Origin of the sequence: Ruoffia tabacinasalis (genome assembly GCF_005864045.1) — a bacterium.
GTDB lineage: Bacteria > Bacillota > Bacilli > Lactobacillales > Aerococcaceae > Ruoffia > Ruoffia tabacinasalis.
In genome coordinates this window covers 1-57,671 of the sequence record NZ_VBSP01000005.1, presented here as the reverse complement: position 1 = coordinate 57,671, position 57,671 = coordinate 1, and the positions used below count along the sequence as shown (strand labels likewise).

The 57,671-nt window shown below is 38.1% G+C and carries 51 protein-coding genes, 5 pseudogenes and 1 other annotated feature (1 of these 57 running past the window's edge); of the genes and pseudogenes, 40 read left to right on the top strand and 16 right to left on the bottom strand.

The window, feature by feature from the left end; translation table 11 throughout:
• Both FEZ33_RS02835 and FEZ33_RS02830 read right to left on the bottom strand, forming a co-directional pair.
• Positions 1–65, bottom strand: partial view of an OadG family protein gene (locus FEZ33_RS02835; RefSeq protein WP_138403881.1) — the 5' end (the start) only. It extends 232 nt beyond the left edge of the window; only the first 65 of its 297 coding nucleotides appear in the window; its start codon is at positions 63–65; the stop codon falls past the left edge of the window.
• 32 nt (positions 66–97) lie between these two features.
• Entirely contained in the window at positions 98–1,489 is a 1,392-nt protein-coding gene (locus FEZ33_RS02830; protein WP_138403880.1) for an oxaloacetate decarboxylase subunit alpha, read from the bottom strand.
• A 444-nt stretch (positions 1,490–1,933) separates the two neighbouring features.
• Between FEZ33_RS02830 and citC the strand changes: the two genes are divergently transcribed.
• The 6 genes from citC (at position 1,934) to FEZ33_RS02800 (ending at position 7,658) form a co-directional block, all read left to right on the top strand.
• On the top strand, positions 1,934–2,932 hold the full coding sequence (gene citC / locus FEZ33_RS02825; protein ID WP_138403879.1) for a [citrate (pro-3S)-lyase] ligase: 999 nt from the start codon (positions 1,934–1,936) through the stop codon (positions 2,930–2,932).
• Between the two features lie 16 nt (positions 2,933–2,948).
• Positions 2,949–3,254: a citrate lyase acyl carrier protein gene (gene citD, locus FEZ33_RS02820; protein WP_138403878.1), complete on the top strand. Its 306-nt coding sequence runs from the start codon at positions 2,949–2,951 to the stop codon at positions 3,252–3,254.
• The gene (gene citE / locus FEZ33_RS02815; protein ID WP_138403877.1) at positions 3,242–4,129 is read left to right on the top strand and encodes a citrate (pro-3S)-lyase subunit beta; all 888 of its coding nucleotides are present in this window, start codon (positions 3,242–3,244) and stop codon (positions 4,127–4,129) included. The genes citD and citE overlap by 13 nt, the downstream gene beginning before the upstream one ends.
• A 2-nt stretch (positions 4,130–4,131) precedes the next feature.
• Positions 4,132–5,664, top strand: a complete 1,533-nt coding sequence (gene citF / locus FEZ33_RS02810; RefSeq protein WP_138403876.1) for a citrate lyase subunit alpha — start codon at positions 4,132–4,134, stop codon at positions 5,662–5,664.
• Positions 5,657–6,190 (top strand): citrate lyase holo-[acyl-carrier protein] synthase, encoded by a 534-nt coding sequence (citX, locus tag FEZ33_RS02805; RefSeq protein WP_171031258.1) that lies wholly within the window; start codon positions 5,657–5,659, stop codon positions 6,188–6,190. Before citF ends, citX begins: the two co-directional genes overlap by 8 nt.
• 172 nt (positions 6,191–6,362) lie before the next feature.
• The gene (locus FEZ33_RS02800) at positions 6,363–7,658 is read left to right on the top strand and encodes an SLC13 family permease (protein ID WP_138403874.1); all 1,296 of its coding nucleotides are present in this window, start codon (positions 6,363–6,365) and stop codon (positions 7,656–7,658) included.
• A gap of 276 nt (positions 7,659–7,934) precedes the next feature.
• Here FEZ33_RS02800 and FEZ33_RS02795 read toward each other — a convergent pair whose 3' ends face one another.
• The gene (locus tag FEZ33_RS02795; RefSeq protein ID WP_138403873.1) at positions 7,935–9,107 is read right to left on the bottom strand and encodes an aminotransferase class I/II-fold pyridoxal phosphate-dependent enzyme; all 1,173 of its coding nucleotides are present in this window, start codon (positions 9,105–9,107) and stop codon (positions 7,935–7,937) included.
• Between the two features lie 220 nt (positions 9,108–9,327).
• Positions 9,328–9,587: a binding site (T-box leader), on the top strand.
• A gap of 46 nt (positions 9,588–9,633) precedes the next feature.
• Between FEZ33_RS02795 and FEZ33_RS02790 the strand changes: the two genes are divergently transcribed.
• On the top strand, positions 9,634–10,695 hold the full coding sequence (locus FEZ33_RS02790; RefSeq protein WP_138403872.1) for a methionine ABC transporter ATP-binding protein: 1,062 nt from the start codon (positions 9,634–9,636) through the stop codon (positions 10,693–10,695).
• Between the two features lie 55 nt (positions 10,696–10,750).
• The gene (locus FEZ33_RS02785; protein ID WP_425328878.1) at positions 10,751–11,431 is read left to right on the top strand and encodes a methionine ABC transporter permease; all 681 of its coding nucleotides are present in this window, start codon (positions 10,751–10,753) and stop codon (positions 11,429–11,431) included.
• A gap of 54 nt (positions 11,432–11,485) precedes the next feature.
• On the opposite strand, the gene FEZ33_RS02780 is transcribed toward FEZ33_RS02785, so the two are convergent.
• The gene (locus FEZ33_RS02780) at positions 11,486–12,205 is read right to left on the bottom strand and encodes a GntR family transcriptional regulator (RefSeq protein ID WP_138403870.1); all 720 of its coding nucleotides are present in this window, start codon (positions 12,203–12,205) and stop codon (positions 11,486–11,488) included.
• A gap of 151 nt (positions 12,206–12,356) precedes the next feature.
• Between FEZ33_RS02780 and FEZ33_RS02775 the strand changes: the two genes are divergently transcribed.
• The 5 genes from FEZ33_RS02775 to FEZ33_RS02755 all read left to right on the top strand — a co-directional run bounded on the left by FEZ33_RS02775 (position 12,357) and on the right by FEZ33_RS02755 (position 18,274).
• Entirely contained in the window at positions 12,357–13,805 is a 1,449-nt protein-coding gene (locus tag FEZ33_RS02775; protein ID WP_138403869.1) for a 6-phospho-beta-glucosidase, read from the top strand.
• A gap of 128 nt (positions 13,806–13,933) precedes the next feature.
• On the top strand, positions 13,934–14,692 hold the full coding sequence (locus FEZ33_RS02770; protein WP_138403868.1) for a sulfite exporter TauE/SafE family protein: 759 nt from the start codon (positions 13,934–13,936) through the stop codon (positions 14,690–14,692).
• Positions 14,693–14,815: 123 nt separating this feature from the next.
• A complete protein-coding gene (locus tag FEZ33_RS02765; protein ID WP_138403867.1) occupies positions 14,816–15,199 on the top strand; it encodes a GntR family transcriptional regulator in 384 nt (127 codons plus the stop codon).
• Entirely contained in the window at positions 15,196–16,557 is a 1,362-nt protein-coding gene (locus FEZ33_RS02760) for a DUF5808 domain-containing protein (protein WP_138403866.1), read from the top strand. Before FEZ33_RS02765 ends, FEZ33_RS02760 begins: the two co-directional genes overlap by 4 nt.
• Positions 16,558–16,798: 241 nt before the next feature.
• Entirely contained in the window at positions 16,799–18,274 is a 1,476-nt protein-coding gene (locus FEZ33_RS02755) for a flavocytochrome c (RefSeq protein ID WP_138403911.1), read from the top strand.
• Positions 18,275–18,358: 84 nt separating this feature from the next.
• Here FEZ33_RS02755 and FEZ33_RS02750 read toward each other — a convergent pair whose 3' ends face one another.
• Positions 18,359–19,012 carry a hypothetical protein gene (locus FEZ33_RS02750; protein ID WP_138403865.1) on the bottom strand — a complete coding sequence of 218 codons (654 nt, stop codon included), beginning with the start codon at positions 19,010–19,012 and terminating at the stop codon, positions 18,359–18,361.
• Between the two features lie 205 nt (positions 19,013–19,217).
• Here FEZ33_RS02750 and FEZ33_RS02745 point away from each other — a divergent pair, with 205 nt between their 5' ends.
• Both FEZ33_RS02745 and FEZ33_RS02740 read left to right on the top strand, forming a co-directional pair.
• A complete protein-coding gene (locus FEZ33_RS02745; RefSeq protein WP_138403864.1) occupies positions 19,218–19,667 on the top strand; it encodes a universal stress protein in 450 nt (149 codons plus the stop codon).
• A 190-nt stretch (positions 19,668–19,857) separates the two neighbouring features.
• The gene (locus tag FEZ33_RS02740) at positions 19,858–20,499 is read left to right on the top strand and encodes a YczE/YyaS/YitT family protein (RefSeq protein WP_138403863.1); all 642 of its coding nucleotides are present in this window, start codon (positions 19,858–19,860) and stop codon (positions 20,497–20,499) included.
• Between the two features lie 32 nt (positions 20,500–20,531).
• On the opposite strand, the gene FEZ33_RS02735 is transcribed toward FEZ33_RS02740, so the two are convergent.
• Positions 20,532–21,428: a mechanosensitive ion channel family protein gene (locus FEZ33_RS02735; protein ID WP_138403862.1), complete on the bottom strand. Its 897-nt coding sequence runs from the start codon at positions 21,426–21,428 to the stop codon at positions 20,532–20,534.
• Positions 21,429–21,728: 300 nt separating this feature from the next.
• Between FEZ33_RS02735 and FEZ33_RS02730 the strand changes: the two genes are divergently transcribed.
• Positions 21,729–21,986: a hypothetical protein gene (locus FEZ33_RS02730; protein WP_138403861.1), complete on the top strand. Its 258-nt coding sequence runs from the start codon at positions 21,729–21,731 to the stop codon at positions 21,984–21,986.
• A gap of 216 nt (positions 21,987–22,202) precedes the next feature.
• Here FEZ33_RS02730 and FEZ33_RS02725 read toward each other — a convergent pair whose 3' ends face one another.
• The 9 genes from FEZ33_RS02725 to FEZ33_RS02685 all read right to left on the bottom strand — a co-directional run bounded on the left by FEZ33_RS02725 (position 22,203) and on the right by FEZ33_RS02685 (position 31,161).
• Positions 22,203–22,769 (bottom strand): class I SAM-dependent DNA methyltransferase, encoded by a 567-nt coding sequence (locus tag FEZ33_RS02725; RefSeq protein WP_138403860.1) that lies wholly within the window; start codon positions 22,767–22,769, stop codon positions 22,203–22,205.
• Between the two features lie 12 nt (positions 22,770–22,781).
• The gene (locus FEZ33_RS02720) at positions 22,782–23,684 is read right to left on the bottom strand and encodes an NAD(P)/FAD-dependent oxidoreductase (protein ID WP_138403859.1); all 903 of its coding nucleotides are present in this window, start codon (positions 23,682–23,684) and stop codon (positions 22,782–22,784) included.
• A gap of 68 nt (positions 23,685–23,752) precedes the next feature.
• Positions 23,753–24,166, bottom strand: coding sequence for an Rrf2 family transcriptional regulator (locus tag FEZ33_RS02715; protein ID WP_138403858.1), 414 nt, complete (start codon positions 24,164–24,166; stop codon positions 23,753–23,755).
• A 111-nt stretch (positions 24,167–24,277) separates the two neighbouring features.
• Positions 24,278–25,600 carry an amidohydrolase gene (locus FEZ33_RS02710; RefSeq protein WP_138403857.1) on the bottom strand — a complete coding sequence of 441 codons (1,323 nt, stop codon included), beginning with the start codon at positions 25,598–25,600 and terminating at the stop codon, positions 24,278–24,280.
• A gap of 2 nt (positions 25,601–25,602) precedes the next feature.
• Positions 25,603–27,306: an adenine deaminase C-terminal domain-containing protein gene (locus FEZ33_RS02705; RefSeq protein ID WP_138403856.1), complete on the bottom strand. Its 1,704-nt coding sequence runs from the start codon at positions 27,304–27,306 to the stop codon at positions 25,603–25,605.
• A gap of 90 nt (positions 27,307–27,396) precedes the next feature.
• On the bottom strand, positions 27,397–28,464 hold the full coding sequence (locus tag FEZ33_RS02700) for an ABC transporter substrate-binding protein (protein ID WP_138403855.1): 1,068 nt from the start codon (positions 28,462–28,464) through the stop codon (positions 27,397–27,399).
• A gap of 25 nt (positions 28,465–28,489) precedes the next feature.
• A complete protein-coding gene (locus tag FEZ33_RS02695) occupies positions 28,490–29,530 on the bottom strand; it encodes an ABC transporter ATP-binding protein (RefSeq protein WP_138403854.1) in 1,041 nt (346 codons plus the stop codon).
• 19 nt (positions 29,531–29,549) lie between these two features.
• Positions 29,550–30,329, bottom strand: a complete 780-nt coding sequence (locus FEZ33_RS02690; RefSeq protein ID WP_138403853.1) for an ABC transporter permease — start codon at positions 30,327–30,329, stop codon at positions 29,550–29,552.
• Positions 30,322–31,161 (bottom strand): ABC transporter permease, encoded by an 840-nt coding sequence (locus tag FEZ33_RS02685; RefSeq protein WP_138403852.1) that lies wholly within the window; start codon positions 31,159–31,161, stop codon positions 30,322–30,324. The genes FEZ33_RS02690 and FEZ33_RS02685 overlap by 8 nt, the downstream gene beginning before the upstream one ends.
• A gap of 337 nt (positions 31,162–31,498) precedes the next feature.
• Here FEZ33_RS02685 and FEZ33_RS02680 point away from each other — a divergent pair, with 337 nt between their 5' ends.
• The 21 genes and pseudogenes from FEZ33_RS02680 to FEZ33_RS02580 all read left to right on the top strand — a co-directional run bounded on the left by FEZ33_RS02680 (position 31,499) and on the right by FEZ33_RS02580 (position 54,977).
• Positions 31,499–33,415: a heavy metal translocating P-type ATPase gene (locus FEZ33_RS02680; protein WP_138403851.1), complete on the top strand. Its 1,917-nt coding sequence runs from the start codon at positions 31,499–31,501 to the stop codon at positions 33,413–33,415.
• A 311-nt stretch (positions 33,416–33,726) separates the two neighbouring features.
• A pseudogene (locus FEZ33_RS12695) lies at positions 33,727–34,240 on the top strand (PTS sugar transporter subunit IIC); the annotation flags it as partial.
• Positions 34,241–34,580: 340 nt separating this feature from the next.
• A pseudogene (locus FEZ33_RS02670) lies at positions 34,581–34,897 on the top strand ((deoxy)nucleoside triphosphate pyrophosphohydrolase); the annotation flags it as partial.
• On the top strand, positions 34,878–35,144 hold the full coding sequence (locus FEZ33_RS02665) for a hypothetical protein (RefSeq protein WP_138403850.1): 267 nt from the start codon (positions 34,878–34,880) through the stop codon (positions 35,142–35,144). The pseudogene FEZ33_RS02670 and the gene FEZ33_RS02665, both read left to right, overlap by 20 nt.
• Before the next feature lie 233 nt (positions 35,145–35,377).
• Positions 35,378–35,737, top strand: coding sequence for a MurR/RpiR family transcriptional regulator (locus FEZ33_RS02660; protein WP_171031256.1), 360 nt, complete (start codon positions 35,378–35,380; stop codon positions 35,735–35,737).
• 12 nt (positions 35,738–35,749) lie between these two features.
• Positions 35,750–36,109 (top strand): annotated as a pseudogene (locus tag FEZ33_RS02655) (SIS domain-containing protein); the annotation flags it as partial.
• Between the two features lie 113 nt (positions 36,110–36,222).
• On the top strand, positions 36,223–37,839 hold the full coding sequence (locus FEZ33_RS02650) for a PTS transporter subunit EIIC (RefSeq protein ID WP_235888751.1): 1,617 nt from the start codon (positions 36,223–36,225) through the stop codon (positions 37,837–37,839).
• 26 nt (positions 37,840–37,865) lie between these two features.
• Positions 37,866–39,191, top strand: coding sequence for a 6-phospho-alpha-glucosidase (locus FEZ33_RS02645; protein WP_138403847.1), 1,326 nt, complete (start codon positions 37,866–37,868; stop codon positions 39,189–39,191).
• Between the two features lie 10 nt (positions 39,192–39,201).
• Entirely contained in the window at positions 39,202–40,095 is an 894-nt protein-coding gene (locus FEZ33_RS02640; protein ID WP_138403846.1) for an NADP-dependent phosphogluconate dehydrogenase, read from the top strand.
• Positions 40,095–41,387 carry an FGGY family carbohydrate kinase gene (locus FEZ33_RS02635; protein ID WP_235888755.1) on the top strand — a complete coding sequence of 431 codons (1,293 nt, stop codon included), beginning with the start codon at positions 40,095–40,097 and terminating at the stop codon, positions 41,385–41,387. The genes FEZ33_RS02640 and FEZ33_RS02635 overlap by 1 nt, the downstream gene beginning before the upstream one ends.
• A 467-nt stretch (positions 41,388–41,854) precedes the next feature.
• Positions 41,855–43,294, top strand: a complete 1,440-nt coding sequence (locus FEZ33_RS02630) for a 6-phospho-beta-glucosidase (protein ID WP_138403844.1) — start codon at positions 41,855–41,857, stop codon at positions 43,292–43,294.
• Entirely contained in the window at positions 43,278–45,440 is a 2,163-nt protein-coding gene (locus tag FEZ33_RS02625; RefSeq protein ID WP_235888750.1) for a glycoside hydrolase family 3 N-terminal domain-containing protein, read from the top strand. The genes FEZ33_RS02630 and FEZ33_RS02625 overlap by 17 nt, the downstream gene beginning before the upstream one ends.
• Positions 45,441–45,618: 178 nt before the next feature.
• Complete coding sequence (locus tag FEZ33_RS02620; RefSeq protein WP_138403842.1) at positions 45,619–46,629, top strand: LacI family DNA-binding transcriptional regulator; 1,011 nt, start codon at positions 45,619–45,621, stop codon at positions 46,627–46,629.
• A 3-nt stretch (positions 46,630–46,632) separates the two neighbouring features.
• On the top strand, positions 46,633–47,571 hold the full coding sequence (locus FEZ33_RS02615; protein WP_138403841.1) for an ROK family protein: 939 nt from the start codon (positions 46,633–46,635) through the stop codon (positions 47,569–47,571).
• Positions 47,572–47,674: 103 nt separating this feature from the next.
• Positions 47,675–48,538 carry an ABC transporter permease gene (locus FEZ33_RS02610; RefSeq protein ID WP_138403909.1) on the top strand — a complete coding sequence of 288 codons (864 nt, stop codon included), beginning with the start codon at positions 47,675–47,677 and terminating at the stop codon, positions 48,536–48,538.
• A 29-nt stretch (positions 48,539–48,567) separates the two neighbouring features.
• The gene (locus FEZ33_RS02605) at positions 48,568–49,437 is read left to right on the top strand and encodes a carbohydrate ABC transporter permease (RefSeq protein ID WP_138403908.1); all 870 of its coding nucleotides are present in this window, start codon (positions 48,568–48,570) and stop codon (positions 49,435–49,437) included.
• A gap of 18 nt (positions 49,438–49,455) precedes the next feature.
• On the top strand, positions 49,456–51,078 hold the full coding sequence (locus FEZ33_RS02600; protein WP_138403840.1) for a type 2 periplasmic-binding domain-containing protein: 1,623 nt from the start codon (positions 49,456–49,458) through the stop codon (positions 51,076–51,078).
• A gap of 37 nt (positions 51,079–51,115) precedes the next feature.
• Positions 51,116–51,727, top strand: coding sequence for a DUF624 domain-containing protein (locus FEZ33_RS02595; RefSeq protein WP_138403839.1), 612 nt, complete (start codon positions 51,116–51,118; stop codon positions 51,725–51,727).
• Entirely contained in the window at positions 51,724–53,049 is a 1,326-nt protein-coding gene (locus FEZ33_RS02590) for a glycoside hydrolase family 30 protein (RefSeq protein ID WP_235888748.1), read from the top strand. The genes FEZ33_RS02595 and FEZ33_RS02590 overlap by 4 nt, the downstream gene beginning before the upstream one ends.
• 15 nt (positions 53,050–53,064) lie before the next feature.
• A complete protein-coding gene (locus FEZ33_RS02585; protein WP_138403838.1) occupies positions 53,065–53,829 on the top strand; it encodes a MurR/RpiR family transcriptional regulator in 765 nt (254 codons plus the stop codon).
• Between the two features lie 14 nt (positions 53,830–53,843).
• Positions 53,844–54,977, top strand: coding sequence for an ABC transporter ATP-binding protein (locus FEZ33_RS02580; protein ID WP_138403837.1), 1,134 nt, complete (start codon positions 53,844–53,846; stop codon positions 54,975–54,977).
• 185 nt (positions 54,978–55,162) lie between these two features.
• On the opposite strand, the gene FEZ33_RS02575 is transcribed toward FEZ33_RS02580, so the two are convergent.
• Positions 55,163–55,732, bottom strand: a complete 570-nt coding sequence (locus FEZ33_RS02575) for a hypothetical protein (RefSeq protein ID WP_138403836.1) — start codon at positions 55,730–55,732, stop codon at positions 55,163–55,165.
• A 396-nt stretch (positions 55,733–56,128) separates the two neighbouring features.
• Between FEZ33_RS02575 and FEZ33_RS02570 the strand changes: the two genes are divergently transcribed.
• The 3 genes and pseudogenes from FEZ33_RS02570 (at position 56,129) to FEZ33_RS02550 (ending at position 57,355) form a co-directional block, all read left to right on the top strand.
• On the top strand, positions 56,129–56,626 hold the full coding sequence (locus FEZ33_RS02570) for a threonine/serine exporter family protein (protein ID WP_138403835.1): 498 nt from the start codon (positions 56,129–56,131) through the stop codon (positions 56,624–56,626).
• Positions 56,613–56,882 (top strand): annotated as a pseudogene (locus tag FEZ33_RS12690) (threonine/serine exporter family protein). The gene FEZ33_RS02570 and the pseudogene FEZ33_RS12690 overlap by 14 nt, the downstream one beginning before the upstream one ends.
• Before the next feature lie 11 nt (positions 56,883–56,893).
• Positions 56,894–57,355, top strand: a pseudogene (locus FEZ33_RS02550) (threonine/serine exporter family protein).
• Positions 57,356–57,671: the final 316 nt, after the last annotated feature.

Sequence of the window (57,671 nt, the reverse complement as noted above, 5' to 3'; positions counted from 1 at the left end):
GAAAATACTGTAAGCATGGAAACGATAGTTAACATCAAACCGTCCATAATACTGATTGATTCCATCTAATTAAATTCCTCCTTCGTTCATCGACTCTTTATTGACCGTAGCGTGCTTGAATCTTAATTGTTTCTCCAGCTACTGGTTTAGGTTGATATTTTCTTTCTAGGTATTGCTGACCCACTTGTGGGAATAAAGTATAAGTTAATACGTCTTCATCATTTTTACCTAGGTCGCCTAATTCAGCTTTAAGTTTTTCGAACTCTGGATCTAAACGATCTGCTGGACGCGTTTCGATGACTTCTGCGTCACCGATAATTGAGCGACGGAATTCCTCATCCACTGGTGCAGGAGATTTACCATATAAGCCTTTTAAGTAGTCCTTAATTTCGTTAGGCACCATCTTGTAGCGTTCTCCAGCTAAGACGTTGAATACCGCTTGTGTTCCAACCATTTGACTCAAGGGTGTTACAAGTGGTGGGAAGCCCATGTCCTCACGAACAGAAGGAACTTCGTTAAGTACAGCATCGTATTTATCTAAAGCACCTGCTTGGCGGAGTTGTGAGTTTAAGTTCGATAACATACCACCAGGAACTTGGTAAATTAAAGCTTTAGGATCAGCGAACATCATTTTACTGTCTAATGTTCCGTCTGCTAAATATTTATCACGAATGCCTTTAAAGTAGTCCGCAATTTCTTCTAAAGTATCAATGTTTAAGTGTGTATTAATATTTAATTCTTCTAATGTTAATGCCATTGATTCAGTAGGTGGTTGACTTGTTCCTTCAGCTAATGGAGAAATCGCTGTATCAATAATATCAACGCCATTCTCAACAGCAGCTAAGTAAGTCATTTGTGACACACCACTTGTTGCGTGCGTGTGTAAGTTTAATGGCACATCAATCACAGCTTTAATCGCTGGAATTAATTCACGAGTAACAGCCGGAGTTAAGATACCAGCCATGTCTTTAATACAGATTGAGTCAGCACCCATATCGTTGTATTCTTTTGCTAGTTTTGTGTAATACTCAACGGTATGAACATCACTTGTTGTATATGCAATTGCTAATTGTGCATGTGCACCGTATTTCTTAACTGCTTCAAGTGAAGCGCGAACATTACGTGAATCGTTTAACGCATCGAAGATTCGGAAGATATCAATGCCGTTCTCAACAGCCTTTTGAATAAACTTATCAACAACATCATCAGCATAGTGACGGTAACCGATTAAGTTTTGACCTCTAAGTAACATCATCAATTTCGTATTCGGCGTACGTTTACGAATTTCGCGTAGTCGTTCCCATGGATTCTCATCTAAGAAACGAATCGCTGAGTCATAAGTTGCACCCCCCCAACATTCAAGTGCGTAATATCCCGCCGAGTCCATTTTCTCAATAATTGGAAGCATATCTTCTGTCGACATGCGCGTTGCCATCAAACTTTGATGCGCATCTCTCAAGACGGTTTCATTAATACGTACTTCAATCATATATATATCAACCTTTCTCATAAGTTATATTTATCTTTATTGTAAGCGAAAACACCTTGGAATGAAATTCTTTTTTGGGAAAATACTGTTCTAATGGTGTTTTTTTGCGTATAAATTTTTGCATAAAATAAAAACAGGATTAAATATAACTCTAAAAGACCTTAAATAGATTGCTGATTAAAACGGCTTTATATAGAAGAAGTAAATTTAATCCAACAATACTATAGGTGATTCTGTCATAATATTTACATCATAATAACATTCTAATCGACTGATAACGTTAACATGTTAGGCAGCATAAGGATTAGAATTATAAAATACAGGGGAAAAACAACACGATTAATATAATTAATATATAATGAATAGTGGAATGAAGAAATAAATGATTTTCTTCATACAATATTGGTTTGGGGCAGGCAATAGAACTTTTAGTCAATAAAAAGGATGATGATAGTGTATACAACGAAACGTTTATGGATTCATCGAAGCCAAAGTGCACGCAAAGATTGGGAAAACTTATTAGAAGCTTCCAACTTAAGCACTCAGGAACAGACCGATTATACAGTCGGGATTTATAAAGGTGATGATCTCGTTGCTACTGGTTCATATGCTGGCAACGTTATTAAATGTGTAGCCGTTCATTCAGACTATCGATCAGAAAACTTTCTGACGGATATTGTTGTCCATCTAATGGATCAACTAAGAAGTAATGGCTCAAATCATTATTTCGTCTATACATGTCCAAAGAATAGTGTTTACTTTAAATCACTAGGCTTTAATAAAATTGTAGAGACGTCGAATGTTACCTTCATGGAATTTGGTCATCCTAGTTTTGAAGATTACTTATCTATGTTAAGTAATCATAAAAAAGAAGGAAACAATGGCGCGGTCGTTATGAACGCCAACCCGATTACCAAAGGACACCTTCACTTAATTGAAGAAATAGCCAAACGAAGTGATTACGTGTATGTATTCGTTCTGTCTGAAGATCGTTCTGAATTCAATGATGAGGAGCGAATGATGTTGGTAAAACGTGCAACCGCTGACATGTCAAATGTCATTGTCTTACCAACGAATGATTACATGGTCTCTTCGGCAACATTCCCATCATACTTCTTGCGAGATCGTGCTCAAGAAAGTGTCGCACGAATTCAAGCAACGGTTGATGCTACGTTATTTAAAGAAAGAGTGGCTCCGATTCTTAATATCAAACACCGCCTCGTCGGTAAAGAGCCCTATTCACGCGTAACAGAGATTTATAACGAAAGTATGAGTGAAGTTTTTCAAGATGATTTGGAATTAGAAATTATTCCAAGATTAGAAGTAGAAGGTGAAGTGATTAGTGCAACGAAAGTACGTCAAGCACTTTCGGAAGGTCATCCAGAAAGCATTAAAAATTTAGTTCCAAGTACAACGTACGACTATATTCAAAACAAAAAATAAATTTGAGGTGAAAAAGATGGAAATTAAACAAAATGGTGTCGCAGGGACAGTTGAGTCTTCTGACATTATGGTCACTGTGGCTCAATCAGATAATGGTATCGAGATTGAACTAGAAAGTAGTGTAGAGAAACAATTCGGAGCACAAATCCGTAAAGTTATCAAAGAAACTTTAGAAAAACTTGGAGTGGAAAACGCAAAAGTAACTGCTGTTGACCAAGGTGCATTAGATTGTACCGTTCAAGCAAGAACAATTGCAGCTGTTTACCGTGCTGCAGATGAAACTACATTTAACTGGAAGGAGATTGCAACATGGAGCGTTTAAGAAGAACGATGATGTTTGTGCCTGGTGCTAACGCAGCAATGCTTAGAGATGCGCCTTTATACGGCTCAGATGCAGTAATGTTTGATTTAGAAGATGCTGTATCATTGAACGAGAAAGATACTGCACGTATGTTAGTACATAATGCATTAAAAAATATTGACTATAGTAACGTTGAAACGGTTGTTCGTATTAACGATTTAAAAGCTGGTGGAGATCAGGATATCGAAGCATCAGTATTAGGTGGCGTGAACGTGATTCGTTTACCAAAAACTGAAAATGCACAAGAAATCAAAGACGTCGAAGCTGTTATCGAACGAGTTGAGAGAGAAAACGGCATCGAAGTGGGTACAACAAATATTATGGCTGCGATCGAATCAGCTACAGGTATTTTAAATGTACGTGAGATTGCCCACGCGTCAGACCGCTTAATCGGTATCGCTCTAGGAGCAGAAGACTACGTGACAAACATGAAGACTGAAAGAAGTGCCACTGGAGAAGAATTATTCTTCGCACGTAGCTTCATTCTACATGCAGCGAGAGATGCAGGTATTGCAGCTTTAGATACTGTTTATTCAGACGTAGATAACGAAGAAGGCTTCAGAAATGAAGTACAACGTATTAAACAATTAGGTTTCGATGGAAAATCAATTATCAACCCTCGTCAAATTCCAATTGTTCATGATGAATACGCACCAACTCAAAAAGAAATTGACAATGCAAAAGAAATTATTTGGGCAATTCAAGAAGCTGAAGAAAAAGGTTCAGGGGTTATCTCTGTTAACGGAAAAATGGTTGATAAGCCAATCGTTGAACGTGCTGAGCGTGTGATTGCTTTAGCTAAAGCAGCGAATATCATTACAGAGGAGGAACTATAATTATGGTTAAGAATACAGTCGGTCGCGATATTCCACAACATATTGTTGATCAATACGGTGCTTATGGAGAAGAATCTAAATACAGCACACAATATGAAGAGTCTATCCGTAAAATCAATCCTATTAAACTAGGTGATGACAAATTAGTAGGTAGCTTACGTGAAGCGATTGAAAAAACAGGACTTAAAGACGGTATGACAATTTCTTTCCACCACCACTTCCGTGAAGGTGACTATGTACTAAACATGGTCATGGATGAGATTGCAGCAATGGGAATTAAAGATTTAACGATTGCACCAAGTTCAATTGCTAACGTTCATGAGCCATTAATCGAACACATTAAAAATGGTGTAGTCACAAACATTACATCAAGTGGTTTACGTGATAAAGTCGGAGCAGCAGTTTCAGACGGAATTATGAAAAACCCAGTTGTACTACGTTCTCACGGTGGACGTGCACAAGCAATTGCATCAGGCGAAATCAAAATTGACGTTGCCTTCATAGGTGCGCCAAGTTCAGATGCCTATGGAAATATAAATGGTACTAAAGGTAAAGCAATTTGTGGCTCGTTAGGTTACGCGAAAGTGGATGCAAGATATGCAGACAACGTTGTAGCCATTACAGACTCATTAATGCCTTATCCAAATACACCAATCAGCATTCCTCAAACAGATGTTGACTATGTTGTTGAAGTTGATGCTATCGGAGATTCTTCAGGGATTGCTAAAGGGGCAACTCGATTCACGCAAAACCCTAAAGAACTAGTTATCGCAAAATACGCTAACCAAGTGATTACGAACTCACCATACTTTAAAGATAAATTCTCATTCCAAACAGGTACAGGTGGTGCATCATTAGCTGTATCGCGTTACTTGCGTGAAGATATGATTAAAGAGAATATCACAGCTAGTTTTGCATTAGGGGGTATTACAAATGCAATGGTGGAGCTACATGAAGAAGGTTTAGTAGATAAATTAATTGATGTTCAAGACTTCGATGCACCATCAGGAGAATCATTAGGACGTAATCCTGAGCATACGGAAATTGACGCGATTTTCTACGCTTCCCCATTATTTAAAGGGGCAGCGATCAACCAGCTGGATGTATGTATTTTATCGGCACTTGAAATCGATACAGAATTCAATGTTAACGTTGTTACTGGATCAGACGGAGTAATTCGTGGAGCCATTGGTGGTCACCCAGATACAGCATCAGCAAGTAAGATGTCATTAGTTATCTCACCGTTAGTTCGAGGAAGAATACCGACTGTTGTTGAGCAAGTTAACACAGTCATTACACCAGGATCAAGTGTTGACGTAGTTGTTACTGAAATTGGTATTGCCATTAATCCACAACGTCAAGATTTAGTAGAACACTTCAAGAACGTTGATATTCCACAATTTACAGTTGAAGAATTAAAAGAGAAAGCTTACGCAATTGTAGGAACACCTCAACCAATTGAATATGGAGAGAAAGACGTTGCTTTAATTCAATACCGTGATGGTACGATGATCGACGTTGTTCGCAATGTATAAGGATGAAGTATTTAATGGCCCGGAAGTGAGTTTAATGGAGATGCTGGATGCGCGTGAAAAACGTGCATTCAGACAGACCCAGATTATTAATCAACATTCTCCGGGTTCATTATTATCTGTCACTTTGAATATACCAGGTGATATTAAAACATCACTTTATCTAGTAGGTGTCTTTGAAGAAATGCTGACAGAAATAAAAGCAATGTTAGACGATGTGACGGTTCAGTTTTCAGAAGTTTTGAACTTACCAACTGGACCAGAAGCATATTTCTTTGTGGATATTGATAGCATTGAATTGAAAAAAAGAATGGTAGCACTTGAAGAAATGCATTCAAAAGGCCGTGTCTTTGATTTAGATGTCGTTAAATTAGAAGACGGAAAATTAAGCAGTTTGAAGCGCGAAGAGGTTGGAGTAGGGAAACGTCAATGTTATATTTGCGACCGCCCAGCTAAAGAATGTGCTCGTTCTCGTAAACATTCAATTGAAGAATCACAAGAAGCAATCGCAAAAATCCTTTTAGGATAAGCGATTGTCTATTGTGTTTTTATGTGAAGTAATATACATGTAAAGAACAGTTAAAAGACAGTGCGCATATTGTTTTAATAGGATTACTATATTAGAATGTAACTGTAAACGGTTTCTAAATGAGTGTTTGGGGGAAGTTTCACAAAATAATATATGTATGTAGGAGGAAAATATGTATTTAGCAATTATAGGTTTTATACTCATAATCATATTGATGTATATCTTAATCGGAGAGAAAATGTCTCCACCGATGGCTTTCATCATTTTACCATTAATCGCAGCGGTAGTTTCTGGAGCAAGTATTGCGGATATAAGTTTATATGTTAACGATGGGTTAGCATCTATCTTAAATACAGCAGTGCTGTTCTTATTCTCGATCTCGTTCTTTACATTAATGTCAGAACAGGGGTTATTCGACCCGTTAGTAGATTTTGTAATTAGTAAAGTTGGTAACAAAATTACTGCAATCTTTATCGCGGTTTTACTAGTTTCAACTGTAGCTCACTTGGATGGTAGTGGGGCTTCAACATACTTAATCGCCATTCCAGCTTTCAAACCAATCATGGATAAATTAGGGGTTAAACCGGTCGTGTTCTTAGGGACAGTGACTGGATTAATGGCAGCAATGAACATTATCCCATGGGGTGGACCAACAATTCGTGCAGCTTCTGTTGCAGGGATAGAGGTTTCAGATCTTTATTCATTCATCTTACCAGCTGTTGTTGTAATGTTCTTATTAGCTATCATTAACGCTGTGATTAACTCGCGTCGTAAACGTGAAGGCTCAGTCGATGGTAATGTAAATATTGTTGATTTAGCTGGAGATGTTACTTCAGAACCAAAAACGAGCAAAGGTCTTTATATCTATAACTTAGTTGTAACATTAAATATGTTAGCTTTATTATTCATTGATACTGGTTTACCAATGCACTTTATCTTCATGGTTGCCTACGCATTCGCAATCTTAGGTAACTTTAGATCAGTGAAAGAACAAGGTAAGAAAATTCAAGAATATGGTAATAACGCTATCGTTATGACGATGACATTATTCGCCGTAGGTATATTTATTGGTGTTATTGAAGGTTCTGGAATGGTTGAAGCAATGGCTACAACGATTATTAACGCATTACCAGAATTTATCGCACCACATACTCACTGGTTCTTAGCATTATTCTCAGTACCATTAATGATGGTTCTTGGTACAGATGCTTTCTACTTCGCATTACTTCCAATTGTAATCGGAATTGTAGAGCCGTTTGGAATTTCAGCATCGACGGTTGCTGCAACGTTCTTAATTACAGGTACTTATGGTACTTACATCAGTCCAACAGTTGCTGCCAACTACGTTGGGGTATCATTGGCTGGTACAACCATTGGTGAGCATATTAAAGCAAACTTACCAATTATGTGGGCAGCAAGTATCATTACATTAATAGCTGCAACACTCTTAGGTGTCGTTCAATTCTAGAACCACATAGCAACAGACCGTTTTCATTAACAATAAAAACACACAGTCCGCTGTGTGTTTTTTCTTTGCAGATTTTTAAAGATTCGGGTGGTAACTGGAAGAATAGGCGAGAATTGTTCCATTTAATCACTTTAACCAGAACAATAATAAAATATTCTTCCATTTAATCGGTTTAACCGGAAGAATAAATAATAATTCTTCTACTTAACCACTAATTAACCAATACAAAGAACACCTCCAAGCGTCACTTGGAGGTGTTGATAATTATCACTATACTTATTTAGGTTTATTTTCTTCAACAAAAGCTTCAATACGGTCAACGGCTGTTTCTAGGTTTTCTAGATTTGCAGCATAACTTAGACGGAAGTAGTTTTTACCAGCTTCACCGAATGCTTGACCAGGCACTAGACCAACTTTTGCTTCGTGAGCAACTTTAAGACAGAAGTCCATGTCGTCGCCTTCAAACCAATCTGGAATTTTGATGAATAGATAGAAGGCACCGTTCGGTGTTGAGACATCGAAGCCCATATCGCGGAATCGGCCCAATAAGTAATCACGACGGATCTTGTATTCTAAACGCATTTCTTCAATGGCTGCGTCTCCTTCTTCTGAGTAAGCAGCAAGTCCAGCAAATTGTGCTTGCGTTGTTGGCGCATTGATTGCACCTTGATGAATAACAAAAATTTGTTTTAAGACATCTGCAGGCCCAGCCACAATCCCCATACGCCATCCAGTCATAGAATGCGATTTAGATGCACCATTGATTAAAATCGTGTGTTCTGGAAGATATTTAGCTACTGAGACGTGTTTGCCTTTGTAAGTTAACTCTGAATAGATTTCATCTGAAATCACCCAAATATCATGCTTTTTAACGACTTCAGTAAGGCCTTCGATTTGCTCAGCTGTATAAGTATGTCCTGTTGGGTTTGACGGGTGGTTCATTAGTAAGACTTTAATGTCTTTATCTTCAGTCAACACTTTGTCTAAGCGTTCTGGCGTTAAGATGAAGTCATCTTCTGTTACGTCTACCGGTACAAATTCCCCACCAGCTAAGTTTACTTGAGTTTTGTAAACTGCATAGTTCGGCGCAGCGGTAACAACTTTATCACCAGGGTTTAGTAATGCATATAGTGAAACGAAGATTGCTTCAGTCGCACCCACGGTTACAATAATTTGATCTTCAGCACGGTAATCTAGGTCGTACTTACGTTTTAAATAACCGCTAATCGTTTCACGTAATTCAGCTAACCCTTTTGAATGGCTGTATCCGTTAAAACTTTTATCGATAGATTGAATTGCTGCATCTTTAATGAAACGAGGTGTTGGAAAATCTGGTTCACCTAAGGTTAATTTAATTAAGCCTTCGATACCTGAAATTTTATCATTAAAGGCACGAATCGGACTCGGTTTAATAGATTTTAACGTTTCTTTTGTATTTCTTTTTGTCATATATATTCCTCCTACGTATTGCATTGTATAGAATAAACTCATCTGATTTTAATCTTAATAACAACCTCATAATACCATAATTATTAAAATTTAGGAAGATTGAAGTGATAGTGTGCGTTTTAAGTGTTGTAGTTTTTGCTGTTTTTGATTATGAGAATTACATAAAGTGCATTGACATTATTCTCATTTTTAGATATGCTTACACACAGATAAAAAAATACTAAACGCTATGAAATGGTAAGTAAGAAGTGACATCTTTCAAAGAGAGCTCGCAGATGGTGAAAGTGAGTAAAGAGATAGCTTGTGAACATGGCCATGGAGCGGTCATTCTGAAGATAAGTAAGAATGAACGGAAACAACCGTTAACATCGTCGCAGTATAAATATTTTCTTAGAGATTTGTACTGTATGAGGCTAGGCTAGTAATGGTTTGGCGAATTAAGGTGGTACCACGAACTTTTTATGCACATTCGTCCTTTTTTAAAGAGATGAATGTGCTTTTTTTGTATAGATAGGAGGATAAAAAATTGATTGAACTAAAAGATATCGATGTTATTTTTAGTAATGATGACAAAGTTGTCACGGCGGTTAAAGACGTGAATATTACAGTTGATCGCGGTGAAATATTCGGAATTGTTGGCTACAGTGGGGCAGGTAAAAGTACCTTAGTACGTACGATTAACTTACTACAGCCCCCCACACAAGGAACGGTTACGGTAAATGGACAAGAAATGCAAAAATTAAGTAAGAAAGAATTACGTGGAGCGCGTAAAAAGATTGGAATGATTTTCCAACATTTTAACTTAATGGATTCGCGTACAATTTTTGATAATGTCGCTTTTCCGTTAAAAGGCAGTGGCTTAAGTAAAGATGAGGTCGCTCATAAAGTGGCTGAGTTATTAGATCTCGTTGGTTTAGAAGAGAAGACAGATAATTATCCAAGTCAATTATCTGGAGGTCAAAAACAACGTGTCGCGATTGCGCGTGCCTTAGCGAATGATCCAGACGTTCTTTTATGTGATGAGGCAACAAGTGCTTTGGATCCGAAGACAACATCGTCAATCCTAGATTTATTACGCAAATTAAACGAACAATTAGGTTTAACCATCGTGATTATTACACATGAGATGTCTGTAGTCAAAGACCTATGTCACCGCGTAGCTGTTATGGAAGACGGGCATGTATTAGAACAAGGTTCAATCGTTGATATGTTCACAAATCCTCAAAAATCATTAACAAAAGAATTTATTAATACAGCCACGCACTTTGACCAAGAAATCGGTTTAGTCCTCACGCATCCAATGATTCAAAACATTGATGAGAATGGTGAGATTATTCGCTTGAGTTACGTTGGAGATGAAACAACGAAACCCATCTTAAGTAACTTAGTACGCGAATTTGATGTAAACGTCAATATCCTTTACGGACATGTGGAAATTTTACAAAATACACCGATTGGGAATATGTTAATCGCAGTCGAAGGGACATCAGAGAATGTGGATAAAGTGATTGAGCATCTTGAAAATAGTGATGTCAGCACACAAAGATTTAATGATTTAGTAAAAGAATACGTGAAGAGGGAGGGATAACATGAGCGAATTAGTCTTAACAATTGGAAGTAGTTGGAATGAAGTGTCGTCAGGTATTGTTACATTTTTAGAAACAAACATTCCATATGCCTGGGATTTAAGAGAAGAATTTGTGGAAGCCATTTGGGAAACAGTTTATATGATGCTCGTATCTATTGGAATCGGTGGTTTAATCGGTTTGATACTGGGTATTATTATGACAGTGACTGGTTTCAATGGGATTTTAGAGAATAAAGTCGTTTATAAGGTCTTAGATTCACTGGTGAATATCTTCCGATCAATTCCATTTATTATTTTACTGGCCTTATTAATAAATGTAACAAGAGCGATTGTTGGAACAACGATTGGACCAACAGCTGCAACAATTCCAATTATTGTAAGTACGATTCCATTCTTTGCTCGTCAAGTTGAGATTGCCTTATTAGAGGTTAATCCAGGGGTAGTTGAAGCTGCTGAAGCCATGGGATCATCAAGTTTTGATATTATTACGCGTGTTTATTTACGCGAAGGGTTAACAGCTTTATTACGTGTAAGTGCCTCAACCGTTATTAACGTCATTGGTTTAACAGCGATGGCCGGAACTGTTGGTGGGGGTGGATTAGGTACGATGGCTATTGCGAGAGGTTACCAACGTAGTCGTATGGACGTTATCCTAGTCGCAACTGTGTTGATCTTAATTATCGTTTTTATTACACAATTAATCTTTAACTTGTTAATCCGAAAGACTGAACATTAAATATAGCGAGAGCAGGCATCTTAGAATCATTAATTCTAAGATGCCTGCTCTTTTTTAGTTCATTAAGTTGTAGTAGCTATTTCCTTGAATAAAGAACTGTGACTCTTCATAATGGTAGATGATTTTTGAATAATCAAATGGCACACCATTAGCCAAGTAAAAGATCGATTCGACTTGAATACCTGGGTCGCCTTCTTGTAATTCTAAGTAAACGGCATTTTGTTGGTTTAACTTACCAACTCTGAGGTAATGGTCTAAGAAACTGATTTGCAGTTTTAGATTGTTCGTTAAGTAATTAAAGACGGAATCTTTTGCGATTTGTTCATTCAAATACATGACGATATTTTTATCAAAGTAAGATTCTTCAATACAAAAGATGCGTCCCTCGATATAACGGAGTCGCTTCAAGTAATAAACTGGTTGATCAGCGTCGATTTGTAGATGTGCCTGAACGGTTTCAGACGGGATGACTTCTTTTAACTCTAAGACAGTGGATGTTATATCGAATTCGCGCAACATGCTGTCAAAACCTTGAATCTCCATAAGGTTAATATAGCCTTTATGTCTACGTCCTCGAACAAAAATACCACTCCCTCTTACTTGATAAATTAATCCGTGGCTTTCTAACTCATCCAAGGCTTTAATGACAGTATTCTTGCTGACTTCGAATTGAGTCACAAGTTCATCTAAGCTTGGTAACTTGTCACCTTGACGAAGATCTTTATCTTCAATCAAGTTCATTATTTTTTTGGCTATATATTCGTATTTAAGCATGTTATTAGTCCTTTACTTAGTTTGTTTGTTCTCATTAATATATCATAGAAGCTTTAACTTGACAAAGTGTACAGGTATAATTAAAATTATACCTGTACTGATCAATATTTTAAAAATATGAAGATTGACAAAGAATGAGGAGGATATATTTATGAGTAAATTACCAAATGATTTCTTATGGGGCGGGGCAGTAGCTGCCCATCAATTAGAGGGTGGCTGGAATGCAGGTGGTAAAGGGCCGAGCGTTGCGGATATAATGACCGCAGGTGCGAACGGACAACCGCGTGAAATTACAGAAACCGTTGAAGCCGGTAAATACTATCCAAACCACGAAGCGATTGATTTCTATCATCGTTATAAAGAGGATGTGGCGTTATTCGCTGAGATGGGCTTAAAAGCGTTCCGTACGTCAATTAACTGGACGCGTATTTTTCCAAAAGGTGACGAAGCAGAACCGAATGAAGAAGGTCTACAATTTTATGATGATCTTTTCGATGAGTTATTAAAGCATGATATCGAACCGGTGATTACCTTAACTCACTTTGAAATGCCACTGCATTTGGCTCATGAATATGGTGGATTTAGAAACCGTAAAGTCATTGATTTCTTTGTAAGATTCGCTGAAGTTGTATTTAACCGTTATAAAGATAAAGTAAAATATTGGATGACTTTCAATGAAATTAATAACATGATGGATTATTCGAATCCAATCTTCTTATGGACGAACGTCGGGGTTCAAGTTAAAGAAGGCGAGAATCCTAAAGAAGTCATGTATACAACTGCGCATAATGTTCTTTTAGCAAGTGCAAAAGCTGTTGCGATTGGTAAAGAAATTAATCCGGATTTTGAAATTGGCGCAATGGTTTCTCATATTCCAATCTATCCAATCAATTCAGACCCTAAAAACGTGATGCTTGCTGAAGAATCAATGCGTCTACGTTACTTCTTCCCAGATGTTCAAGTAAATGGTTACTATCCAAATTATGCTCTAAAAGAATTCGAACGTGAAGGCCTGAATATTCCAATGAAAGACGGTGACGCAGATATTTTAGCTAATGGAACCGTTGATTATCTAGGGTTCAGTTACTACATGTCGAATGCGGTTGATATTAATAGCGGGCAAGGTGAAGATGAGGAAGCAAACGTTCATGGTAAGATTCCTTATCAAGTTGACAATCCTTACTTATCAGCTAGTGATTGGGGCTGGACAATTGACCCTGTTGGTTTACGTTATGTATTAAATCGCTTGTGGGATCGTTATCAAGTTCCTTTATTCATCGTTGAAAATGGTTTTGGAGCTATAGACACGGTTGAAGAAGACGGCAGCATCCATGACCCAGAGCGTATTAACTACTTAAAAGGCCATATCGAAGAGTTAATTAAAGCAGTCGATTATGATGGCGTTGAATTAATGGGTTACACTCCTTGGGGAATTATTGACTTAGTTTCATTTACTACCGGTGAAATGAAAAAACGTTACGGAATGATTTATGTTGACCGTGATAACGAAGGGAACGGAACTCTCGACCGTTCGAAAAAAGATTCATTTGAGTGGTACAAAAAAGTTATCGCAACAAATGGTGAAGATTTAGAAGCTTAATTTAAGAAGGCTCGAACATGGGGGGTGTTCGGGCTTTTTGTTGTCTAAATGCCCCTTTCCTTAATAGACGCCCCCTTTAGTCTATGCTACACTCAAAGAGTTGAAATATAAGTGAAAGAGGTTATTTGATGGATTATACTCTAATTTTAATGGTTGTTGGAGCGGTCTTTTTAGGCTCACTCATGCGTGCAACCTTTGGTTTTGGGGACTCAGTTGTAAGTATGCCATTATTAGCGCTACTACCGATTCCATTTTCAGTATCGGTGTCATTAATTGGTCTGACTGGGATGACAACTGCATTGATGTCAATTCAAAGAGGTTGGAAAGATAAAGATCCAGTCGTGATTAAGAAATTAACACTCGCAACAATCATCGGGATTCCGGTTGGACTGATCCTAGTTCGCTTTGCAGAACAGTCAGTGATTAACTTGATTCTAGGGAGTGTCTTAGTGATTTATTCAATGTATTCACTCACGGCCTCACCCGCGCGTCGAGATTACTTACAAGCAAAATTTGAAAATCCAAATTACTCTTATCCATTCGGATTTCTAGGCGGTATGTTAGGGAGTGCCTATAATATGAACGGTATTCCAGTGGTACTTTATGCTGCGGCCCGTGATTGGACGCCACGTCAGTTTCTAGGAACAGTTCAATCTCATTTCTTGATCTCGAGCGTATTTGTTATTTCTGGTCATGCTTTAAGTGGCTTTTGGAATTGGGATGTGGCTATTTACTTCGCCTTTTCAGTTCCAGTCGTTGCTTTAGCCATGTATATCGGAAGAAAAATTTACAACAAAATAGACACTGATAAATTTAGAACTTATATTTTTATTATGATTCTAATTCTAGGTGCAGTTAATATTGGTAACTTTATCCAAGCGATTTAATCATTTAGATGGGGCGTTTTTAATTAAACGTTCTATTTTTTTGATTGACAAGTGTATATTGTGTATTATATGATATAATACAACTAAGGAAGATAGACAGAAGTGAATCGAAGGGGTGAGAACATGTTAATGGAGATAGATTTATCAGCGGAAACACCGATATACCAACAAATTCGCGATCAAGTTGTGTTAGGAGTCGGCCGCGGTGATTTAAAATACGGAGAAAATTTACCAAGCGCAAGGCAACTGGCTCAAGATTTGGGCGTCAATCCAATGACGGTGAACAAGGCTTATCAAACCTTGAAGCGGGAAGGTATTATTGTAGTGGACCGTCGGGTTGGAACAAAAGTGCGAGAGAATCCAGACGATATGATTGAAAGTGAGTATTTAAACCGACTGGAAGTGACTTTGGCAGAAGGCTTAGCCAAGACGGAAGATAATCAAGCTCTTAAAGAAAAAGTCGTGTCGATGTTAGAAAATTTAATTGAAGGGAGAGAGAATCAATGATTTTAATGACTATTATTCTAATCCTAGTCTTTGTAATGATGATGAATTACGCCGTCAGTTACCAAAATTTCAAAATATTTGGCCTGTCTTTTGCACCAGAACATGCTGAAAAAGATGAAGTTAAAAAGTTACAACGCCAGTTTAGAGTGACACAACTCATTATAGGAGCTATTTTTATTGGTTTGTCGTTCTTGGTGAGTTTGGATCTGTTCCAAGGTTTGCGCGATTTTATGTGGATACTCATATTATTTAGCTATTTTATCTTATCTTATGTGCCGGTGTCGATTTGGCAGAGAAAATTCATGGTCTTAAAGCAGGAAAAGGGTTGGATATATGAAACACAAAAACGCGTGGTCGATATCAGTGTGACCCGGGAAAAAGGAAAAGCAGCACCAAGCAAGAAATGGGCATGGCTCATTTGGTTACTGAGTTGGGTGCCAGTAATCATGGCATGGGTCGCTCAAAGTTCAGGAAGTTTCCTTCTGCCTTTAATCCTTGTACCGCTAACGCTCATCGTGATACCCTTGTCTTATGATATGGTGATTAGCAGTAAGACGCCGTTTGTGTCCAAAGATAGTGAAGTGACCCAAGCTTACATGCGTCATTTTGAAAGAAATAATGCGGTGAGTTACTTGGAGATGAGTTTAATGGTCAATATCTTTTTTATTGCTTTCACAGCACTCGTTCTCTTTAATCCATCGGATCTGTGGCTAATCCTATTATTGGGTGTGTTCTTACTAGCCATTGTTGCTTTAATGGCCCGAACAACTCAGAAAAATAAAGACCTCCAAGCAACATTTTTTGATCAAGCGGAATGGCAAATGCCTGAAGAAGAAGGTCAGTATAAATGGGGTGCCTACTATAATCCAAGCGATTCGAGATTATTCGTACCGAAACGCATATCTGGAATGGGTACGACAATTAATGTCGCTCTTCCAGCTGGAAAGGTCATCATGGCGATCCTCGGAATCTTAGTCGTCGGTATTATTGGGCTCGTTCTGATGATGAGTCTGTCAGAATATGATGTTTCAATCCAAGCAGATACGGTTGCCGTCGAAGCACCGATGTACGGACTTGAAGTGGCCTATGACCAAATCGAATCGATTGAATTAAATGAAGATCCGTTAGAAGGCTCACGCACAAATGGTTTTGGTGGAATGGAGAAACGCTTTGGTCATTTTAACTTAGAGGGTTACGGACCAGTAGAACTCTTCATCTATGACAGTCATCCTTACCACATCGATATTCAGTTTAGTGACGGGGAGTCACCAGGGTGGTTGATCTTTAACCAAACGACGCAAGCAGAGACTGAAGCCGTGTATCAAGCATTAGTAGAACAATGGGAAATGAATCAGTAGTAAAACGAACCAAGCACTTAAAGGTGTTTGGTTTATTTTTTTAGATGTGTTTAATGCGCATTCGAATTGAAAAGGACTGCAGATTTAATCAAAAAAATACACATTAGTACGTAAAACCGAAATATTCCGGCATAAGTTATAAAATTTATTTATTCAACAGATTGAAATGACTTTCATTAATATGTATAATATGTGTATTAAATCACAAAGGGGTTAAAGTATGAAGTTCGTTTGTAAGATAATGAAGTCAGTATTGATTATGTGTTTAGTATTAAGCAGTATAGTAGGTAGTTTGACCGTTAGTGCACAAGATAGCGAAACAGATGCAGAAACTGGAGCATCGGAAGTCACAGCAGACTTTACACACCCAGATGATTTAGCAGAATCATATGATGTCATAGTTATTGGTGCTGGTGGAGGAGGAATGGCTGCAGCAATTGCTGCCAAAGATGCTGGATCAAATGTGGCCATATTCGAAAAAATGCCAATATTAGGTGGAAATACTCTCAAATCATCAGCTGGAATGAATGCATCTGAATCTAAGTTCCAAGAAGCTGAAGGTATAGAAGATTCAAATGAATTGTTTTTTGAAGAGACAATGGCAGGCGGACACGATACAAACGATGAAGAGTTAGTTCATTATTTAGTAGATAATTCTGCTTCAGCAATAGAGTGGTTAGACTCTATGGGTATCACTTTAAGTAGTATTACCACTACAGGTGGTATGAGTGTACCAAGAGCTCATCGTCCTGAAGATGGATCAGCAATTGGAGGCTATCTAGTGGACGGCTTACAACGAAATGTATTTGAACGTGAAATTCCAACTTTCGTAAATGCCAATGTCACTGAAATACTAGAAGAAGATGGAGCAGTTACTGGTGTCCAAGTTAATATTGAAGGTAATGAACATCAAGTGAATGCAAAAGCTGTAATTATTGCAACGGGTGGTTTTGGCGGTAACTTAGAAATGGTTACAGATAATAATCCGGATTTAGAAGGATTTGTTACGACGAATCACGAAGGAGCGACCGGAGATGGCTTAGTAATGGCCCAAGAAGTTGGAGCTCAGTTAGTAGATATGGATCAAATACAAATTCACCCAACAGTTGAGCAAGAGACTTCATATTTAATTACTGAAGCTGTACGAGGTGAAGGTGCTATTTTGGTTAATAAAGAGGGCGAGAGATTTTTTAATGAATTAGATACACGTGATGCAGTGTCACAAGCAATCTTATCTCAAACAGATTCATCTGCTTACGTAATTTTCGACCAAGCACTAAGAGGGCGAGTGAAAGCCATAGATCAGTATGAATCAATGGGCTTGGTTAAAGTTGGTGATACTATTGAGGAATTAGCTACTACTATAGAATTGGATCCAGAAGTATTGAGTCAAACTCTATCGATTTGGAATGATAGTGTAGCAAACGGAACTGATGATAACTTTGGAAGAACAACTGGTATGGAGATTGCATTAGAAGAAGCGCCTTTTTACGCAATAAACATTGCGCCAGGAATTCACCATACAATGGGCGGGGTAAAAATTAACACAAACGCTCAAGTATTAAATGAAGCTGATGAAGCAATTACTGGTTTATATGCAGCTGGTGAAGCAAGTGGTGGTGTTCACGGATCAAATCGGATTGGCGGAAATGCTATAGCTGATATAATTATCTTTGGTCGCCAAGCAGGAGAGCAGAGTGCGTTATTCGTAAACTAAAATCCGATCTATAAAACTTTAACAAGGGGGCCGACAATGATTAACTGTCAGCCCCCTTGTTTATTTGCAATTGACTCATCCAAATTATTCAACTGGAACTTCTCCATATTCACTCAATGCAGTGGTAATAGCATTTCCTTCGTCATCAAAGATATATTCAGAAGCGATTTCACCAATTTCAGGGGCGTAGTAGTATCGTTGTACCTCACCTTCTGGCATAACCGATTCAATCACTAAGACATCATGATATGTTTCACCCTCAACTTCATGTTCAGCGAGAATATCCGTGACTGTAAACTCTAGTTCATCGCGGTAACCTCTTGTGAATGTGTCTCCAACTGCTAACTCGGCTGGGAAGAATGTCGCGACTTGCTCATCTAGGGAGTCTTCGTGATAACGGAAGTCTTCACCTTCATACGAGTTTGGATAGTAAGCTAATTCGATAACTCCATCCTCAGTCAACTGATAGACATAAGAGACTGTATTACCAGCATTAGCGCGACTTACTTGGTAAATCCCGTCTTCATCGGGTTCATAATCTAATGTTAATGTAAAAGGCGCAAATTCCATGCCTACTCCTATGTGATCATAATAGGAATAGAATAAACCAGGTGCGTAGTTGCTAGTATCAACACTTTCAGTTGCTTCTTCAGCGGTTACTGCAGAGCGAAAGCCGGCAAATAGTACCGCAGCGAATAGAATGGACGCTAGAATACGTTTGAGTGCGTTGTTTTTCATATTTGAATCCCTCTTTCTAAAATGCGCTCGAGTTTGAAATTGCCACAATTCTTTGACACATCTCTCCTCCTTTTAACTGAAGTTTACTATAAACACGTCACTATCTAAAATAATATCCATTTTATAAAAATATTAAGCTTCTCTAAAGTAAGCGCATTCATTATGTGTTATAATAAATATATAAGACATACAGGAGGTGTGTAAAATGTTACAAGAGTATCAACGCATATTAGTTGCGACAGATGGTTCTGAAGGTGCTGAGTTGGCTTTGAATAAAGCCGTAGCAATTGCTGAACGGAATAATGCCAAACTATTTATTTTACATGTATTAGATACACGAGCAATCCAAGCGACATCAAGTTCGGATATTCATTTTAGGGATGCATTAAGAGACCTAGGTGACCGTGTGATGAGTGATGCGAAGGATTTAGCGATGGGGCGTGGCTTAACAGATGTTGAGACAATCCTTGAGATGGGATCTCCAAAATATGTCATTGCTGAAGATATTCCAAAACGCGAGAATATTGATTTAATTGTTATGGGTGCGAAAGGTATGGGTGCCGTTGAAAGATTCTTTATGGGTTCTGTATCGGAAAATGTTATTCGTCATGCCTCGTGTGACGTATTAGTAGTAAGACCAAAAGAAAGTGAATAAATTGACACATGATGTTGAGAAAGGATCTGAACAGTGTATTTAAATAGTCAATAATGCCTACTAGATTTAAAGATTTAGTAGGCATTTTTTTGAATTGTAACAGCACTTATAATCGAATCAGTTGCATATTTACCTCCAATTGTATTAACCTTAAGGAATAGAGATAAAACTAAATTTTAAGGAGTTATATATGTTTTCAATAAATGGGAAAGAATTTATATGGAAGGCGTTAATGTCTTTAATTGGTATTAGCCTCATCAGTTTTGGGGCCGCATTGAGCCAAACAATGAATATGGGCTTGGATCCATTCACTGCGATTAACACAGGAGCGAGTGAGTTACTTGGCTTTACTTTGGGGAATTATCAGTTATTTGTCAATGCTGCGATTTTGGCAATTATTTTGTTTTTTGACCGGAAGATTATTGGCTGGGGGACAATTTTCAACTTAGTGCTTGTTGGTTACATGATTGAATTCTTTATCAGCATGTTAGAGTCATTCATAGACCCAACTCAGTTTGCCTTTATCGTTCAGCTTTTAATTACAGTGGTCGCGATTTTAATCTTTACTTTCGGTGTCGCTTTATATATGGACGCTGATCTTGGGGTATCACCCTATGATGCGATAGCGCCAGTCATCACTGACCGCGTTTCAGCGAGTTACAAAACTGTCAGAATGATTCAAGATATAATTGTTGTAATTACTGCGTGGATTCTTGGGGGTCCAGTTGGCGTTTCAACCTTCATCACTGGTTTCCTGGCTGGTCCGTTGATTGATTTCTTTTCCAACCGTTTCACAAGTAAACTATCCGATAAAGTCGAAGCAAAAGCATAAAAAAGGACGCCTATCTCAGGCGTCTTTTATTTTTAAGAAAATATATCATCTGCATTTTCTTTCTCAACTTGAACCATTGTATTCATGCGTGACAATTCACTCATTGGAATTGGATGGCCTGCTTCATTTAAAGCATCGGCGAATAACTTGTAATAACGTCCCTCGACGTCAACCACATCATCAGCGTCTTTAACCCAAATCCGTATTTTATAGATGAGTCGTCCGTGTTTGTCTTTCATCAAGCCAATAAAATTCGTCGTGTCATTAATTTGATCATCGGACTCGATGACTTGACGGTAAGTGTCTTTAAGTAACTCTTCATAGGCCGCAAAGTTAATATCTGTGGGAATCAATAAATCCAAATCAATTCGGACTGCTTCGCGCGACAGATTTGACAATTCTTGAATATTTCCATTGGGTATAAAATGATGAATCCCGTTATAATCGCGAATCACCGTAGTTCGCACCCCAATACTGTAAATGCGCCCTTCATAACCGTTAATGACGATGTGATCACCCACATCAAATTGGTGTTCAATCAAGATAAACAAACCATTCACCAAATCTGAAACTAAATCCTTCGCTCCTAAACCAACCGCCAAACTCGCAATCCCAGCTCCAGCAACTAAAGTTCCCACTGGAATGCCAAGTATTGAAAGTACGCTGTAACCAACGAAGAAGTAAAATGTATAAAGAACGATATTCAGCAATAGTCGTTGAATCGTATTGTTTCTTGAAAAATTATAAAACTTAAAGCGCTTTGTGTTTTCAAAGTAAGTTGTAATAATTTTCTCAACTAACATTCGCACAAGCCATAAAGCCGTAACGGTTAAAATAATGCGAAGAACGGTTGAGAGACCGTCCTCTAATAAAGCCTGAAAATCAATGGATCGAAAGATGTTCCTGAACGCATCTCTTATATATGTCATAGACGAGCTCCTTTCCTTAGATGTTTATTTATTGGGCTTGCGGCGCGTCGTGAAGTGGCGCGATGTACCGCAAATCAAAATGCGTAGCGTCGTGCTCGACTACAATGTACCGCAAACCAATTTCCGTAGAGTCGTGAGTGAGCACGACGCTCTGCAAAGCCAACTTAATTATGTTTGCCTTACATTCATTATAGGTTAAATTTAATAAGCATTTCAAATTAGACGCGTAAGTAAGTGTTCACAGTGTCTCACCTCATTATTTTCAGTTTATGTTAGAATGAAAGCAAAGAGGTGAGACAAGTGAACAATCTAAATTCAATTACACGAGGTATCAGTGCTGTTATCATCATTGGAGCATTTATTGCACAAATGAATGACCTCATATCAAGGCATATCTTCACTTCACTACTACTTTTTGCTGTTTCAATCCCACAACTCTATACTGCCTGGGAAATTTATTATAAAAACGACAAAAAATGGAACCTCACATCAATTGCGATGACTATTCTAGGGGTTTTCTGTATTATATCAGCAGTAAGTATCTATATTATAGGATAAAATGGTCTTGCGGTTCATCGTGACTCAGCGCGATGGACCGAAAATCCGTTTTCGTAGTGTCGTGATCGCCCACGACGTACCGCAAATTCAAATGCGTAGTGTCGAGCTCACTCACGACGTACCGCAAACGAAAATACGGAGCGTCGTGCCACCACACGACGCCCCGAAAACCAAAAAAACCACCTCAAATCATCAATTTGAGGTGGATTTCATCTATTATTTAGTCGCGCGCAATAAAAAGCGCGAGCTTTCTTGATTTTCAAAGAACATATCTGCTTCTACATTCCCAAAGCCTGCTGCCTGAACTTCTTCAGCCAACTGATTCATGTCAAAGCCGTGTCCATGGCCATTTTTACCCATTTCAATCAGTAATAATTGGCCGTCTTCATTCAACTGCTCAAGTAGCGACGCTAACAATGCTTGGTAATTCGGAATGTGGTGCAAGACGAGTGACATAATTATCGTATCGACTTTTTCGGGAAGTTGAATACCTTTTTCAAAATCCATCAAGCGAACCGATGCATTGTGTGCGGATTTCTCAGCAAGTTTCAACTCGACTTGTTCCAGCATTTTCTCAGACCCGTCCACAAATAACATTGAATCCACGTCCTCAAGTAATTCCAAGCCGACTAAGCCGGTTCCGCAGCCTAAGTCGACCACTTTTTCCGAGCGCTCATCATTTAGAAAAGGGCGGATGGCTTCAGTTGCGAGCTCAGCCATTTTAATATTATTTGATGAGTCGTAGTGCGATGCTAGTTGGTTAAATTTGTGTATATGATTCATTCAATTCTCTCCTTAAATGCGATTAAAATTCGCTTGACTTGCTTGGGCGATAATACCAATACCGGCCATATGACCTTGACTGGCAGAGACGATGAGCTGAGAAGGACCCGTAATTTCACCAGCAGCATAGATGCCTGGGATATTTGTCTGTCCCATCATATTCGTCACAACAAAGCCAGCTTCACTCACTTCCAGATCCAGTTGCTCAATAAATGGCATCGGGTGTTTTAATTCTGTCGTAATAAAACCTCCCGTACGCTCAAGAATCTCACCACCTTCAAAATGGACACTCTCAAGTTGCCCGTCAGAGCCCTTTAATTCACGAATCGTATCTTCGATAAGTCGAATGTTATTTCGCTCTAAGAGTGCTTTTTGTTCTGAATCAAAGACCACCAATCCATTAGTAGCAACAACTAAGTCATCAGTCCAGTTGGTTAATAATTGAACCACATGCAAGGCTTGGCTAGTCTCTGCGATCAGGACAAGTGGTTGTTCCTTCATTTCCCAACCGTCGCAGAAAGGACAAGAGAATAAACTGCGTCCGTAATATTTCTCAATATCTTCCACTTTAGGGAGCGTCTCTGATAAACCAGTGGCTAAGACGATATTCTTAGTGCGGATGAATTCACCAGCGTCGGTCGTTACTTCGAAAGTCTCGTCTTCTTTTCGCTCAATGGACTTAACTCTACCTGGTTTAACTGAGATATTTGGGTATTTAAGCAAGTCGCTTCGACCTGCCAATCTAAAGTCTTCAGGTGTGATCCCATCCCGAGTTAGAAAGGCGTGGGATTCTTGAGTGACCGCGTTTCTCGGCTTCTCATCGTCAATCAACACAACTTCCATGCGACCTCGTCCCGCAACTAAAGCCGCTCCCATTCCAGCAGGGCCACCACCAATAACTAATACATCAATCATATTTTCTCCTCCTATTAAATCTATTAAAGACCTTTAATGTCCAGAATTACTCCAACATTAGCCTAATGCTAATGTCTTGCGTGCACTTCTTTTAAAATGTCTCCGATTGTCTTCTGCGCCAAAACTTCCTGCATCTTAACTTCAGCCTCAGAAATCGCATTTTCAATTAAGCATTCGTGATGATGCGTACTTTCATGAGTCATCGTACAATTTAACATGGCTTCCTGTCCCTCGACCGCTTGAATAATATCTAAAAATGAACATGAATCAGGTGATCCAAGTAATTGGTAGCCGCCATTAACCCCAGGCGTTGACGTAATGAGCCCGGCTTTAGATAATTTAGTCAAAATCTTAGACAAATAGCTCGACGACAGATGTTGGCGACTAGCCAAATCCTCAACCCGAACCGCTTCACGATCCGACTCCATAGCTAAATGAACCATCGAATGCAGGGCGTAATTCGTTGCTTTTGAATATTTCATAACATGGCCTCCTTAATTAAAGACTCAATTTGTCTGGAATTAAATATAAAGGAAATAAAAGACAAAAGCAAGAAAAAAATAACAGGAACTATAAAAATAGTCCCTGCCAAATTATAAATCCTCACTAAATTCCAACGCTTTTTTAGTGAAATAAGTCATTTCCTTAGCTAAATTCTCGCGCAAATCAGAAATAGAAGCCAAGACTAGTTTCTTATCTTCCACAACTAAATTCCCATCAACAAAGACATGACTCACATTTGAAGCATTCGCAGAGTAAACCAAAGCACTGTAAACATCGAAAACCGGGAACATATTCACCGAATCAGTTTCAACTAAAACAATATCAGCTTTTTTCCCAACTTCAATCGATCCGATTGAGTCTGCCATCCCAATTGCTTCAGCTCCTCCTAGAGTTGCTAAGTGAACAATCTCTCGTGCAGGGAAGGCAGCACGGTTTCCTGTATGCGTCTTATGAAAATTCGCTACCATCCGCATTTGCGTGAATAAATCAAGCGTGTTTCCACTACTAGGACCATCCGTTCCCAAACCGACAGCTAAACCCGCCTCCAACATTGAAGAGAGTGGAGCCACGCCTTTAGCTGATTTCGTATTCGCACCGATACAATGCGCGACTGAAACTTGCTTTTCTTTCATTAAAGCAATATCTGAATCAGTCACGAATATACAATGAGCAGCCAAGGTTTTCTCATCCAATACGCCGAGCTGACTTAAATATTCAACGGGTGTTTGACCATACTCTTCACGGTATTTATCCATCTCAAAAGTCATTTCACTCAGGTGAATGGAGAAAGGAATATTATATTTGCGAGCCAATTCACTCGCAGCAATGAGCGACTCATCCGTATTGGTATAAGGCGCGTGGGGCGCAACCGCAGGGGTAATGCGGTCGTGATTTAACCAACGTGGAATAAAATCTTCGCTATAAGCTAAGCCACCAAATTCAATCTCACTGTCCGGACTTTTATCGATGACAGATTCGCCCAATATCGCGCGAGCATGCATTTCATCTGTTGCTACTGCAATCTCTTCTTCAAAATAATACATATCAAAAAAAGTTGTCACTCCAGCAAGTTGCATTTCTGCAATGGCATATTTAGCACTGTGGTAGGCTAATTCCTTCGTCATGCATTCATGTTCTAAAGGAAATAAGAAGCGCGTTAACCGGTCGGGAGTGTCGTCTCCAAGCGATCTAAAAGGAATCATTCCTACATGCGTGTGGGTATTCACCATACCTGGCATAGCTATGGCACCATTTCCGTCAATCACTGTATCGAAATCCGTCTCAGAAGGAGCTTGACTAGCGTCGCCAAAGCCCACAATTTGCGTACCGTCAATCGTTAAAAAGGCGTCTTCGAATTGTGTAAATTGTGCGTCCAAGGTAATTAAATGAATGTTTTTGATTAATGTTTTCATGCTTAATCCCCCATTAATGGAATCAGTTGATGTGTATGTACATCCATCATACCAAAGTCTGTGATTTTAATTTGAGGCGACACTGGAAGAGATAGCGTAGAAAAAGACATAATTTCATTTGTATTGTCATATCCTAAATGAATCATGGCCTGGCGCACCGCTTTTAAATCGCGACCAATCTCAGGTAATGCTTTATCGCTTATGATTCCACCAATCGGCAGAGGACAAGTTGCGACAACTTCTCCGCCTTGCGCAACAACATAAGCCCCATTCAGACGTAAAACTTCGCGTTGCGCCTGTAAGATATCTTCACTTGATGTTCCCATGACCATTAAATTATGATGATCATGTGCCCAAGTCGTTGCGACAGCACCTTTGTCACTCAATGCGCCTTCTACGAGCCCATAACCAACTTGTCTATTTTTCCCATATCGTTCTTGAACAATAATTAATGACAAGCCGCTAGCTACCCAATCCAAATAGCCATTCTTCACTTTAACCGTTCGCTTCACATGTTCGGTAAAGGTCCCGACAGATTGAATTTGAATCACAGTACACATCACTTCAGACACATCTTCACGCACCGGAATTCGTAAATCATCGAGGGTGAGTTCAGCACAGTTAACAGACGAATAGAAGTGGCTTGGAAAGTCTAAAGCCTCTTGATCAAAATCCAAGGCATCACCGGCTCGATGAACTAAACGGCCATCTTTATAAACGCAGTCAATCTCGAAAGTATCCAAATCATTCAACAGAATAAAGTCCGCTTTTAACCCACTCGCAATGGCACCACGGTCTTGAAAGCCCATCCGGCGCGCCGGCGTGTATGTACTCATATAAATGGCATCGACCGGGTCTAAGCCTTCCTGAATACCAAGACGTAAGTTGGCGTTCAAATGTCCCTCTAACAAGTCATCAGGCATAATATCATCAGTAATTAAAGCGACATGTTCAAAGAGCTGATGTTCATTAATTACCGCAATATTCTCTTTTGTTAGTGATTTCTTTTGCAACTCAATAAATATCCCGCTCCCAATCTTTTCTAGAATCGATTCAGGGGATTGGTGGGTATGGTCGGCGTTTAAACCGGCATACATAAACTTAGCTAAGTCCTCACCTTCAACGCGAGGAATATGGCCTTCGAGAGGCATGAAAGGTTTGTTTGTCTGTACTGTCCGTAGAATATTTCGAATCAGTGAATCTGGTTCAGAGGTAATACCTTTAAAGTTCATAGCTTCGCCTAAAGCAACTACTTTTGGATGTTCCAACAACTCCGTCACTTCAGCGACACCGATCATTCCACCAGTTGTTTCGCGTTCGGGAACCGTCGACGGAACCGATGAAGGAATCGCGTAGAAGATATCCATTACCGTGTCTTGTGCCATAAACGCATAGATACCTTCAATGCCAAAGACGTTCGCAATCTCATGAGAGTCTGCAACCACCGTGGTCACGCCATGAGACAGTGCAGCTCCTGAGAATGTCGAAGGGGGAATCATCGAGCTTTCAATATGCATGTGAATATCAATCAAACCTGGAACAATAAATTTATCCGAGGCATCCACAATCTCTTTCGGATTTAAATAACGCAAATCAGTCTCTTTAATATAGTAGAAACGGTCGTTAATAATCGCGATATTTTTTCTTTCAAAGCATTTTAAGAAGGCATTAAATACTTGCCCATTTTCAATGAGTAAATCAATCAATTTATTCAATCCTTTCAAGAACAATGAGAGAAAAAGATGAAACTTCAGGTGACTCCCCGAAATTTCATCTTTTCAAAAGTAAGCTAAAGACTATTGGTTCATCAATTCATTCCAAGTATTAATCCACTCGTCTAAGTTCTCGTTAACAAAAGTAAAGTCAATGGCTTTTGCACGTTGAGCAACGTCACCGTAAGTTTTGTTTGCGGCAGTTTCTTCATCTAATTCAACGTCCGCATTTGTTGGAGCTTCGTTTAATGAGCTGGCTGTTTGTGTTTGTAATTCTTCACTAAGTTTCCAGTTAATGAAAGCATAAGCCGCTTCTTTATTTTCTGAAGAAGCAACGACGTTTAAAGTATTAAAGTTTGCGTAAGTTCCAGATTCAGGGACAATGTATTGCACATCTGGGTTTGCTTCAGAAATAATTGGGTAAGCAAAGTCACCGACAACGGCTGCAACAATTTCACCTGATTGGAAAAGGTTCGCTAAGTCAGATGATTTTGTATAAGTTTTTGTAATGTTTGGTTTTAAGTCAGCTAAAGCTTGGAAAGCCGCTTCACCATTATCAGTTGTAATATCAACACCTGCGTGATCACTTGCAACGTGTAACATCGCTGGACCAAACGTTGTTGTAATATCTGGAATCGAAATCTTACCTTCTAAAGCAGGATCCCATAAATCAGACCACTCATCGATAGTCATGCCAGCCGCTTCTTCATTGTAGATAATTCCGATACTATTCATTGTATAAGGCGCTCCAGCTGAATCCACAGCATCTTGGGCACCGTCTACTAATAAAGCTAAATTCGGTACTTTTTCTTCGTCTAAAGGCTCAAACATTCCTTCAGCAACCCCTGAAGCTGCGTTGTTTTGAGATAGTTCAATGACGTCAATGGTTGAGTGTGGGTTGTTTTGTAATTTTGTAAAGCGTTCGCTTGAATTCCCAACTTCGTGCGTAATATTAATGCCTTCTGCTTCAGTAAATGGAGCAAAGACGTCAGATTGAATCACATCTTCTGAAATCGCAAACGTCGAGACAATTAATTCACCATTTTCTTGAGCAGAGGCTGTGTCTGAAGTAGAAGCCGTGTCTGAATTACCACAAGCCGCAAGGACCATAACTGATGTTAAAGCTAATACAGATGTTTTAAAAAGTTTCATTATATATTCTCCTTTAAGAATGTTTTTAAACCAAAATTAATTTTTCCGGTGTTAGATAAAGAGTAACTTGATCGCCACTTTGATACAGAGTTTGTGAGTCATCATTGACAATTAACTTACCAACCGGAGTCTCCACTTCGTATTGGTAACTTTTACCTAAGAATGTCCGAACTAAGATCTTACCAACAATTGTATTCTCTTCTGAAATTACTTGGGCAATGATTTGAATATCATCTGGGCGAATCGTCGCCTTCACTTCTGCACGGTCTAAGTCCGCTTGAGTTGTATGAATCGCTGTCCCGTTATCAGTAATATAAGCGCCGCTTGCTTGTTTCGTAAGATTAATAAAATTCTCAAAGCCAATAAAACGAGCAACAAACTCTGTTTTAGGATAATGATAAATCTCCTCAGGTGTTGCGTATTGTTCAATGACTCCGTTGTTCATAACAGCTACTTTATCTGAGATTGAGAAACACTCTTCTTGATCATGGGTAACAAAGACAGTTGTAATACCTAATTGTCTTTGAATTCGTTTGATTTCCATACGCATAGAGACACGTAATTTAGCGTCTAAGTTACTTAAAGGCTCATCTAGTAATAATAACTTCGGCTCAATAACTAAAGCGCGAGCTAAGGCAACCCGTTGTCTTTGCCCACCAGATAACTGTTTAGGGTAACGGTCAGTAAAGTCAGCTAAGCCAGTCACTTCAAGCATGGCAGTGACTTTTTCTTTAATCGTCTGTTTGTCTACTTTTTGCATTTTTAAACCGAAGGCCACATTTTCAAAAATCGTTAAATGCGGGAACAGGGCGTAAGACTGGAAGACCATTCCGAATTGGCGTTTATGTACGGGTGTAGCAGTCAAATCTTCGTTATCCACTGTAAACTGCCCATCATTAGGATTAATTAATCCAGCAATGACACGCAAGGTTGTTGTCTTTCCACAACCCGATGGACCGAGCAGTGACACAAGTTCTCCGTTTTCGATGGAGAGGTTTAAATCTTTTAATATATCTGTCTTCCCGTCATAACTGACGCGAATGTCATTCAAATTAACAAAAGCCATTGTATTGGCGACCTCCTTATTAAGATATTGAAGCGAGACCTAAAGTCTTCTCAATAATAATCATTAAGATAATTGTCAGTAGCATTAACAGAACAGATAATGCCGAAACTGTTGGATCATAGTTATATTCGATATAACCCATTAAGTTCGTAGGTAAGGCTGTAAAGCCCGGACCCGTTAAAAATTGTGACACCGGTATGTTGTTGAATGAATTAATAAAGGCCAACATAAAAGCAGCGTAAATACCTGAAGTAATATTAGGTAAAACGATCTTAAAGAAGGCTTCCAAACGTGTACAACCTAAAGTCCAACTTGCTTCTTCAAGGGACATATCTAATTGCTCTAAACTTGAACCCACGACACGAATAATGTAAGGCAAGCTAATTAAGAAATGTCCTAAAAGCAAACCAATGAAAATTGGAATTTGCATCCGAATCACAATAAATTGGAAAAGCGCAAAACCAACCACAACACCAGGAATAATCGTTGGGGACAGGAAGAAACTCTTTAACCGTTTACGGCCGGAAAAGTCATAACGCGACAAGGCGTAAGCAGCGGGGACACCAATAATTAAGGCTAAGAGCGTCGCCAGAAAAGAAATACGCAAGCTCAACCAAAAACTCGTCAGAAAGCCACCCGTTGTAAAGACATTCGCATACCAATCAAGGGTAAACCCTTCAATAGGGAATTGAATCGTTGGCTTCTCACCAAAAGAGGTCACAATGATAATGAATAAGGGAATAAATAGAAATAGAAAAACAGGAATGACAAAGAGTTTCAAGCCAAATTGTTTACGCATTAAGATCGCCTCCTCTACGGTCAACCATATTCGCAATGGCATTAAAGACATTCATGACAAGCATCGTTGTGACAATCATAATCAAAGCAATCACGCCAGCACTTTGCCAGTTGCCTAAAGACATTGCTTGTTGATAGAGGAAAGTAGACATCATCATATTCTGATTCCCACCTAGTAATTGTGGCGTCGTATAAGCGGTAAAGGTCCCAGTGAACACTAAGATACTTCCCACAATGACACCAGGAATACTTAAGGGCCAGATTACTTTAACGAAGGCAACAAGCGGATTCGCTCCCAGTGTCTCAGCTGCTTCAATCATTTCAGTATCAATGTTCTCTAAAATCCCCACTAAAGTCGTAATCATTAATGGCAAGAAAAGATAGATTGAACCAATCACAATCGCAAACTCTGTGTACAATAACTTCAATGGTTGCGAGATCAGCCCAGTATTCAGTAAGAATTGATTCACAATCCCATTCGTACCTAAAATATTAATCCAAGCAAAACTTCTCACAACAGAATTCGTTAATAATGGAAAGAGAACGAAGCCCATCAAGAGCGAACGCCACTTCTTGCCTGTGCGGGAGATGTAATAAGCCGTTGGCAAACCTAAGATAATTGTGAATAAGGTGACGATTAAAGAAAGCTTAACGGTCCGCCATAGAATACTCAAATTGAAACTACTTGAGAAAAATGACGCATAGGATTCAAAGGTAAAAGCGCCATCATAAAATGTCGGCCAAATAATGGATAACAAAGGTATGACTAGAAAGACAACTAACAATATGAATCCCGGTGTAATCACAATGTACGGGATGTGTTTAGAAGACAAAAATAATTCCTCCTTAAAAAGTAAAATACTCTACTGAAAGAGTATAACTTCTAGGGAGAATATGACAATAGATGACGAATAATCAGAAGAGCTAAAATGATGAATGTTCGTGTTTTAGATAAATAGTAAGCCAGAGAGAATTTACTTTTATCAAATGTTAGTTTCATATTGACAGCCATCGGATTGGATGGGCTTAGTTGTCTTGGAATCTTAGAGAAAACTAAGACCTCATTCCACTTGCTATATCAGTGAATGTTCATGTATTATATAACTAACATATGATTTGATTTTCATATGAAACGTAATCATTACACTTAACGTAAAGGAGTTGGCAGTGATGAATCAAATAAAAGAACATAATCACGAGGCTCACACTGAGCATGAACATCAACATCATGGTAAATTACCAGTTGTCTTGTATTTTATCGGGTTAATTGCTTTCTTTGTGGGGCTCTATTTCGAATTTACAAATAATAACTTACTTGCTACTAGCGCTTTCTTGGCATCAATCGTAACGGCAGGTTACCATGTCATTATGGAAGGTGTTGGCGACACCATCTCTAATACTTTGAAGTTGAAACGCTTCATGCCTAACATTCATTTCTTGATGGCGCTCGCTACTTTGGGTGCTGTTCTCATTGGCAATAGTGAAGAGGGTGCCTTATTAATTGTCATCTTTGCCGGAGCACATTTCTTAGAAAGTTATGTCGATGGGAAAAGTAAGAAGGAAATTACGAATTTACTTGAGATGAACCCCACTGAGGCACGGTTAGTGCTTGAAAATGGTGAGACACACTTAGTTTCCGTTGAAGAGGTCAAAGTGGGCGATACATTACAAGTATTAAATGGCGATCAAATTCCGACCGACGGTATTATTCTTCAAGGAACGAGTTCAGTGGATGAATCATCGATTAACGGTGAGAGTATTCCTAAAGAAAAAACGGTCGGTGATGAAGTATTTGCGAGTACGATGAATGAATCGGGTAGTTTTACAATGCAAGTGACAAAAGATAGCTCTGAGACGGTTTTTGCTAAAATTCTGGAGATGGTGAATGAATCGCAAAGTAGTCTCACGAAGACAGCGACCTTGATTCAACGTCTGGAATCTAAATACGTTTCATTTGTTTTATTCTTATTTCCCTTTGTCATCTTGTCAGGGCCCTTCGTCTTTGATTGGACGTGGGAGATGAGTTGGTACCGTGGGATGGTGTATCTCATTGCGGTGTCACCTTGTGCGCTCGCCGCCAGCGCGATTCCAACGACGTTAGCTACAATATCGAATCTGTCTAGAAAAGGTGTTCTAGTTAAAGGTGGGGAATATTTATCCAAGTTAGCGGACCTTAAGGCTGTTTCCTTTGATAAGACAGGGACATTAACTCACGGGAAACCGGAAGTCACCGACTTTGAATATGACGAGGAGCTTGATGAAGCAGAATTAATTGATGTTGTTGTATCGATGGAGAAACAATCGAACCATCCATTAGCGTCAGCGATTATTAAGCATTTCCCAGGATCGGGCACTTTGTCTTTAGAGGTAGAGAACATCGTAGGACAAGGCTTGTCGGCAACTTACAACAATCAGCATTATCGGATTGGTAAACCGACTTCCTTTGATAAGGTTAACCCAGAGTATAATCAACTCAAAGAACGATTAGCTCAAGAAGGAAAGACAGTGGTGTATATCGGGCGTGAAGATTGGGTGGTTGGACTGATTGCCTTGATGGATGTACCTAATGAAGCTGCGCAAAGTGCGGTGGCGTACTTTAAAGAGGCGGGTATTCATACAACAATGATCACTGGAGACGCTCAGCTAACGGGTGAGGCTATTGGTAGAAAAGTTGGCGTTGATGAAGTTCAAGCGAATGTGATGCCAGAAGATAAAGCGTCGATTGTTAAAGAACAACAAAAGCAGTACGGCTTAACAGCAATGTTAGGGGATGGCGTCAATGATGCGCCGGCCTTGGTTACCGCTGATGTTGGGATTGCGATGGGTGAGGGAACCGATGTCGCGATGGACGTTGCGGATCTGGTTCTGATGCAAAATGACTTAAGTAAACTTGCCTACGCGCATCGATTAACGAAGAAGATGAATAAGATCACATGGCAAAACATTATCTTCTCGATGATTGTAGTGGTCACCTTAGTAACGTTGAACTTCTTAGGTAAGATGGATATCGGTTTGGGTGTGGTGATGCATGAAGGAAGTACGATTCTCGTGATCTTGAATGCCTTACGAATGTTGAAGAGTTTTTAAATATTTTTGTATGAAGGATCTACTAATTTATTTTGGTAGATTTTTTTTGGAGCTGTTGAGTATAATAGAGAGTAAAGGAGATCCGCCGATGATTCGTGGGCAGGTATTTGGCTTGGTGGGATACCACCAGGCCGGTATTTGTTCGTATTTGACTTCGTGCATCATTACGAAGCCAAATTCAATCCCTCACTCATTTTCTCTTCAATAATCAAACAGGGTTAATCATTTAGCAAAATCTATAATGCTTTCAAACTATAATAAAAAACTAACGACAAAAATTGCTTATTGGTATTGATTAAGACTCACGACCAGCCATCATTGGTTACTTAGCCTTCTCATTGGCTGGCTTATCATTGAATGACTTAATCTCGCATTAAATTCAACAACCGTTAATGGGTCTATCCCAAGGTCTTTGAAGTGTTATATTACTGATCTTCTTAGTTCTATTATTCTGGTTCTTTGGTTTACATGGTCACAGCGTACTAGCGCCGAACATGGACGGTTTCTATGGCGCGGCCTTAAATAGAATACACCTGTCTATGAAGCAACAAGAGACATCACTCAATTACCTTGGGACTGTACCCGTGGTTCTTTTGATGCGTATACTCAAATGGATGGATCTGAAGTAACAATAGCCTTAATTATTGCGATACTCGGATTACTCCACCAGGATTATATGCATATCTAGCAACGGGTGGTAGCATTGAAGCGACCTTACTATCACTCTTTAACATAGTGGTTGCTTACTCTATCTACGCACCCTTTGTCTTGGCGGCCAATAGAGTTCGAATCGAAGAAGACAATGAGTCTGATACGGTGAATTAAGATGAATGCAAAGTGACAATTACTGCTTGTTGCATTAGGGTTGTCCTGATCTCGTTGAGTCCGACGGTACCTAATATGTATGCAAGTATTGTCAGTGGCTTAGGCTTCATTGGCTTGGGGTGGTAATTGATACGGAAGGATAGTCGGAAAAGACGTTAGAAGTTAGTTTTAGTGGAAATTTGATAGAGCTCTTCCTGTTGAGATTCGACGGGGGGAGTTTTTTGGGCTATAAAACTATCACCAAATTCCAAAACGTCCTTCATACATTCCTCACTTTCATATAGGATGATAAGTACAATGATGCAAATTAACATTATTATAGTAAGGATAAGGTGAGTTGATGACTAAGATAATTAATGTGGTAGGAGCTATTCTAATAAAAGAAGGAAAGATATTATTCGCTCAACGGGGAGGAGAGAAATCCTTACCTTATTTATGGGAGTTTCCTGGCGGAAAGATTGAGCAAGGTGAGACGCCTCAAGAAGCACTGCATAGAGAATTGATTGAAGAATTAAAAATTGAAGTAGTAGTGAGTGGCGAGTCTTTGATGTAACAAGATATAACTATGATTTTGGGAATGTTAACTTAGCAACATTTATCTGTCATTTGGAACTTGGTGAACCAGTATTGACTGAACATGTTGCTATCAAATGGCTCGCAATATGATCCAAACTCAGTTATTAATCAACCTGAGAAAAAAGAATTTTTGTTGAATTATTTACAAGATGAAACTGAGAAATATGTATCATTCATTTTCTCAATCTCAGTAATTGTAATGTTCGTCATATTAAATATTATTGGTGCGCTCGACTTGCCAATGGGTGTTGTGTTCCATGAAGGGTCAACCATCTTAGTTATTTTAAACGGCTTACGATTATCGGCGGAGTGGGATACGAAGAATTAGAAGAGATAGAAAATCACAGCTGATAAACTGTGGTTTTCTTATAGGTACTTATGGTTAACTTACCTTGTAAAATAAAATAAAACGAATTAATGCCAATAATAAGAATATTTTTCTCAAAATACCTGTAAATTAATACCAAAGTAACTTTTGGTGCAGTAACTAATTAGATGTATAATAAAGACAGATGAAATGAACGGAATCATAAACTACTACATTTTAGAAAGGATACCATATTGAAACATAATTATTATACAACGAACAAAAAATTTACCGATATTGAAAATACTGTCCTGAAGTACATCGACAATAATCAGACTATGTTAAAAGATTTGACGATTCAAAAGTTAGCGGACGAGACGTTTACTTCTAAGTCGACAATTTTTCGATTAGCTAAGAAGCTTGGATTCGATGGATTTACAGATATGATTTATCACTTGAGTCGTCAGCAAGTTAAGACGGTGGACGGCGAAGTGGATACTTATATTGGTGACTTATCAACGAGTATTCAGAAGATATTTATACAAAATGAAAAGAATTTACTAGATTTTGTCGAGCGGACAAAAAAAGATGACCGTTCACTTTACATTATTTGAACAGGATATTCAGGGATTATCGGAGAGTATTTATATAAGAAAATACTTGGGCAAGGCGAGTTGGTTTATTACTCTAATGGAGCGGATACAAATGCTTTATTTCTCAATAATTTACATCGTATTTCAGATATTATTTGTATTTCAAAAAGTGGAGAAACAGATCTCGTGAATACTAAAGCTGAGATTGCGAAAGAGAAAGGTATAGGTGTTATTTCATTTACCCACTCAAGTGATAATTCACTCGCAAAGCTATCAGATATTGCTTTTACGATTGATGACAATCAGTTTTTGGATCGAAATAATATTAACTCCACACAATTTTATTCGATGTTATTACTCTATTTAGAGTATCTTATTGAAAAGTCTTTCTAAATTATAGAAAAACTTTTCTTTTTTTTGGAAAAAATTTCTAAGAAACCCTTCCCTATATCAATGAAAGCGTTTTGATGTTAGAGTATATTTACAAACAAAAAGGAGGTTCATGTATGAACAAAGGGCAAAGTATCATGGATGTCATGCAACGTTTTTCAAAAGCGATGTTCATCCCCGTCTTGATTCTACCGATAGCTGGTTTGTTGATTGCGATTGGGAATATCTTTACGAATCCAAATTTACTAGAGGTAATACCATTTCTAGATAATCCATACACCGTCGGATTTGGAACGATTATATCCGGATCATTAGTAACAATTCTACAGAATTTAGGTATCATATTCTGTGTCGGAATTGCGGTTGGTTTAGCTGATATTAAAAAAGGTGAAGCTGGTTTCACTGCAATGTTAGCATTTTTAGTATTCATTAATGCTATGAACAAATTTATGGAACTTAACGGAACATTAGCTGATCCAGAAGCTTTAAGAGGAACTGGACAGAGTGTCGTTCTAGGGGTTCAAGTTTTAGACATGGGTGTATTCGCTGGGATCCTACTTGGTGTCATCATCGCATATGTATTCAACAAGTATGCAGATATTGAATTCAATAATGCTTTTAATATTTATGGTGGAACACGTTTTGCATTTATAGTCTTAATTCCCGTTGTAGTTATTTTTGCGATTGTGATGACTTACATCTGGCCGTTCTTCCAAAGTGGTATCAATTCACTTGGTGGGTGGATTCAACATGCGGGTAACTTTGGACTGTTCGTATATGGTGCTCTTGAAAGATTACTTATCCCAACAGGCTTACATCACTTAGTTTATACACCATTCTTATATTCATCACTTGGTGGGACTGAAGTAATTGGGGAAGCTGTATTCGAGGGGTCTCGTAATATTTATTATGCTGAGATGGTTGAACCGTCAATTCGTCAATTATCTGAAAGTGTTATCTGGGACGCGCGTGGTATTTCGAAGATGTTTGGTCTAATCGGAGCGTGTCTGGCAATGTACGTTACAGCAGATCCAGATAAGAAACAACGTGCGAAAGCTATTCTTATTCCGGCAGCCTTTACTTCATTTATTGCTGGAGTTACTGAACCAATTGAATTTTCATTCATGTTTATCGCACCCATTTTGTATGTTGTGCATGCGGCTTTAAGTGGCTTAAGTATGGTTGTATTAAACATATTCAATGTCCGTTCAATTGGTCCTAATGGTTTTATTGATTTCTTATTAATGAACGTACCTTTAGGAATTGAAAAAACGGGCTGGCCAATGTATATCCTGGTTGGACTTGTGTTCTTTGTCATCTACTTTGTTGTCTTTAGACTCTTAATTAAAATTATGGACTTGAAGACAATCGGACGTGAGACTGAGGGAGCAGAGACAAGATTATATTCAAAAAAAGATTATTTAGATAAGCAAACGAACCTTAGCCATGAAGATGATGTAGATGTCGCTACTCAAGAACGTGGAAGCATCGGAGTTACTGTGGTTGAGTTGTTAGGTGGAAAAGATAATATTGAATCAGTCACGAATTGTTATTCAAGACTTCGAACAGTATTAAAAGATCCTGAACTTGTTGATGAAGCTGGGTTGAAGAATGAAACTCATGCGAGTGGAGTTGTTGTCAAAGGGAACAATGTTCAAGTAGTTTACGGGGTTCAAGTAGGATCAATTAGAAAATCAGTTGATGAAGTATTAGGCTTCAGTTCAAAAGATTAGTCATTAGGAAAGGACGTCATTAAATTATGAAGAAATTCTCAGTTGTTATTGCAGGAGGCGGAAGTACATTTACGCCAGGTATTGTTAAAATGTTACTTGAAAATATCGACCGCTTCCCCTTAGAAAGATTGTATCTATATGATAATGATGAAGCGCGTCAAGCGATTTTAGGTGAAGCGATTGATATTATGTTAAAAGAAGAAGCACCAGATATTGATTTCGCTTATACGACAGATCCAGAGAAAGCTTTCACCGGTATGGATTTCTGTATGGCACACATTCGAGTAGGGAAATATGCAATGCGTGAACAAGATGAAAAAATACCGTTAAAGCATGACTTAATCGGGCAAGAAACATGTGGACCGGGTGGAATGGCTTACGGTATGCGAAGTATTGGTGGCATGATTGAATTAATCGACCTAATGGAAGAATATGCGCCAGATTGCTGGATGTTAAACTACTCCAACCCAGCATCAATCGTAGCAGAAGCGTGCCGCGTCTTAAAGCCGGAATCTAAAGTCCTAAATATTTGTGATATGCCAGTTGGTACGTTACGCCGTATGTCTCAAATCTTAGGCATGACACCAGACGAATTAGAAGTGGATTACTTTGGTTTAAACCACTTTGGTTGGTGGACATCAATCCGTGGAAAAGATGGAACGGATTACACAGAACAAGTTAAAGCGTATGTAAAAGAGAATGGATACTTGAACCAAGTAGAGATTGATACGCAACATACTGACCCAAGCTGGCAAGAGACACATAAAAAAGCACGTGATTTATTCGCTGTTGAGCCACGCTTCTTGCCAAATACATACTTACAATATTATCTGATCCCAGATGAAATGGTTGAACATTCTAATCCAGAATTCACCCGTGCAAACGAAGTAATGGCTGGACGTGAAAAAGATGTCTTTGATACAGCAAAAGGAATTATTGTTGCCGGAACAGCTAAAGAAAATGGCTTCCATATTGATAGTCACGCATCTTTTATTGTGGATTTAGCGCGAGCAATCGCATTCAATACTCATGAGCGAATGATTATGATTGTTGAAAATAATGGGGCGATTGCTAACTTCCCAGATGATGTCATGGTTGAAGTTCCATGTATTATTGGTTCAAAAGGACCAGAGCCATTAGCTCAAGGAAAGATTCCAATGTTCGAACAAGCGCTAATGTTCCAACAGGCTTCATCGGAAAAACTATTAGTTGAAGGGTTTATTGAAGGAAGTTATCAAAAAGTGTGGCAAGCTTATACATTATCTAGAACGATACCAAGTGCAACAAAAGCACGTGAAGTATTAGATGATTTAATTGTTGCCAATGGTGATTTTTGGCCAGAATTAAATTAAGGTGGTCTTTATGGAAATTACAATTATTGGCTTGGGTAAGATGGGCTTATCGCTCGCAAAGCAATTGAATAAACAAGGTCAAGCAATTAACGGATTTGATGTGAATCCGTTAATTGCTGGCGTGTATATGGATGAACGGTTAAATTATTTGAAGAGCATCTCAGATTTAAAATCCTTTCAAGAAACGAAAAATCTTGTGTTCTTAGTTTTACCAGCAGGTCAACCAACAAAGGCAACGATTAAAGAGCTTTCAAGTTTATTGAAAAAAGATGATATGATTATTGATTTTTCAAATTCGTTCTATAAAGATTCAATTCAGAACTTTGAAGCGTTAGCAGACTTAGGCATTAAATACTATGATTGCGGCTTATCTGGTGGGGTTGAAGGTGCAATGTATGGAGCGTGTATGATGTTAGGCGGGCCGGCTGACACAGATGAGTCGTTACTGGCTTTATTGGAATCACTATGTGTACCAGGCGGTTTTGAGTTTTACCCTCAACCTAGTAGTGGTCATTACTTGAAGATGGTTCACAACGGGATTGAATATGGGATGATGCAAGCTATCGCTGAAGGCTTAGAGTTATTGAAAGAACAAAGCCAATTCGACTTTGACTTGAGTAAAGTCACGCGTAATTGGAGTAATGGCTCAATCATTGAATCAGCGCTGTTATCAAATATTCATGAAGAATTGGTGGCGGACGTTGAGTTGAGTCAATTTGGACATAAAGTCCATGCATCAGGAGAAGCAAAATGGATGATCAGTGAAGCCTTGCAGGAAGAAGTTCCTACACCAGTCATATCACTTTCACTAATGCAGCGAAATGCATCACTTCGAGATGTTGCTTTCTCAAATCAAGTTATATCCGCAATGCGTTATAATTTTGGAGGGCACAAAGAATATTGATGAATCACATAGCAAGTATTGATGTAGGAACAACGAATATAAAGATTAACTTGTTTAACAAAGGGCATGAAGTGGTTGGTGCAGTCAAATACCCGCAATTAAAGATTCATAGTACAAATGATATATTTGAAATGGACTTAGATGAAATTTGGGAACATATTCTAGATGGCTTAAACAAATTAATTGAGCGTCATCAAGTGGGGCAGTTAGAAATTATACTGACAACTGCGATGCATAGTGTTCAACTTATGGAGTATGATTTTAACTTAGTAGGTTCCGTGATTACTTGGGCCGATAAACGTGGTGTGAAAGCATTAGAGGATATGACCGCAAAACAATTGGAAGACCAGTATGAACGAACAGGTACGCCAAATCATAGTATGAATCCTTACTTCAAGTTAATGGATTTACGTGATCTGATTGAGGAAGATATCGTGGTCGGTTCTTTAAAAGATGTCTTATTCCACCGATTGACTGGGGAATGGGTGCTTGATTTAAGTAATGCCTCAAGTAGTGGATTGTTGAATTTAGACACATTAACTTGGGATAAAGAGTCACTTAATACTCTTGGAATCGATGCCGAGAAGCAGCTACCGCGCATTGAGGCAGTAAATTATAATGTCCCAGCCTTGAGTTCTTTGTTCGATATTGAAGCCACTGTATCTGTAGGAACATCGGATGGGATCTCGTCGAATTATGTATTCAGAGATTTGCCCAACGCGGCAGATTTGTCGATTGGGACAAGCCACGCAGTCCGAGTCGTTCATAAGAGTCCACAATTAAACAATGCGTATCAAAATTTTTCTTATGCTATTGATCCAGACCATTACTTGATTGGTTTGCCGAGTAACAATGGAGCGGATGTCTTGTCTTGGACAAACCGTGTGTTTAATAGTACCTTTGAGGAATTAAATACTGTTGCGGGACTTAGACCAGCAACTGATTCCGTGTTTGTTCCCTATTTAAACGGAGAACGCGCACCGATTTGGAATGAATTTGCGACGGGGAATCTCTATGATTTAACCCGTGTGAGTACACGGGAATCCGTATTATTTTCGATTATGTTGGGGATGATATTCAATATTAAGCACAACGTAGAATTGCTCGAAGAGCTAGTTGAGTTCGATTCAATCGGACTTGTCGGTGGCATTACTAAGTTGGAATCATTCTCGCAATTACTTGCGGATGTGTTGGGTTACACACTATACATTCCAGTCGTTGAAAATGCGGAAACGCTAGGAAGTATTGCCGTAGTTAAAGGCATGCCGTTTGAGAATGAGTATGACATGTGAAGCCAAATGAGTCGGTGGATTATAGTGATTTATATAAGAAATATTTAGCAGTTGCTAAAGTGAATTAAAGAGTGAACCATGTTCGGTGAACGAACATGGTTTTTTTGTTGGGGAAAATTGGATAGTTCGTACAATAAGTTTAGATTGTATGAGGTAAACCTACTTAAAACGTAGCAAGATAATAGAAGTTAAATTCGTAATAATCATAAACTAAAAATATTTATTAAAAAGAGTCTCAAATCAGCGCCAGCTTAGAAACTATCAGATGTTCAGTTGATGTGAGAGTTATTTTTGTTGGTGTGAATTTAGAAGAATAACTTGTTTATCTAGTTTGGTACACCCTGTTCCGCGATAGAATAATTATCCTTTCTGTTGAAATAACAACCAACATCTAACTTAACACTAGGATTCAAGTGTGCCAATGTCTATACTTTAAGAAAGCGTTTAAATAGAAAGGAATGGTACAGATGGCGAATTTACCTAAAGACTTCTTATGGGGTGGAGCTGTAGCTGCTCATCAAATTGAAGGGGCCTGGGATGTAGCTGGAAAAGGCCCAAGTATTGCTGATGTTATGACAGCAGGTGGGAATGGAATTGATAGAAAAATTACAACGGAAGGTGTCTTAAGCTCTGAGTATTATCCAAATCATGAGGCCATTGATTTTTATCATCGTTATAAAGAAGATATCAAATTGTTTAAAGAAATGGGCTTAAAAGTATTTAGGACATCAATTAACTGGACACGTATATATCCAAATGGAGATGATTCAGAACCAAATGAAGCGGGACTTCAATTTTATGATGATTTATTCGATGAATTACTAGCAAATGATATACAGCCTGTTATTACATTGTCTCACTTTGAAATTCCATTAGCCTTGTATCATAATTATGGTGGATTTAGAAGTAAAAAAGTCATTGATTTATTTGTAACTTATGCTGAGACAGTGATGACACGATATAAAGATAAAGTAAGATATTGGATGACGTTTAATGAAATCAATAATCAGGCAGACGGACAGCATGATGTTCACACTTGGACAAATTCAGCTATATTATTTACTGAAGGGGAAAACAAAGAAGAAACCATCTATCAGGCAGCGATGAATGAACTTATTGCCAGTGCGAAAGTAGTCAAACTGGGACGTCAAATTAATCCCGACTTTCAAATAGGCTGTATGATGGCTTACGTACCAGTGTATCCTTATTCAAGTAAACCTGAAGATCAGATGGCGGCATTAAAGGTCATGAATCGTAGATTCTTCTATAGTGATGTCCATGCTCGTGGTCTTGTTCCAGAGTACGTTGAGAAAGAATGGGAAGCAAAAGGTTATCAGATTGATATCTCAGAGAAAGAAAGAGTCATTCTCAAAGAAGGAACAGTAGATTATATCGGCTTTAGTTATTATATGTCCGGTACAGTGACGACTGTTGACACGGCAGAAGGATTTTCTATTGGAGATTTCCCTGATGCAAGATGGTTAGATAATCCTTATGTAGAAGCAAGTGATTGGGGATGGCAGATTGATCCGGTTGGATTGCGATATACATTGAACCTAATATATGAACGCTATCACTTACCTTTATTCATTGTTGAGAATGGCTTTGGAGCATATGATAAGGTGGAAGAAGATGGGCAGATACATGATCAATACCGGATAGACTACTTAAAAGCACATATTGAACAAATGAAGCTCGCTGTTATCGAAGATGGGGTAAACTTATTAGGCTACACACCTTGGGGAATTATAGATATTGTGAGTTTTGGTTCAGGTGAAATGGAAAAAAGGTATGGTTTCATTCATGTAGATAAAGATAATGAAGGTCAGGGTACTTTAAATAGAAGTAAAAAGGATTCATTTGACTGGTATAAGAAGGTCATCGAAACGAATGGAGAGATTCTCTAATATGAAGCAAGTTGACTTAGTGGCACTTTTCAATGAGATGACCCTTGATGAAAAGATTGGCCAATTAGTTCAGTTGACGCCTGATTTTTTTGAACAAGGTGGGGAAATCACTGGTCCCGTGAAAGAATGGGAGCTAGATTCAGAGCAATTATCACGGGTAGGTTCGATATTGGGTACTCAGAAAGCCTCACAAGTATATAATATTCAGAAAGAATATCTGGAACAAAGTAGACTGAAAATTCCTTTGTTATTTATGGCAGATATCATTCATGGTTATGAAACAATCTTCCCCATTCCTTTGGCAATGGCTTCATCTTTTGATGAGGCCATAATAAAAGAAGCAGCCAGGCTGTCAGCCCATGAGGGAACAAATGCAGGGATTCATGTTACATTTTCGCCAAATGCAGATTATGTAAAAGATGCGCGTTGGGGACGTGTTATGGAAACCAATGGAGAAGATCCAATATTATCGGCGGCCCTTACACGTGCTTTTATCGAGGGATACCAAGGGACGGATTTAGCGAAGGATAAAAATAGCTTGGCAGCCTGTGTTAAGCATTTTATTGGATACGGCGCAGCTCAAGCTGGCCGTGATTATAATACTGTTGATATCTCAGACATCGAGATGTATCAGAATTACCTACCAGCATTTAAAGCAGCGATTGATGCCGGTGTTAAGTTAGTGATGACTTCATTCAACACGATACAAGGAATACCTGTATCGGGTAATAAACGAGTTATTCAAAAAACGTTAAGGCAAGACTTGAATTTTGAAGGTGTACTTATTTCTGACTGGGCAAGTATTGCTGAGTTGGTACCACATGGGGTCGCAAAAGACGGCTATGAATCGGCAGAACTAGCTTTTGATGCAGGTGTCGATATTGATATGATGAGTGATAGTTATTTGAGTCACTTAAACTTAATTGTTAATGCTGAAAATCTCGACAAGTTAAATGAGTCGGTATTAAGGGTACTCAATCTAAAAAATGCATTAGGCTTATTTGAGGATCCATATAGAGGGTTAGAAAAAGATTCATTAGATAAGAAAACAATCGATGGATTGAGAGACAGCACACGTAAAATCGCTGAGAGATCAATAGTCTTATTAAAAAATGATGGCATACTTCCATTAAAAAATGGTCAAAATGTTGGATTAATTGGTCCCAAAGCGACTTCGCAAGATATTCTGGGCGCGTGGTCTTGGATGGGACAAAATGATAAAGCGATATCATTGGCAGATGGATTAGCGAGTAAAAGTATCAACTTATCAACCTTAGACTTTAGTGAAAATGAAAATATAACAGATGAGTACATTGAGAAAGCAAAAAAACTAGCAAAAGAACTAGATATAGTTATTATAGCTGTCGGTGAAAAGAGTGATGAATCAGGTGAAGGATCTAGTTTGGTAAACATCGAATTATCACGTAAACAAGATAGATTGATTCAAGAAATAAGTAAGATAAATGCTAAAACAATTGTCATCGTATTTAGTGGAAGACCTTTAGCTTTGAGCAATATTAACGAGGAAGCTAGAGCAATCATCCAAGCTTGGTTTCCAGGTAGTGAAGGCGGGAATGCCCTTGCCAACATACTCATGGGCGACGCCAATCCACAAGCTAAGCTTCCAATGAGTTTTCCGAGGTCGGTTGGTCAGTTACCTAATACATACGCACAGATGTCAACAGGACGACCTAAAAAAAATGATAATAAAAATGAAAAATATATATCGCAATATTTAGATGAATTAAATACGCCATTATATCCATTTGGTCATGGCTTAAGTTATTCAGAATTTACTTTAGAGCATATCACTCTGTCAAAAGAAACTATGACAAGAGCTGAAGCTATAACAGTAGGTGCAGATTTAAAAAATATCAGCCACATTAAAGGATCGACGGTTGTGCAACTCTATCTACAAGATGTGGTAGCACAGGTGACGCGTCCCATGCGCGAGTTAAAAAAATGGAGCGTAGAAACAGTGAATGCCAAAGATGAAAAAGAGATTGAATTTATCATCACAGAAGAAGATTTAGCCTATGTTCATAGTGATTTGACACAGCGAGCGGATGTAGGTGAGTTTAAGTTATATCTAGGCTTCGACAGTCAATCAGCGATGTATATAGGAAGTATTCATTTAACTGATTAAGTAATTACCTCAATGGTACAGCTTGTACCATTGAGAAGTATGTTTCAAAAAGCAGGCATAAGCACCAAAAGAAATAAAAGACTTGATAATGAAAACGTTTTTATTTATAGTGTACATATATTAAAGAAAGCGATCGATTCTTTCAAACTAAAATGAAAACGTTTTTTATGGTGATAATATGGACAAAAGAATTACAATCCGAGATGTTGCAAAAGAAGCAAGTGTATCAATATCAACTGTGTCAAAGGCACTTAATGGTGTTGATGTTGTAAAACCTGAAACAAAGAAAAAAATATTAGAAGCAGCAAATAAATTACATTATGTCCCTAACTTAATGGGTAAGCAATTGAAATCTGGAATGACAAAGATGTTAGGCTTTTATACCAATAGTATTAGTGGACCGTACTTTAGTCCGTTAGTTGAGGCAATCGCTCAAGAGGCGGACAAATTAGGTTATGGGATCAATGTGTTTATTACTTCTAATAAAGATGTAGTGATGCGAAGCATCATGGGGAATGTTGTTGACGGTATTATAGGCTTTGAAGACTATATTAATGAAGATGAAGTAGGACTTATTAAACAAAAAGGAATCAAAGCGGTTTTCATTGATCGAAAAATCCGGGCTGAAACAATCGGCAGTGTTGTTTTTGATTCCCAGAACAAAGGTGAGATAGCGACTGACTATTTGATTAACAAAGGACATACTAAAATCGCTTATATTACAGGATTTACGGGTGTCTATGATAGTGATGAGCGCTTTGAAGGTTATAAAAAATCCTTGAAAAAGGCTGGAATAACATTCAGAGCTGACTATATTCTGGAGGGGAAATTTGAAGAACAAGCAGCTTATGAGTCTATAAAATATTTTATGGAGACAGAAGTAGATTATCCAACAGCTTTTTTAGCAGGTAATGATCTGAGTGCTATTGGGGCAATTAAGAGCTTGTATGATTTAGGTTATACTGTGCCAGATAATTTTAGTGTTGTAGGCTTTGATGGGATTGAGTTATTGGAGTACTTTGAGCCAAAATTAACGACGATTAACAATCCGATAGAATTACAAGGTCAATGTGCTGTGAGGCATTTGGTTGACATGATTGAAACGGATGCGCCTGGAAAGTCTTTGGAATTAGAGGGAGAACTTATCGAAGGAAAATCCGTGAAAATGATAATGACGGAAGAGGGATAAATTGTGTATATAGGTATTGATATCGGTGGTACAAGTATTAAGTATGGTCTAGTGAGCGAAGAAGGGGATGTGATGAACAAAAGCTCAATACCTACGAGCAAAAATAAAAACGTTTTTATTAAAGATATACTAAATATTATCACAAGAAACATTGAAGACACACCTGAGATTAAAGCAGTTGGAATTAGTGCTCCGGGTATTATTGAAAAGAATGGATACTTTACTACTGCAGGGTCATTGAAAGCGATGTATGGTGTAAACTTAAAAGTAGAGCTTGAAAAACATATACAGATACCGATTCAGATTGAAAATGATGCTAACGCCGCAGCAATTGCCGAGCGTTGGATTGGAAATGCGCAGGGTATAGACAACTACTTGTGTGTTGTATTAGGTACTGGGGTTGGCGGAGGAATAGTGATTAACGGTGATATATACCGCGGTCACCATGGAATGGCTGGGGAGTTTGGCTGGATGATTATTGATGAACTCCCTGAGAAGGGCAATATCGAAACAGCTTCAATCAATCAACGGGCTGCTATCGTTGGTGGACTGTGTATGAGATATAACCAGTTTAAAAAAGCAGAGAATAGTGAATTTGAAGATATATATGATGCCAGAATTATCTTCGAACAAGAGATGACAGATTCAATAGCAAAGCAGGTTATTGAGCAATTCTTCCGTGATTTATCGATTGGACTCATTAATTTAATCAGTATTTTTGATCCTGAGGTCGTTCTAATCGGTGGAGGAATTAGCGAAAACAATGACTTCTTCACACGACTACAAAAGGAACTGGTTAGATGGGAACAAAGACATGATAGCGTAAAGTATTTGATGGGTAAAACAATTGCCCCCATAAAGCAAACTAAGCTAAAAAATGATGCTGGGATTGTTGGAGCAGTCTACCCAATTCGACGGTCATTAAAGTTAAAGACGAAATAAAGGAGATGTTGTTTTGGAAGTGAAAGTGAAACAGAAGAAAAAACAAAGAAAAAGTATCAAGAGTTGGTTCCAAGCTTTCTTTGATCAGTGGGAATTACAGACAATGGTATGGCCTGGAATCATTTTTATGATTATCTTTAACTTTATTCCGATATACGGTTTAGTGATTGCTTTTCAACGTTATACAGTTATGGATACTTTTGGTACAGCTAAATGGGTTGGGTTTGAAAATTTTGAAATCATTTTAAATGATAAATTTTTCTGGGAATCAGTCATTAATACGTTAGGGATTAGTTTCCTAAAACTAATCATTGGATTTGGTTTGCCAATTATATTCGCAATATTAATATTTGAACTTAGACAAGGCCCTTTCAAAAAACTAGTTCAAACGATTTCTTATATGCCGTATTTCTTATCATGGATTGTACTTGGTGGAATGTTAATTAATTGGCTATCAACAACCGGTTTATTAAATACCATTCTTGCTGGGTTAGGCTTTGAAGTTAGGAATCAAAATTACTTACTCACGGCGGATAAGTACTGGTGGATCGCTGTATTATCTGATATTTGGAAAAATACAGGTTGGGGCACGATATTGTACTTAGCCACCTTATCAAAAATTGACCCGGCATATTACGAAGCAGCTAAAATTGATGGTGCAACTCGCTTCCAACAAATTACAAAAATAACGCTACCGATGCTCAAAGGGATAATTAGCTTGAACCTTATCTTAACAATTAGCGGGATGCTTGGATCTAACTTAGACCAAACAATGGTATTAATGAATAATCAAAACCAGGTCAGAGCAGAAGTAATTAACTCATACGTTTTCCGAATGGGTATTGCTCAAGGGGACTTCTCATATGCTACAGCTGTAGGATTAGGTGTATCGCTCGTGTCGGTTATTTTATTAGTTGCATCGAATCAGATGACCAAAAGATTAAATGACAACACATCTGTTTTGTAAGAAAGGAGAATTATGTGAAAAGTAAAGTAATGAAAAAAGACGTTGATAGTCGATTGTTTAATGTTATTAATATTATTGTATTATCGTTATTCACAATAATAATCGTTATTCCTTTATGGAATGTATTAATTTCATCATTCGCATCTGGACAGGCACTAGCAAAAGGGAGTTTTGTTTTTTGGCCGGATGAACTATCATTAGAGAATTACAAAGTAGTGTTCAGAGACAGCTCTATGATTAGAGCGTTTGTTATCTCTATATCTAAGACAGTTATTGGCGTAGTCACTCACGTCTTCTTCTGTGCCATGATGGCATATGCGATGAGTAAAGCAAATCTAAAAGGGAGAAAATTATATTCTGCTATGGGAATTACAACGATGTTTTTCTCAGGTGGTATGATTCCGATGTATCTCTTAATTAGAGAGTTAGGTATGTTGAATAGTTTTTGGGTATATATTATCCCAGCACTCTTAAGTTACTATGACGTTATTATTCTAATGAACTTCTTTAGAAGTGTTCCTGCTTCTCTAGAAGAATCAGCCATGATTGATGGAGCAGGGCATTGGAAGATATTCTTACGAATTTTCCTACCTTTATCAAAACCAGCACTCGCAACGATAGCTCTTTTTAATGGAGTGAATCAATGGAATGACTTTATGACAGCTAGAATTTATATTACAGATAAAAGCTTATACCCATTACAAATGAAGTTGTACGAAATCATTGTCCAATCTCAAACTCAGGGAATGCAAAATATAGGAACGGCAGTTGCCCAAAGTACGACAAAAGGTGTTCAGTTAGCAACGATTGTCGTAACAACGATTCCAATATTACTGATTTATCCATTACTACAAAAACACTTTATTTCTGGAATGATGGTCGGCGCAGTTAAAGAATAATAGAAAGAAGGAAAAATAATGACATTAAAAAAAATAATTGGTAAAAGTATCTTACTGGCAGGTTCAGCCTTTTTATTAGCAGCATGTGGGAACAACTCTAGTGAGGAAATCGTGGCGAACAGTGCTGAAGATCGTTATGAATTAGATGCCACTACCCCAGCATGGCAATTAGATACAAAAGAAGAAGTGACAGAGTTAACGTGGTACGTAAACGCTGATTGGTGGAATGATTCATGGGGAGAAGATATAGTTACTAAAAAGATGGAAGAAGATTTAAATATTAAAGTGAATTTTATTAAAGGTGACGATACTAATTTAAATACGATGTTTTCAGGTGAAGATGTGGCTGATATTGTGACTGTCTTTGATTCGAACTCTCAAGTTGCAAAACAAGCAAGTACTTGGGCATATTCATTAGACGAGTTGGCAGAAAAATACGATCCATACTGGAATGAAGTGGCTGCCGAAGATACATTGAATTGGTTCCAACTAGAGGATGGTAATACATACGGCTATCCAAACTATTCGAATACAGCAGCAGATTATGAAAGTGGCATGATTCCAGCAAATACGAACTTTTTAATTAGAAAAGATGTGTATGAAGCCATGGGAGAACCGGACTTTGGAACGCCAGAAGAATTTATTGCTTCAATGGAACAAATGAGTGAAGAATACCCTGACTTAATTCCATTAGGATTCAATGATTTAGGTGAAGGTACGGGCTCATTAGGGGACGTATTCCAAGACTTCTTGGGTGTTGACTTAGTTAATGAAGATGGAAGTTTTAAAAATAGAAACTTAGATGAAGAATATTTGGGTTGGCTAAGAACATTAAGACAGGTTCATTCAGATGGTAATATCTCAGATGATAGTTTCTCAGATGACGGAACGGCTTTCGATGAAAAAGTAAAATCAGGACAATATGGAACGCTTATGATCAGCGGGATTGCTCAACTGAGTGGTGCTTTACAAACTTGGTTAGCTGCGAATCCAGGCGCTGAATATATTGCTATTGACGGACCACAACATAGTGAAGGTAATGATCCGAAATTAAATCAAAGTGGGATTACTGGCTGGATGATTAACTACATTAGTAAAACAACAGAAGATCCTGCAAAAGTAATGCAAGTCTTTACATATTTACAAAGTGAATATGGTGGTATTCTAACTTCATTTGGTGTTGAAGGTGAGACGTTTGAATATGATGAAGAAGGAAAAATTGTCTTACTTCCAGAGATACAAGAAATTAAAGACAATGATTCAGAACGTTATAAAACTGAGTATCGCTTAGGTGAGTTTATTTTCTTCGGCCATGATAAATATCAGGCATTAGGGAGCGACTCAATGCAAACACCTGCATTAATTCAGCCGCGTGAATGGGGAGAAGGATTACTCTATCCTCACTTTGTATTAGAAAATATTGATGCAGAGCCGGGTACGCAAGAAGCACGTAATTTATCTGCAATTAACACTAATTGGAATACAACATTAGTCAGTTTAATTCGTTCTTCAAGCGATGATGAGTTTGATAGTATACTAGCTAATTATGAAGCGTTTTTAGATGAAAATGGCTGGGATGGCATTGTTGATATTAGAAATGAAAAAATGAACCTTAATCGAGAAAAATTAGGTCTTGAATAACAAAGAATGGTTGAATTAGAAAGGATCGTTATCACTTATGAAAAAAATATTCAGTCTAGATGGTGGCGTTTATCAATTTTTGAATACGGTTTATAACTTACTTATTATAAACGTCCTAACCGTAATATTTAGCCTCCCTATCGTCACGATGGGGAGTGCCGTAAGTGCTGGTTATCACTTAATATTCAAATTAGATAAAAGTAACCCAACGATGAAAGAATTTTTAAACAGCTTTAAAGCGAATCTATTTACGGGATCGCTGCTCGCATTAGTCTATGCAGCGCTTGGAGCGTTTCTTGTTGGTGTCATTTCACTGACATTAGATTCACCGATCCAATTTTTATTGCTGCTCGTCTTATCCTTTTTTATCATTGTTGTGATGAATACATTCTTAACTGTTGCGTATTTTAATCTAGCTTTGTTTAAAAATATTCAATTCGCAGTGTTTTTAACACTGAAATACACAGGGTTCTTTTGTATAAGTTTGAGTAGTATTGTTATTTCATTGTTAATACCCATATTTTTACCTAAGTTAATGTTTATCTGGTTTTTCTTTGGCGTGAGTGTGCCAATGATGATTCAAGTAAAGATATACGAGTACTGTATCAACCGATTTCAAATGACCGTAGAAGAAGGTGAACTTAATTGACACAAAAAATATATGAATCATATGATAGAAACCATCTCTTTAAAGCAATCGAGATGTCGGATGTAGATACATCATCTGATGTCATAGCAATTGAAATTAATAAAAAGCAAACCTATCAAAAAATAGATGGCTTTGGTGCGTCCTTTACAGATAGTTCAGCGTATTTAATCGATAAAGTCCTTTCAGATAAAGATAAAGAAGAGGTAATGACACACTTATTTGCTGATAATGATGGTATTGGTTTGTCGCTAGTTCGTAATCCAATGGGGGCATCTGATTATTCACGCTCTATCTATAGTTATAACGATATAGAAGAGGGTCAAACGGATTTAGAGTTGACCCAGTTTACAATTGATCATGATAGGGAAAGTATTTTACCTTTAACTAAATGGGCCATGGAACTTAATCCTGACTTAAAACTCATGGCATCGCCATGGAGTGCACCAGCATGGATGAAAACAACCAAGAGTATGATTGGCGGAAAGTTGTTAGAGGAATATTATGAGGTCTATGCAAGGTATTTTGAGAAATTCATACAGGCCTATAAAAACGAAGGTATCTCAGTTTATGGGATCACACCACAAAATGAACCGTTGTTTGTACCCCCTCATTATCCAGGAATGGAATTATTGGCTGAAGAAGCGGCAACGTTCATATCGGACTACCTTAAACCAACCTTAGATAAAGCAGGGCACGCTACGAAGATTTTTGGCTATGATCATAATTGGGATCGAATCGATTACCCAATCACGTTATTAGACGAAGCGGCAGATAATTTGGATGGTATTGCTTGGCATTGGTATGGTGGAAAAGCAATCAATCAAGCAAGAGTCCAACAGTTTTTCCCAGACAAAGAAATTCACTTTACTGAGGGATCTGGCGGAGAATGGATTCCTGAGTTTGAACTCGCTTTCAGTAACCTTATGCGAACAGGTATAGATATTATGAGGCATGGGTCAAAATCATTTATATTATGGAATATGGCATTAGATGAAAACAATGGACCAACCGTCCCAGGCTTTGGTGAAAGTACGTGCCGCGGTTTATTAAAAATCAATCAATTAACAAAAGAATATGAGTATACACTCGATTATTATGGATTGGCCCATTTCAGTAAATTTGTTAGACCGGGTGCAAGTAGAATATTCAGTAGTGAGGAAGATACTATTAAGACCGTTTCTTTTGAAAATATTGATCACTCACTCGTTGTTATCTTATTCAATGATTCAAATGAGCAAAAAGTAGTTCAATTAACCGGTGATGTCGACTCGGTAGTGTCTCTCAAAGCAAAGTCGGCGCTCACTGTCGTGTTTGAAGGATAGAAAAGGAAGTGGAACATGTCATTTTTTGGAAAATTAGATTTTAATAGTTTATCTGAGACTGAGCGGGCGATACATCATTACATGTCAAGTAATTCGGACAAAATACCTTTTATGCGTGTGAGGGATATTGCGAATGAGTCACATACGTCATCCTCTTCAGTGATGCGCTTTATTCGAAAAGTCGGTTACGACAGTTACACTGAATTTAGAACGCATTTTAAATCTTCTGAAGTAGAAAAAAATGAGTTATTCGTTTCAAAAAATTATTTAGATGATTCTAATTTTCCAAATGACTTTGAAACACGCATTCTAACCATTGCTGAGCAAGTACAGAGTTGTGAAAATATTATATTTTTTGGTATCGGTTCCTCTGGAACGATGTGTGAGTATGCTGCGAGGCGATTAGCAATACTTGGATATAATACATACGCGATGACAGATCCGACGTTTCCAATTTTTTCTAAACTAAGAAATACAACTGAAAATATTATTTTTGTCCTATCGATCACTGGTATGACAACGGAGATATTGGAAATGGTTAATGGATTCAAGAATAACTTAGATTATAAAATCGTTGCGATAACCGCCAACGCGGATAGCAATTTAGCATTGATGAGTGATTATGTTTTGGATTATAGAGTGCCATTTGTCAGGTTGAAACAGCATGAAGATTTAACGAGTCAAATTCCATCATTGTATATTATTGAAGTTTTGTCTGATGCACTTCTCAATCTTAATAATGAGGATTCAAACATTGATGTTAAAGAAACTTTAGAATAGGAAGGAATACTAGAATGGTAGATATTAACTTAAAAAATTTAGGGAAACAATATGAAGGTAATGATAGAAATGCTGTAACGGACTTTAACTTAGACATTGAAGATAAAGAATTTATTGTATTCGTAGGACCGTCTGGTTGTGGAAAGTCAACGACTTTGCGTATGATAGCGGGGTTAGAGGATATTACTGAAGGAGAATTACACATTGACGGAAAGTTGATGAATGAAGTCGCTCCAAAAGATAGAGGGATTGCGATGGTCTTTCAAAATTATGCTTTATACCCTCATATGACAGTCTACGATAACATGGCATTCGGTTTAAAATTAAGAAAATATAATAAAAAAGAAATTGAAGAACGTGTAAAAAATGCAGCAGACATTCTAGGCTTGACTGATTATTTAGATCGAAAACCAGCAGCATTATCTGGTGGACAAAGACAAAGGGTTGCTTTAGGGCGTGCAATTGTGCGGGATGCTGACGTCTTCTTAATGGATGAACCTTTATCTAACTTAGACGCGAAACTTCGTGTTCAAATGCGTACTGAAATTGCAAAGTTACATAGACGTCTTCAAACAACTACAATTTATGTCACTCATGATCAAACTGAGGCAATGACAATGGCTACTCGTATCGTTATTATGAAAGATGGCTACATTCAACAAATTGGTACACCCGTTGAAGTTTATGATAATCCAGTCAATGTTTTTGTTGGTAGTTTCATCGGATCTCCTTCTATGAATTTCTTCAGTGTGGAGTATAATGACGGCTTTATTACGATGGATGATGGTACACAAATAGAAGTTTCTGAACCAGATAAAAGACTATTGGCTGCAGAAGGATACAATCATCAAGAATTAATCTTTGGTTTAAGACCAGAGGATATCCACACAGAACAAATTTTTATTGATGCGAATCCAAGTACGTTGCTTGATGCAGCGATTACAGTTTCTGAATTACTCGGTTCTGAAACAATGTTATATTTAAACTCTGGAAATAGAGAATTTATTGCCAGAGTGGATGCGCGTGATTACCGTGAACCCGGCTCATCAATCACAATGGCATTCGATATGAATAAAGCTCACTTCTTTGATAAAGACAGTGAAGTTGTGATTCGGAATGCGAAGAAGGCTGCAGTTGCAGCGAAGTAGAGTCGTAATCATAAATTTATAAAAACAGCCTTTATCATCCATTTTCTAAATGTTGGATGGTAAAGGCTGTTTTTATTTTGGCTATTTACGATACCATTCCTAACTCCCAAAAGGTTGGCTAATGAGAAGTTCAATTGCTTTATGGACTTCTGCCAGATGATTTGGTTCGGTCGGGTCTCCAAAGGTTATGAATTCAAAACTTCAAAACTATATTGTATAAAAGGCTTACTAGGATTAATCATGTCCACCTTCTCAGTTTCGATCGGCCACGACAGTAAGTCTAACTTAAGCAATTTCTTCCTCAGTTTTTTGATTGTAGATGTTCGGAGGGAACCTGTTTTATTCTCTGCTACTAATCTGCCAAAGCTATCTGATACTTCTAGATAATAGACATTATGATTCATATCAATAGTGATATCATAGTATTCGTTTTTGGTTCCCTCGACATTAAACGTTAAAAAAGAAAGCTCATTATAATCGCTAATTATATCAAAATCACTAAAGTCTGTTTCACTACCAATTGACATCTGAAGGAGTTTTTCTGTTGCTTTATGGGTGGCAACCATTTTTTCAGTTTGCAGAGGCATACCAAATATATAATTAACTGAGCCGTCAAGGACAATAAAATTAAGAATGTCCGAAACGGAGTCTAGATCTGAATACTGATGGGACGGCCAATTGAAGAAATCAAGTGCCTCTAATTCATCTAAATATCTATTTAAATCTTCTTCTGAAAAATGACGAATAAATAACAAGTCATTATTTTTTTTATTTTCCCCAGATGCATCCCGAAAAATTGGACCCGCAGATAGCCTTTTGAAACTAATAATGACGCTTAAAAACAGATTGTCATTAATTTTTCGTCGCTATTCGATCATTTGAATGTTTTTTCTATCCATAAGTGACACCTCCATTTAATTTTATTTAAGCTTACCATACTAAACTCAAAAAAAGGATAGCTCGTACAATAAGTTCAGATTGTATGAGGTAATGTGAGTAGCGGGCACTACATCTGAAAATAGAGTTTGCTAACCCAATTATCAGATACTTTTCCTATAACTAGTTCCACTACCTCAGTGATATTATTTTAAGCTTTGTTTTCATGCATGTAACTCATTTTATGTTATGCTTATTCGAAAGATGTGATTTTGATGGATAATAAAAATTTACTGCTGAAAACAGCGCTACTTGCTGGAAGAATTATGATGGAGTCTGGTTCGGAAGTGTACAGAGTTGAGGATACGATGCAACGCATTGCACAAAATAGTAAAAAATTGGACACGGAAAGTTATGTGACAGCGACTGGGATTTTCATGAGTATTAATGATGAATCGACTTCTCAAATGACTCAAGCTCGGAACCGTTCAATCAATTTAGAGAAGATTGATGCAACAAATCGCTACTCATGTGAGTATGCTGAAGGTAAAATTTCTTTGATATATCTTTATAAAGCTTTGCAGTCAGTGGATTTACAGACACCTGAGTTCAATAAGTATTACCGGATGTTAGCTGCGGGGTTAGCTAGCTTTTCGTTAATGCTTTTACTAGGTGGAACGTATAGTGATGTGTTGACCGCTTTTATTATCGGGTCACTCGGTTATTTTACCTCGAATCGAATTTACGTTCGAACGGAAAATGAAATTTATTAATGACTTGATTGCGGCGTTTATGATTTCACTCGTTTCAGTCATATGCTACCGGATGGGCTTTGTGGCTAATTTGGATAGTTTAATTATTGGCTGTATTATGCCATTGGTTCCTGGACTGGCAATTACGTAAGGAATGCGAGATTTATTTGAAGGGCATTTACTAACGGGAATTGTTCGAACGGTTGAAGCCATACTAATTTCAGTTGTAATTGGAATTGGAATTGGGATTGCGATGACTTTACAATGGTTTTCTTAAGGAGATAGTATATGACTGAATTTATTGAACAAATTGTCTTTAGTTTCATTGCGAGTGTGTCGTTTGGTATTATTTTAAATGGACCTCGAAGGGGTATTGTATTTGGAGGTATTGCTGGGACTTTAGGTTGGATGAGCTTTTAGGCGATTAATCAAGCAATCGGGGATTTGGCGATATCGAATTTTGTGGGCTCCGTTGTGATTGGGTTGATTTGTATTTTCCTATCTAGAAAATTAAGATTACCGGTTATTACTTTAAACACACCAGCCATCGTACCTTTAGTTCCAGGGGGAGCGGCTTATATGGCAGTGCGATCCGTGGTTGAAGAAAACTATATTGAGGGCGCTAACTACATGATGGATGTACTATGGACAGCGGGTGCCATTGTTTTAGGATTCATGGTTGTGAAATTAATTGAGAATGAGACTAAGGCAAGGCGACTGAAAAAAATGGAGAAAGCAATGAATAAATAAAATTTGGCCTCAAATTCGAATCGGATTTGGGGTCTTTTGTTTATTCAACTCGGGAAGAATCGTGTATCGGTTGTTCTCAAGTTCACTCAACTCGAGAAGAATGGCCACTCGATTGTTCTCAAGTTCCCCCAACTCGAGAAGAATGGCCGCCCGATTGTTCTCAAGTTCGCTCAACTCGAGAAGAATGGGTGAACTGGTCCTATAGTCAAGGACTATTTGAGCCACATTTTGAGTGCAGCTACTCTTCAATTTCAATCGTTCTGATGTGCGGTAATGCAGGTGTTGAATAAATATCTGCTAAAGGATAGACATTGGT

What these genes read in the sequence shown, in the direction of transcription:
- FEZ33_RS02775 (WP_138403869.1), top strand. Translation starts at nt 12,357, where the DNA reads ATGAGTAAATTACCAAATGATTTCTTATGGGGCGGGGCAGTAGCTGCC.
- FEZ33_RS02725 (WP_138403860.1), bottom strand. Translation starts at nt 22,769, where the DNA reads ATGAATCATATACACAAATTTAACCAACTAGCATCGCACTACGACTCA.
- FEZ33_RS02745 (WP_138403864.1), top strand. Translation starts at nt 19,218, where the DNA reads ATGTTACAAGAGTATCAACGCATATTAGTTGCGACAGATGGTTCTGAA.
- FEZ33_RS02750 (WP_138403865.1), bottom strand. Translation starts at nt 19,012, where the DNA reads ATGAAAAACAACGCACTCAAACGTATTCTAGCGTCCATTCTATTCGCT.
- FEZ33_RS02595 (WP_138403839.1), top strand. Translation starts at nt 51,116, where the DNA reads ATGAAAAAAATATTCAGTCTAGATGGTGGCGTTTATCAATTTTTGAAT.
- FEZ33_RS02760 (WP_138403866.1), top strand. Translation starts at nt 15,196, where the DNA reads ATGATTTTAATGACTATTATTCTAATCCTAGTCTTTGTAATGATGATG.
- FEZ33_RS02680 (WP_138403851.1), top strand. Translation starts at nt 31,499, where the DNA reads ATGAATCAAATAAAAGAACATAATCACGAGGCTCACACTGAGCATGAA.
- FEZ33_RS02635 (WP_235888755.1), top strand. Translation starts at nt 40,095, where the DNA reads ATGAATCACATAGCAAGTATTGATGTAGGAACAACGAATATAAAGATT.
- FEZ33_RS02740 (WP_138403863.1), top strand. Translation starts at nt 19,858, where the DNA reads ATGTTTTCAATAAATGGGAAAGAATTTATATGGAAGGCGTTAATGTCT.
- citX (WP_171031258.1), top strand. Translation starts at nt 5,657, where the DNA reads ATGTATAAGGATGAAGTATTTAATGGCCCGGAAGTGAGTTTAATGGAG.
- FEZ33_RS02600 (WP_138403840.1), top strand. Translation starts at nt 49,456, where the DNA reads ATGACATTAAAAAAAATAATTGGTAAAAGTATCTTACTGGCAGGTTCA.
- citF (WP_138403876.1), top strand. Translation starts at nt 4,132, where the DNA reads ATGGTTAAGAATACAGTCGGTCGCGATATTCCACAACATATTGTTGAT.
- FEZ33_RS02610 (WP_138403909.1), top strand. Translation starts at nt 47,675, where the DNA reads ATGGTATGGCCTGGAATCATTTTTATGATTATCTTTAACTTTATTCCG.
- FEZ33_RS02720 (WP_138403859.1), bottom strand. Translation starts at nt 23,684, where the DNA reads ATGATTGATGTATTAGTTATTGGTGGTGGCCCTGCTGGAATGGGAGCG.
- FEZ33_RS02625 (WP_235888750.1), top strand. Translation starts at nt 43,278, where the DNA reads ATGGAGAGATTCTCTAATATGAAGCAAGTTGACTTAGTGGCACTTTTC.
- FEZ33_RS02650 (WP_235888751.1), top strand. Translation starts at nt 36,223, where the DNA reads ATGAACAAAGGGCAAAGTATCATGGATGTCATGCAACGTTTTTCAAAA.
- FEZ33_RS02795 (WP_138403873.1), bottom strand. Translation starts at nt 9,107, where the DNA reads ATGACAAAAAGAAATACAAAAGAAACGTTAAAATCTATTAAACCGAGT.
- FEZ33_RS02710 (WP_138403857.1), bottom strand. Translation starts at nt 25,600, where the DNA reads ATGAAAACATTAATCAAAAACATTCATTTAATTACCTTGGACGCACAA.
- FEZ33_RS02630 (WP_138403844.1), top strand. Translation starts at nt 41,855, where the DNA reads ATGGCGAATTTACCTAAAGACTTCTTATGGGGTGGAGCTGTAGCTGCT.
- FEZ33_RS02715 (WP_138403858.1), bottom strand. Translation starts at nt 24,166, where the DNA reads ATGAAATATTCAAAAGCAACGAATTACGCCCTGCATTCGATGGTTCAT.
- citE (WP_138403877.1), top strand. Translation starts at nt 3,242, where the DNA reads ATGGAGCGTTTAAGAAGAACGATGATGTTTGTGCCTGGTGCTAACGCA.
- FEZ33_RS02690 (WP_138403853.1), bottom strand. Translation starts at nt 30,329, where the DNA reads ATGCGTAAACAATTTGGCTTGAAACTCTTTGTCATTCCTGTTTTTCTA.
- FEZ33_RS02585 (WP_138403838.1), top strand. Translation starts at nt 53,065, where the DNA reads ATGTCATTTTTTGGAAAATTAGATTTTAATAGTTTATCTGAGACTGAG.
- FEZ33_RS02755 (WP_138403911.1), top strand. Translation starts at nt 16,799, where the DNA reads ATGAAGTCAGTATTGATTATGTGTTTAGTATTAAGCAGTATAGTAGGT.
- FEZ33_RS02605 (WP_138403908.1), top strand. Translation starts at nt 48,568, where the DNA reads ATGAAAAAAGACGTTGATAGTCGATTGTTTAATGTTATTAATATTATT.
- FEZ33_RS02580 (WP_138403837.1), top strand. Translation starts at nt 53,844, where the DNA reads ATGGTAGATATTAACTTAAAAAATTTAGGGAAACAATATGAAGGTAAT.
- FEZ33_RS02800 (WP_138403874.1), top strand. Translation starts at nt 6,363, where the DNA reads ATGTATTTAGCAATTATAGGTTTTATACTCATAATCATATTGATGTAT.
- FEZ33_RS02695 (WP_138403854.1), bottom strand. Translation starts at nt 29,530, where the DNA reads ATGGCTTTTGTTAATTTGAATGACATTCGCGTCAGTTATGACGGGAAG.
- FEZ33_RS02620 (WP_138403842.1), top strand. Translation starts at nt 45,619, where the DNA reads ATGGACAAAAGAATTACAATCCGAGATGTTGCAAAAGAAGCAAGTGTA.
- citC (WP_138403879.1), top strand. Translation starts at nt 1,934, where the DNA reads ATGATGATAGTGTATACAACGAAACGTTTATGGATTCATCGAAGCCAA.
- FEZ33_RS02640 (WP_138403846.1), top strand. Translation starts at nt 39,202, where the DNA reads ATGGAAATTACAATTATTGGCTTGGGTAAGATGGGCTTATCGCTCGCA.
- FEZ33_RS02570 (WP_138403835.1), top strand. Translation starts at nt 56,129, where the DNA reads ATGGATAATAAAAATTTACTGCTGAAAACAGCGCTACTTGCTGGAAGA.
- FEZ33_RS02645 (WP_138403847.1), top strand. Translation starts at nt 37,866, where the DNA reads ATGAAGAAATTCTCAGTTGTTATTGCAGGAGGCGGAAGTACATTTACG.
- FEZ33_RS02780 (WP_138403870.1), bottom strand. Translation starts at nt 12,205, where the DNA reads ATGCTTAAATACGAATATATAGCCAAAAAAATAATGAACTTGATTGAA.
- FEZ33_RS02700 (WP_138403855.1), bottom strand. Translation starts at nt 28,464, where the DNA reads ATGAAACTTTTTAAAACATCTGTATTAGCTTTAACATCAGTTATGGTC.
- FEZ33_RS02765 (WP_138403867.1), top strand. Translation starts at nt 14,816, where the DNA reads ATGTTAATGGAGATAGATTTATCAGCGGAAACACCGATATACCAACAA.
- FEZ33_RS02665 (WP_138403850.1), top strand. Translation starts at nt 34,878, where the DNA reads ATGTTGCTATCAAATGGCTCGCAATATGATCCAAACTCAGTTATTAAT.
- FEZ33_RS02770 (WP_138403868.1), top strand. Translation starts at nt 13,934, where the DNA reads ATGGATTATACTCTAATTTTAATGGTTGTTGGAGCGGTCTTTTTAGGC.
- citD (WP_138403878.1), top strand. Translation starts at nt 2,949, where the DNA reads ATGGAAATTAAACAAAATGGTGTCGCAGGGACAGTTGAGTCTTCTGAC.
- FEZ33_RS02735 (WP_138403862.1), bottom strand. Translation starts at nt 21,428, where the DNA reads ATGACATATATAAGAGATGCGTTCAGGAACATCTTTCGATCCATTGAT.
- FEZ33_RS02830 (WP_138403880.1), bottom strand. Translation starts at nt 1,489, where the DNA reads ATGATTGAAGTACGTATTAATGAAACCGTCTTGAGAGATGCGCATCAA.